43 protein-coding genes, 1 tRNA gene and 1 pseudogene (1 of these 45 running past the window's edge) are annotated in these 57671 nt (G+C 45.0%); 15 read left to right on the forward strand and 30 right to left on the reverse strand.

All coding sequences use genetic code 11. The features are described 5' to 3' along the window. Together BN93_RS02700 and porQ are read right to left on the reverse strand one after the other, a co-directional pair. A partial coding sequence (locus BN93_RS02700) for a (d)CMP kinase (RefSeq protein WP_019186818.1) occupies nt 1–252 on the reverse strand: 252 nt, incomplete at its 3' end. Nucleotides 253–331: 79 nt separating this feature from the next. Then, entirely contained in the window at nt 332–1276 is a 945-nt protein-coding gene (gene porQ, locus BN93_RS02705; protein ID WP_019186819.1) for a type IX secretion system protein PorQ, read from the reverse strand. Nucleotides 1277–1397: 121 nt separating this feature from the next. Between porQ and BN93_RS02710 the strand changes: the two genes are divergently transcribed. The 6 genes and pseudogenes from BN93_RS02710 to BN93_RS16480 form a co-directional block, all read left to right on the forward strand. Then, complete coding sequence (locus BN93_RS02710; RefSeq protein ID WP_019186820.1) at nt 1398–2108, forward strand: energy transducer TonB; 711 nt, start codon at nt 1398–1400, stop codon at nt 2106–2108. 12 nt (nt 2109–2120) lie between these two features. Then, on the forward strand, nt 2121–3095 hold the full coding sequence (locus tag BN93_RS02715) for a polyprenyl synthetase family protein (RefSeq protein ID WP_019186821.1): 975 nt from the start codon (nt 2121–2123) through the stop codon (nt 3093–3095). A 24-nt stretch (nt 3096–3119) separates the two neighbouring features. Beyond that, the gene (locus BN93_RS02720) at nt 3120–3818 is read left to right on the forward strand and encodes a hypothetical protein (RefSeq protein ID WP_044259641.1); all 699 of its coding nucleotides are present in this window, start codon (nt 3120–3122) and stop codon (nt 3816–3818) included. A gap of 234 nt (nt 3819–4052) precedes the next feature. Then, nucleotides 4053–4844, forward strand: coding sequence for a TatD family hydrolase (locus BN93_RS02725; RefSeq protein ID WP_009230311.1), 792 nt, complete (start codon nt 4053–4055; stop codon nt 4842–4844). 120 nt (nt 4845–4964) lie between these two features. Continuing rightward, nucleotides 4965–5531 carry a hypothetical protein gene (locus BN93_RS02730; RefSeq protein WP_019186824.1) on the forward strand — a complete coding sequence of 189 codons (567 nt, stop codon included), beginning with the start codon at nt 4965–4967 and terminating at the stop codon, nt 5529–5531. A 451-nt stretch (nt 5532–5982) separates the two neighbouring features. Continuing rightward, nucleotides 5983–6231, forward strand: a pseudogene (locus BN93_RS16480) (PDDEXK nuclease domain-containing protein); the annotation flags it as partial. A 1068-nt stretch (nt 6232–7299) separates the two neighbouring features. Here BN93_RS16480 and BN93_RS02735 read toward each other — a convergent pair. From BN93_RS02735 to BN93_RS02800, 13 genes are all read right to left on the reverse strand, one after another. Next, the gene (locus tag BN93_RS02735; RefSeq protein WP_019186825.1) at nt 7300–8076 is read right to left on the reverse strand and encodes an ABC transporter permease; all 777 of its coding nucleotides are present in this window, start codon (nt 8074–8076) and stop codon (nt 7300–7302) included. Beyond that, nucleotides 8073–8975: an ATP-binding cassette domain-containing protein gene (locus BN93_RS02740; RefSeq protein ID WP_009230307.1), complete on the reverse strand. Its 903-nt coding sequence runs from the start codon at nt 8973–8975 to the stop codon at nt 8073–8075. Before BN93_RS02740 ends, BN93_RS02735 begins: the two co-directional genes overlap by 4 nt. Nucleotides 8976–9835: 860 nt before the next feature. Next, nucleotides 9836–12748: a hypothetical protein gene (locus tag BN93_RS02750; protein ID WP_019186827.1), complete on the reverse strand. Its 2913-nt coding sequence runs from the start codon at nt 12746–12748 to the stop codon at nt 9836–9838. Between the two features lie 138 nt (nt 12749–12886). Continuing rightward, a complete protein-coding gene (locus BN93_RS02755; RefSeq protein ID WP_044259644.1) occupies nt 12887–14830 on the reverse strand; it encodes an NAD(+) synthase in 1944 nt (647 codons plus the stop codon). Nucleotides 14831–15258: 428 nt separating this feature from the next. Continuing rightward, the gene (locus tag BN93_RS02760; protein ID WP_019186829.1) at nt 15259–16455 is read right to left on the reverse strand and encodes a DUF2027 domain-containing protein; all 1197 of its coding nucleotides are present in this window, start codon (nt 16453–16455) and stop codon (nt 15259–15261) included. 17 nt (nt 16456–16472) lie between these two features. Further along, nucleotides 16473–17696 carry an S-adenosylmethionine:tRNA ribosyltransferase-isomerase gene (locus BN93_RS02765; protein ID WP_019186830.1) on the reverse strand — a complete coding sequence of 408 codons (1224 nt, stop codon included), beginning with the start codon at nt 17694–17696 and terminating at the stop codon, nt 16473–16475. A gap of 2 nt (nt 17697–17698) precedes the next feature. Further along, a complete protein-coding gene (locus BN93_RS02770; protein ID WP_019186831.1) occupies nt 17699–18394 on the reverse strand; it encodes a phosphatase PAP2 family protein in 696 nt (231 codons plus the stop codon). A gap of 723 nt (nt 18395–19117) precedes the next feature. Continuing rightward, nucleotides 19118–21691, reverse strand: coding sequence for a BatD family protein (locus BN93_RS02775; protein ID WP_044259646.1), 2574 nt, complete (start codon nt 21689–21691; stop codon nt 19118–19120). Between the two features lie 42 nt (nt 21692–21733). Beyond that, nucleotides 21734–23398, reverse strand: coding sequence for a VWA domain-containing protein (locus tag BN93_RS02780; protein ID WP_019186834.1), 1665 nt, complete (start codon nt 23396–23398; stop codon nt 21734–21736). Nucleotides 23399–23609: 211 nt separating this feature from the next. Beyond that, nucleotides 23610–24608, reverse strand: coding sequence for a vWA domain-containing protein (locus BN93_RS02785; protein ID WP_009161546.1), 999 nt, complete (start codon nt 24606–24608; stop codon nt 23610–23612). A gap of 25 nt (nt 24609–24633) precedes the next feature. Beyond that, the gene (locus BN93_RS02790; RefSeq protein ID WP_019186835.1) at nt 24634–25713 is read right to left on the reverse strand and encodes a BatD family protein; all 1080 of its coding nucleotides are present in this window, start codon (nt 25711–25713) and stop codon (nt 24634–24636) included. After that, the gene (locus tag BN93_RS02795) at nt 25710–26588 is read right to left on the reverse strand and encodes a DUF58 domain-containing protein (protein ID WP_019186836.1); all 879 of its coding nucleotides are present in this window, start codon (nt 26586–26588) and stop codon (nt 25710–25712) included. Before BN93_RS02795 ends, BN93_RS02790 begins: the two co-directional genes overlap by 4 nt. Further along, nucleotides 26588–27583, reverse strand: a complete 996-nt coding sequence (locus BN93_RS02800; protein WP_019186837.1) for an AAA family ATPase — start codon at nt 27581–27583, stop codon at nt 26588–26590. The genes BN93_RS02795 and BN93_RS02800 overlap by 1 nt, the downstream gene beginning before the upstream one ends. 1056 nt (nt 27584–28639) lie before the next feature. Between BN93_RS02800 and BN93_RS02805 the strand changes: the two genes are divergently transcribed. Next, the gene (locus BN93_RS02805; RefSeq protein ID WP_044259756.1) at nt 28640–29398 is read left to right on the forward strand and encodes an amidohydrolase; all 759 of its coding nucleotides are present in this window, start codon (nt 28640–28642) and stop codon (nt 29396–29398) included. Nucleotides 29399–29716: 318 nt separating this feature from the next. Here the strand turns inward: BN93_RS02805 and BN93_RS02810 are convergent, their stop codons facing one another. The 7 genes from BN93_RS02810 to BN93_RS02840 all read right to left on the reverse strand — a co-directional run bounded on the left by BN93_RS02810 (nt 29717) and on the right by BN93_RS02840 (nt 34897). Beyond that, on the reverse strand, nt 29717–30289 hold the full coding sequence (locus tag BN93_RS02810) for a metallophosphatase domain-containing protein (RefSeq protein ID WP_019186840.1): 573 nt from the start codon (nt 30287–30289) through the stop codon (nt 29717–29719). Between the two features lie 132 nt (nt 30290–30421). Beyond that, a complete protein-coding gene (locus tag BN93_RS02815) occupies nt 30422–31423 on the reverse strand; it encodes a thymidylate synthase (protein ID WP_019186841.1) in 1002 nt (333 codons plus the stop codon). Then, on the reverse strand, nt 31396–32397 hold the full coding sequence (locus tag BN93_RS02820) for a nucleotide kinase domain-containing protein (RefSeq protein WP_019186842.1): 1002 nt from the start codon (nt 32395–32397) through the stop codon (nt 31396–31398). Before BN93_RS02820 ends, BN93_RS02815 begins: the two co-directional genes overlap by 28 nt. Further along, complete coding sequence (locus BN93_RS02825) at nt 32387–33028, reverse strand: Nmad2 family putative nucleotide modification protein (protein ID WP_019186843.1); 642 nt, start codon at nt 33026–33028, stop codon at nt 32387–32389. The genes BN93_RS02820 and BN93_RS02825 overlap by 11 nt, the downstream gene beginning before the upstream one ends. A 1-nt stretch (nt 33029) precedes the next feature. Beyond that, nucleotides 33030–33503 (reverse strand): TIR domain-containing protein, encoded by a 474-nt coding sequence (locus BN93_RS02830; protein ID WP_019186844.1) that lies wholly within the window; start codon nt 33501–33503, stop codon nt 33030–33032. A 131-nt stretch (nt 33504–33634) separates the two neighbouring features. Then, nucleotides 33635–34084 carry a hypothetical protein gene (locus BN93_RS02835; protein WP_019186845.1) on the reverse strand — a complete coding sequence of 150 codons (450 nt, stop codon included), beginning with the start codon at nt 34082–34084 and terminating at the stop codon, nt 33635–33637. A gap of 3 nt (nt 34085–34087) precedes the next feature. Further along, a complete protein-coding gene (locus tag BN93_RS02840) occupies nt 34088–34897 on the reverse strand; it encodes a hypothetical protein (RefSeq protein WP_019186846.1) in 810 nt (269 codons plus the stop codon). 348 nt (nt 34898–35245) lie between these two features. Here BN93_RS02840 and htpG point away from each other — a divergent pair, with 348 nt between their 5' ends. The 4 genes from htpG (at nt 35246) to BN93_RS02860 (ending at nt 40107) form a co-directional block, all read left to right on the forward strand. Next, nucleotides 35246–37300: a molecular chaperone HtpG gene (gene htpG, locus BN93_RS02845; protein ID WP_019186848.1), complete on the forward strand. Its 2055-nt coding sequence runs from the start codon at nt 35246–35248 to the stop codon at nt 37298–37300. A gap of 153 nt (nt 37301–37453) precedes the next feature. Beyond that, nucleotides 37454–37527: transfer RNA gene (locus BN93_RS02850), tRNA-Arg, on the forward strand. 230 nt (nt 37528–37757) lie between these two features. Beyond that, nucleotides 37758–38042: an HU family DNA-binding protein gene (locus BN93_RS02855; protein ID WP_009230287.1), complete on the forward strand. Its 285-nt coding sequence runs from the start codon at nt 37758–37760 to the stop codon at nt 38040–38042. 490 nt (nt 38043–38532) lie between these two features. Beyond that, a complete protein-coding gene (locus BN93_RS02860) occupies nt 38533–40107 on the forward strand; it encodes an Rne/Rng family ribonuclease (protein ID WP_019186851.1) in 1575 nt (524 codons plus the stop codon). Between the two features lie 223 nt (nt 40108–40330). Here BN93_RS02860 and BN93_RS02865 read toward each other — a convergent pair whose 3' ends face one another. Together BN93_RS02865 and BN93_RS02870 are read right to left on the reverse strand one after the other, a co-directional pair. After that, complete coding sequence (locus BN93_RS02865) at nt 40331–40690, reverse strand: hypothetical protein (RefSeq protein ID WP_019186852.1); 360 nt, start codon at nt 40688–40690, stop codon at nt 40331–40333. A 255-nt stretch (nt 40691–40945) separates the two neighbouring features. Beyond that, nucleotides 40946–41302: a hypothetical protein gene (locus tag BN93_RS02870; protein ID WP_019186854.1), complete on the reverse strand. Its 357-nt coding sequence runs from the start codon at nt 41300–41302 to the stop codon at nt 40946–40948. Between the two features lie 1659 nt (nt 41303–42961). Here BN93_RS02870 and BN93_RS02875 point away from each other — a divergent pair. After that, nucleotides 42962–44221 carry a hypothetical protein gene (locus tag BN93_RS02875; protein ID WP_044259758.1) on the forward strand — a complete coding sequence of 420 codons (1260 nt, stop codon included), beginning with the start codon at nt 42962–42964 and terminating at the stop codon, nt 44219–44221. A gap of 212 nt (nt 44222–44433) precedes the next feature. After that, nucleotides 44434–45213, forward strand: a complete 780-nt coding sequence (locus tag BN93_RS02880; protein ID WP_232211088.1) for a hypothetical protein — start codon at nt 44434–44436, stop codon at nt 45211–45213. Nucleotides 45214–45482: 269 nt separating this feature from the next. Here BN93_RS02880 and pdxT read toward each other — a convergent pair whose 3' ends face one another. From pdxT to BN93_RS02905, 6 genes are all read right to left on the reverse strand, one after another. Next, a complete protein-coding gene (gene pdxT / locus BN93_RS02885; RefSeq protein ID WP_019186858.1) occupies nt 45483–46046 on the reverse strand; it encodes a pyridoxal 5'-phosphate synthase glutaminase subunit PdxT in 564 nt (187 codons plus the stop codon). Nucleotides 46047–46050: 4 nt separating this feature from the next. Continuing rightward, on the reverse strand, nt 46051–46926 hold the full coding sequence (gene pdxS, locus BN93_RS02890; RefSeq protein WP_009230280.1) for a pyridoxal 5'-phosphate synthase lyase subunit PdxS: 876 nt from the start codon (nt 46924–46926) through the stop codon (nt 46051–46053). Next, on the reverse strand, nt 46923–47426 hold the full coding sequence (locus BN93_RS18990; protein ID WP_316928605.1) for a helix-turn-helix domain-containing protein: 504 nt from the start codon (nt 47424–47426) through the stop codon (nt 46923–46925). The genes pdxS and BN93_RS18990 overlap by 4 nt, the downstream gene beginning before the upstream one ends. After that, nucleotides 47405–48034, reverse strand: a complete 630-nt coding sequence (gene thiD, locus BN93_RS18995) for a bifunctional hydroxymethylpyrimidine kinase/phosphomethylpyrimidine kinase (RefSeq protein WP_316928606.1) — start codon at nt 48032–48034, stop codon at nt 47405–47407. The genes BN93_RS18990 and thiD overlap by 22 nt, the downstream gene beginning before the upstream one ends. 437 nt (nt 48035–48471) lie before the next feature. Next, nucleotides 48472–49296: a class I SAM-dependent methyltransferase gene (locus BN93_RS02900; RefSeq protein WP_019186859.1), complete on the reverse strand. Its 825-nt coding sequence runs from the start codon at nt 49294–49296 to the stop codon at nt 48472–48474. A 493-nt stretch (nt 49297–49789) separates the two neighbouring features. Next, entirely contained in the window at nt 49790–55108 is a 5319-nt protein-coding gene (locus BN93_RS02905; protein ID WP_044259649.1) for a DUF4011 domain-containing protein, read from the reverse strand. 1476 nt (nt 55109–56584) lie between these two features. On the opposite strand from BN93_RS02905, the gene BN93_RS18395 reads away from it, so the two are divergent. Beyond that, nucleotides 56585–56776 (forward strand): helix-turn-helix domain-containing protein, encoded by a 192-nt coding sequence (locus BN93_RS18395; protein ID WP_232211100.1) that lies wholly within the window; start codon nt 56585–56587, stop codon nt 56774–56776. Then, nucleotides 56758–57671 carry the beginning of a helicase-related protein gene (locus BN93_RS02910; protein WP_044259651.1) on the forward strand. Its footprint extends 2569 nt past the window's final position, so only the first 914 of its 3483 coding nucleotides appear in the window; it begins with the start codon at nt 56758–56760; the stop codon falls past the right edge of the window. The genes BN93_RS18395 and BN93_RS02910 overlap by 19 nt, the downstream gene beginning before the upstream one ends.

The raw sequence follows: 57671 nt of genomic DNA on the forward strand, positions 1-57671 counted from the left end.
AAGTTTCGGCCTTTCCTGTTTCAGGGTTAGCTTAAACTCCACCCTTAGCGTGTCCATTTTCGCTTTCAGGGCCTCGCGGTCAACGTGGCCGTCGGGCGCAATCATACCGTTTTGCATGGCAAAAAGCGTTACGGCGCGGTACATTGCGCCCGTGTCTACATAGATATATCCCACTTCTTTGGCCAACATCTTGGCCATAGTGCTCTTTCCGCACGACGAAAGTCCGTCGATGGCGATGGTTATTTTCTTCATAGTGTATTGTTGTTTGTAAGTTTATTTTTTAGTTTATGAGTTGGTGAGTTGATGAGTTTTTGAGTTGATAACTCACAACTCACATTGCAAACGACACGTTAAGCACCACCGACGAACTAGAAACGTGGTACTTGCCGTAAGCCAAGTTCAGCTTAAACCGTTCTAGTTGCAAACCTGCACCAAGCGACAAACCTGCGCCATGACTGCTGGCGTTCTCGGCATCGCCCACTTTCATCTCGTTGGCACGCCGCAAACTATATCCTGCACCCACCCAAATGTTTGGCGAAAGGTCTACATCTACGCCAAAAACAAAATGTTTCATCAGCGCATAATGCCAGTGGTTGAGGTCTACCAGCGTTGCCGACAGGCGGAAAGGCCCATGCTGCAAGCGTTTGCTGATGCCCATCTGCACGTCGAGCGGCATGCCTTCGTAGTCGTCTTCGTAGGCTTTAAGCTGTCCGCCCAGGTTCTTAGCCACCACCGAAAGCGACAATTCGCGGTCGGAATCGTAATAGTTCAGGCCAAGATCTACGCCCACACCAATCGAAGTATAGTGCCCGATGCTCGACGACAGCACCTTTGCAGCGATGCCACCCGCCAACTTATCGGTAAGCATGTACGAGAAATAGGCCGTTGCGGCGATGTCCCTAGCGGCAAATTCGCCCAAGTCTTGGTTGTCGGCAGTGGTATATCGCATCTTGCCATAGTCCACATAGTTAACCGAGAGGGCAGCCGAGGCGCGCTCTTTTATCACCTTGTTGTAGGCCACGCCGGCCAAATTAACACCCCGCATGAAGTTCATGTAGTTCAATGCAAGTGTCTTATCGCTCACCGACGACAGCAACGCAGGGTTGTTGAACATCAACCAAGCATCGTCGTTAATGAGCGTAACGTTGTCGCCACCTAGCGCGGCAGCGTGCGCACTAACAGGCAAACGCAAGAAATTATAAGCCGTTTGGCTCTCTTGTGCCGCCATTTTATCCGCCATAAAGAACAAAATAAGGGCGAAAATAACTTTTTTCATCAACTTCTTTCTGTTTTATCTACAAAGTTACACCTTTTTCCAATTATATCATTATATTTGTAGGTGAATTGAGTTTCATTCGCCGTGAAAGCTCTAACTTTGTTGCAACAACTTCAATCGTGTGGAGGTAAAGAAGACACATAGTGCCAATTTGGAGAACAAGCGCGTAACCAATTACCTGCTTGGGCTTGTTGTAGTGCTCTCGTTCCTGTTTGTGGCGCTGGAGTACAACAGCAATTCGCGTACCTTTGACTTCGACGACGAGGTGCCAGACGATTTCTTCGAGGAGATGGAAATACTGCCCGACGTGGAGAAAAACGAAATGGTGGCCGCCGCAATTCCCACTGCCGCACCCTCTATCACCACGAAAATTAAGGCGGTGGACACGCCCGTAGCATTGCCCGACAAGCTGAACGAACGCAACGACGAGGAAAAAGAAGGCGAGGAGGCAACCGTACAACAAAACGAAACGCCTACAACGGCCATCGAACAGCCTGTTCCCGAACCAATAGCCAACGACGATAAGCCGCGCGTTGTGCAACAGATGCCCGAATATCCAGGCGGCATTGTGGAGTTTATGAAATGGTTGCAACGCACCCTTCGCTATCCGCCAACAGCCCAACAACAGGGCATTCAAGGCAGTGTGATGGTGTCGTTTATCGTCAATGCAGACGGAACCATTACCGACCAAAAGGTGGTTCGCGGCGTAAATGAAGACTTAGATGCCGAGGCTTTGCGCGTTATCAGTCACATGCCCAAGTGGAAGCCTGGGCTAGACAAGGGCAAACCCTGCCGCACGCTCTTTGCCATACCTATCGTATTTAAACTTTAAAAATTAGTCAACATGTTGACAGACGATCTAATTCTCAGCAAAATAAACGCATATTTAGAGGCTTTGCCCTTCAATCGTAAGCCGCAATCGCTTTACGAACCCATACGTTATGTGCTCTCCATTGGGGGCAAACGTATTAGGCCTGCGCTTGCATTGCTGGCCTATAACCTGTTTAAGGACGACCCCGAAAGCATTCTTGCACCTGCTTGCGGATTGGAAACCTACCATAACTACACGCTCTTGCACGACGACTTGATGGACAATGCCGCCCTGCGACGTGGTAAGCCCACCGTACACAAACGTTGGGATGCCAATACGGCCATACTATCGGGCGACTCGATGCTGGTTTTGGCTTATCAGCTGGTGGCACAATGCGATGCCGCAAAGCTGAAACCCGTGATGGAACTGTTTACCGAGACGGCACTCGAAATTGGCGAAGGGCAGCAATACGATATGGACTTTGAGCATCGCAACGATGTAACCGAAGACGAATATATCGAGATGATTCGCCTAAAAACCAGCGTGCTCTTGGCCTGTGCCATGAAGATGGGCGCGCTGTTGGCCGATGCTCCACAGCGAGATGCCGACCTATTATATAAGTTTGGCGAGCAAATAGGCTTGGCTTTTCAGCTGCAAGACGACTTCCTAGACGTGTACGGCGACAGCAAAGTGTTTGGCAAAGCCATTGGCGGCGACATCGTAAGCAACAAGAAAACATACATGCTTATCAACGCTTTCAACAAGGCCGCTGCCGCACAACGGGCCGAACTGCAACACTGGGTTGACCAAGAGCAATGCGATGCGCAAGAAAAAATTGCGGCCATAACCCAGCTCTACAACGCTATGGGCATCGACAAGATGGCCGAACGGCGAATAGAACACTACTTTGAGTGTGGCAAACGCTACCTCGATGAGGTGAATGTGCCAGCCGAAAGAAAAGAAAATCTCATTAACTATGCCTCGAAAATGATGAACAGAAAATACTAAAATCTCTCACCTAAATACAATACCATGCCATACCGACGACTACCTAAGACAGATGCCGCACGACTGAAAGCATTGAAAATGCTACTCGAAAACGAGAGTGTGTATGCGGCAAGAAATCGATTTATCGATTGGAGCGTGATTAACAGGGCTAGACCTGCCTACGACCGACTACTGACGGCAGCCCAGCAGTATCGAACTTCGCTAACAGCGCAAGCCAGACAGACGGGCAAGATAGACCGCGTGCAGCGCAATGCCGTAATGTATGTGAGCCATTTTCTGCAAGTGCTCTTCATGAGTGTTGAGCGCGGAGAGATTAAGAAATCTGCTCTGAAACTCTACGGACTTAGCGAACATGCCACATCGCTGCCCAATCTTAAAACCCAAGAGGGCTTGGCCAAGTTTGGAAAACGAGCTATCGAGGGCGAGAAAGAACGCATTAAGCAAGGCGGACGACCCATCTACAACCCCACCATCGGGATGGTTTCCACGCATTACGACATCTTTATGGAGACCTATAAGCAACAAAAGTCGCTGCAAGCCCGAACGAACAAGGCCGTAGACACGTTGCACACGCTACGCCCTGAAACAGACAACATCATCCTCGACTTGTGGAACCAAATCGAGAAACACTTCGAACACGAACCGCCAGAGGTGCGTTTCGCCGAGTGTAGAAAGCTGGGGGTGATATATTATTACCGCCGCAACGAGGAACATCTGTATTAACTATTTCTCGTTAAAGGCCGCTTCTATAAACGCTGTGCCACTGCTCAATGTGGCTTAGCCGAGTTTTTAGCGTGAGCCTAAGCACCGAACGGGTTTCTGTCCCAATGCAAAAAGATTGGGACAGCTTGCTTTCGGTGCATGTATGTTGGCGGTTTTTCTCCCCATCGTTATGGGGAGCAAGGCTTTTTGGGCTTTTGTAATTGGGCCCAGAGCCAACAGATTGTAAACGAGAACATGACAACAGAGATTATTGATACGCACATCCACCTAGATGTGGACGACTATCGCGACGACCTTGACGAGGTTGTTGCACGTGCCAAAGCGGCAGGAGTAAGCAAGGTTTTTATTCCTGCCATCGACGAGCAAAGTGGCGATGCCGCCCTTTTGCTGGCTCAGCGTTACCCCAACTACGCCTTCGCCATGATGGGTTTGCATCCCGAAGAGGTGAAGGCCGACTATGCTGAGGTGCTTAAACGCATGAAACGGCGGTTTGAAGAGCCGCACCCCTTTATCGCCATTGGCGAAGTGGGGTTAGACTTTTATTGGAGTCGCGAGTTCGAAAAGCAACAACTTGAAGCCTTCGAAGAACAAGTGCGCTGGTCGGCCGAATACAAATTGCCCTTGATGATACATTGCAGAAAGGGGCAAAACGAGATGGTGCACATCATCAAAAAGTACGAAAGCCAACTGCCAGGCGGTGTTTTCCATTGCTTTACGGGTAACGAACGCGAGGCCGATGCCTTCTTGCAGTTCGACAAATTCGTGCTGGGCATTGGCGGTGTGCTTACTTTTAAGAAGTCGAACCTGCCCTCGGTGTTGCCCCACATTCCCCTTTCGCGCATCGTTCTCGAAACCGATGGCCCTTACATGGCCCCTGTTCCCATGCGCGGCAAGCGCAACGAGAGCAGTTATCTCACCCATGTTGTGGAGGTAATGGCCAATGCCTACGCCACCACCACCGACGAAATAGCCCGCCAAACCAATGAGAATGTAAAGCGGGTATTTGGTTCGCGCGTGCCTTTTTAAGAGCAAATCCACTTCGTTGGTTGGTTTATAATGGCGCAATGGCATAGCATTGTTTTTTCAATACCGCTGTGATAAGGCTTCTTTCAGAGAATTAACGCATAAAACGAAATAGATTGACGTATGAAAAGGATAATCTTATTGTTGCTTGTTTTGTTTGCAACGCGTGTTTCGGCACAAACGTGGAACACTGGGGAATTTCAGCAAATGGGAGAAAAAACCATCCTTAAGATGCGTAGGATATTCAAGATTCCGACGCAGGTGAAGCTCTATGCAACAGCGTATATTTACGTATGCGACCTCACGACCAAGAAAAAATCCGTCCCCACAGACAGTATCGCTTCGCTTACAGTTAGCGATTGGCTTCGCAAAGTGTACGATTGTTGGCACAAGGTGTATGTTTACGATGACCAATTGCGATACTTTTTGGTTGATAATCTCGCAAATAGAGATGAAGGAGGTGATGAAAGGAAGTCTTATTTAGGCACAAAAGACGACCGCGGCATTGCCGAGATGCTGCAAGCCAATAGGTTTGATTGTGTGATAGAAGCGGATAGATGCCAAAACAAGGATGCTAAACAGTTGGTGCTGATATGCGTTAAGCGGGATGGTATGTATCGTGCTGTGGTTAAAGGAGAAAAGACAACGCTGAAATTGGTGACGAAAGACGATCTCCTAATAGAGCCATAGTTTGCCTGTGTGGGTGAGTCTATGAGTTGTTTTTTTAGTTTTATTGCTGTCCGGTAAAACTTTTTGGGGGATATCTGTGTTAGTTAAAATAGACTTAACCTTATTATTTCTTAGAATTATCGGTTATTATAGGTCTTTTCTTATCAAAAGAAGTGCATTTTATAATACTTACAGTTTGAAACTGAAAACCAAGCCCCTGGATGAGTTAAACGGCTGCAATGCCGATGGATAAAGAGATACAGAACTTTCTGTTTATTTTTACCGGACAGCAATATTTAGGAATATACCCACTTCGTTGGCTGCCTGTAACTTTACTTTCGGAAGAAAGTCTCAACTGGCTAAAAATGTATTTACCTTGATTCATGGGCGTAGTGATACTTACAGATTGTTACATTCTGCTAAGTTAGCCAGTTCTAACCCATAGCGTCTTTTTTTGAGTTGTATCTATTTGTTGTTTAACGAACTCAATCAAATAGTGCAACAACCTGTTGCACAAATTCAAGATACAGATAATCTGTCGAACACAATTGCGCAACAACCTGTTGCACAATTAGGAGAGGTTCCTCAAACGCTGTCGGCTATCTATCACAGTGACGTCTGTTGGATAGAGGAAATCTTTACGCAGTCGGCCATTGCTGCCACCAACTGGGCTAGTCATGTAATTCTGCTTAATAGTAAGTTTCGTTTAGGCGAGTGCTATTCAACTCACCAACTCATCAACTCAAAATCTTAAATTGTTATATTTTATTTTACAATATCACTCTAATTTTCACTTCGTTCTAGCGCAAATATCGCTCATAAAGTAGCTAAAAAGCTACTTTTTATAGTCTTTCACGCCTCACGTTTTCCCTGTTTTTCAGAACAAAACCTGCATTTTGCACCATTTAGCCTTTCTATTTGGGCTGCCTACTCGTTATTTTTCAAGCCCAATTACTCGCTTTTAGCCCCTAAAATCCTACTTTTTAACGACTATTTCGCCCTTTTCGGCCATGTTTTAACGGCTCTAAAAGGTTTTGTTTTATACCATTACTATGTATTATTATGCTTTTTACCTCGCATTTAGCACCAAAACGTCTTGCATTTAGCACCAAAACGCACTGTATTTAGCACCAAAATGCACTGCGTTTTGCACCATATTACAGTGCGTTTTGCATCAAATCGCAGTACATTTAGCAGCAAATAGCCCAAAAACAGGTACAAATGGCGGTGTTTTTAAATAAAAATTCATTTTGCCTCGTTCACATGCTACCCCCTTTTTGCATCAAAACCAACCTTTGCGAGAATCGATTTTTTGCGGCAGGGTGAGCGATTGGTGGCTGGAAATGGCACTCATAATGTTAAATTTCTGACTAAAAAATAGACAAAATGCGATTGTGCTGTGTACGCGTGCATGGGTAACGGCACGAAAAGCACGTAAGCTTACTACCGCCAGCGCGAGCGGCTGCCGGTCATGCTACTCACGGTCAACGGAGTCAGTATAAGGGAACGCAGAAGTAATCTGTCATCGACAGCCGTTTTTCAACTTGTAGAGAATGTATAGGACGACTTCCACTTGGCCACTTTTTGAGATATAACCACGTTTCGCCACATACAAATGGGCCGGAATATCAGATTTCATCGTATCCTTGTTCCAGTACTTTGTACATGAAGAGGAGTGTTTGTCTTCGCTTTACAGCACAAAGACAATAAGCCCCTCTCAAATTATAGAAACATTAAAAGTCAAGGCTACTTCAATTGTTTGATTCTTTTTTTGCAGCAGGTGTATCTTTTATTTTTTCCTTATAAATACAAAAAATGAGATAACGATAAAGAATGGCACATAGGCTATGCTTGCGTATTCGCTTTTTGAAAAGTTTATTATTCCGCTATAAACATAGTGGTTTAATCTCCACACTGTGCTATAGGGTATAAGGTAGGCATAATCTTTATTTTGAGCAATAATATCAAAGATCGTCATGAGGCTAGCAAACCCAATAGGCAAAACAAAACTCTTAAAAATCAAACTAAGATTATATTGTATAAATGAAACAGCAGAAAGGGCTATAAACAAATACGAGAAATATGAAGCCATTAGGGTATTAACATTATAACTGGAGAATTTATATCCGGGTAATAACTTATCCAGAGCAAAACCAGACAGAAGGAAAGTAAGATAACCTATAAGGGAAGAAATAAAGATAATCTCTAAAAGGAAGACAATTTTGCTCGAATAAACTGTCACCTTGCTCACAGGTCTTGTAAAAAGAAGTCTAAATCCATAATTCTTATATTCTACATCGCATAAAGAATAACTCAAAACGGCTGCAAGAATTGGATAAAGCAGACTATAAAATTCAAAGATGTACCTACCCAATAACCATACCCAAGGATTGTAATCAAAAGTCATTGCCGGATTATTGACTGCATCAGCATGTTTAAACAAGATATATACATCAATATATAAAGTAATGAAAAAGGGAAATAACAAGAAGAGCCAAATGGCAATATTAAATCTTAATTTATAGTGTTCGCTTTTAAGAATGGTAAAGAATGATACTGGTTTCATAAGTCGGTTTTTATTAGATGAAGGAATACAGACTCCAATTTTTCTTGGCATTTATCTGCAAATATAATTTGAATGTTGTTTTGTTGCATTAAATTTCTAAAACTGTCAAAAGAGCCGTCTTGTTCTATTTCTATGATAAACGTTCTGTCAGAAATCCTATTTACGGGTATCAAGTGCTCTTTGCATATCTCCATGCCTCGTTCCGGCTGGTCTGTATATATTAAATAAGAAAGCTTTTTCTGATTGAGTAGACTGTTAATTTCTCCTTGAAACAATAATCTTTTGTTATTTAATACTCCGATATGTGTGCATATTTTCTCCAGTTCAGCTAAGATATGTCCTGATATGAAAATCGTTTTTCCTTCGCTTTGAAGTTTGAGCATTAGCTCTCTCATTTCATAAACACCTTGCGGATCTAGTCCATTGAGTGGTTCGTCAAGAATGAGTAATTTCGGATTATGAAACATTGCCATCGCAATTCCCAGGCGTTGTTTCATTCCTGTAGAATATTTTCTAACTTTTTTGTCTTTATCTTTGGTCAAATTCACAAGTTCTAAAACCTCTTTAATGCGCTTTTGTCCACAATGATATAGCATATCCAGATAGTTTAGATTCTCATAGGCACTCAAATCTGCATAGAAGAATGGTTGTTCTACCAGGCATCCTATATTTTGAAGGATATACGATCTGTTGGAATTGAATTCTTTTTTATTGAAGAATACCGTATTTTTTGGGGTTTGCTCCAATCCTAAAAGTATCTTTATCGTAGTAGATTTACCCTCCCCATTCTTGCCTAAGTATCCATAAATGGACCCCTCTGGAATCTTCAAGTTAATGTCTTCTAATACAGAATGATTTCTGTAGTTAAAAGTGAGATGGTTGGTTTCTAGTATATTCATAATCAACACTATCTTTTAAAAATATTCGTATTTAAATGATTTAATGTAATTCAGTAGCTCTTATTTAGACCTATTTGAAATTCTAAATAATTCATTGGAAAATATATGGTGAAATGTTTTTGGGCGGAAAGAACTATTCTCTTTTCTCGGATGACATAGATGGAATAAAGGAGCATCAACCCTATATACATTATTTCCAAGGTTTGTGAATCTATTATGGCAGTCATAATATTCATTACCCCATCCATAATGTCTTTCATTTTTCATGTCCACATCAATATATTTTTCCTATTTACAAATACGTCACCTCCATACATTGGCTGATTGCAAAGAAAATAAAGCATATTAGTTTTTTTATAGAGGACCTTGATATCTTTAGTGTTTAAATAATATCTCCGCAAAATATCTGATGTTTGATAAACAATTCCATTATAAGGATATGCGATGTCTGCCTAACTTGAACGAAGAATATTGTCGGCATCCGTAACAGATTTTTTATCAATATTTGTATCAGAATCCCAATTTGCTGTAATTGGTGTATTTATTAGTAGGCGATTCATGAATTGTATTTTCGATTTATAATAGGTTATAAAACACGAGAGCTAAATTGCAGATATGTTATATTTGATGCAAAAATAAGAAAAGTGTTTGAAATAAGACATGGGGTAACATTGTTTAACGCTTTATGTATTAACGTAGCAAGTGCGAATTTATAAGATTCTCTTTTTAAGAGCAAATTCAGATGTCCTACAACTATGCCGAACTCAGGTTGTATGAAATTGTTTACCAGCCGGAGGTTGTGCCTAAATCACTGATGCGCTATTGAATATGAAGGAAATAGGTAAGTGGGTGAGGTATCCTTATTTCTTACCTCCCACATTCATCTTATAAATAGCATGTAGCATGATGTAGTGGGGGATAGTGTTGTAGCGTATCTCGCTCTTTCCTTGGCCGTTCACTTGATAATCTACGCTTTTAAGTTGCTGGAAAAGGTCGAACGCTTCGAGTTTCACGGCAAATCTACCTTTCATGAAGCTTTGAGTAACGTACGCATTGCACATCAAGTTGTTGGTATTAATCTGCTCATCGGCATAGCCTCTGCGGCTAAACATCTTGAGGTCCATTCCCATTTCTAATCCCGTTTTCATGCTATACGAACCGATGAAGCCATATTCGTAGTCGTAGGTGTTGAAGGGTGTAAAGCCCTTACGGGTACTATTGACGTTTCGCCATGAGAGTTGTCCCATCAAACTCAAGCTTAAGGTTTCTTTTTGGTACTTCACCTCCAGGTATTGGCGGGTAGTGTGGTTATTCACTTTGCTCAATACGCTACTCGTTTGTCCCGCAACTCCCGTCAAGTCTACATTGTGGTCGTAGTTATATTCTGTTTCGGTGAATAAGTTGAAGTATTTCATGCTATCCAACGGAACATTATAATAAATTTCGCTATGTGCTGACCAGTTGCCGTTTACGTTCTCGGGTTTATAAGTATATACACCCGTTTGTGGGTCGTAGATGAACCCGTTTGCCACGGCATTGTGCGTTTCTTGAATACCGAAGTAGATGGAAGGTAAATTGTATCGTCTATTATGCTTATCGCTAAATCTTATTCCCAATGAACTCTGTCTGCCATTTTTTAAGTTCGGATTTCCCAATGAGACGGCTAAAGGGTTGGAGTTGTCGCGGCGATCAATCAACGAATACATATCGGGAGTAGTGGTTGTCGAATTACCCCACGCCACAAATTCATATTCATTATGAATCAATTGACCTGAAAAGTTTATTTGTTTGATCCAATTACTCTGAGAAATGGGTTTTGTTATCGGTTCACTTCTATAATCCAATTGTTCTTTTTTATAGCTTAGAGGCGTAAATACGCCAAATGTAAAGGAGTTTTTTCCTTTTCTTTTCATATAATGTGCACCCAGTACTCCCATATGTTGTTTACTCATATAGTAGCCTGTATAACTATTATTGAGGTCTAACGAACGTAAGAGGGTATCCCGCGTAGAAGGCAAACTTCCAATACTATGGTCTTCATTTTGCCACTCTTGCAAGCGGTCTAATCGATATTTATTGTTGTTTCGATAATTGCCAGCTTGCCTGTATTCATACCCAGTGATGATGTTAAAGCCTGAAGGGAGAACAAATATGTACTGAGGATTAAAAGTATATGAATAGGTATAAGAAGGTGATTCATCATATCGATTGCGATAATCTTTCTTTCCCGCCCCCTGAAGATAGTCTAATCGGTATTTGCTGAAGTTATAATTCTTGATATTTTCGTATGTGCTTTTGACTTGAACTCCTATTCTGTCACCCGATTTTAAAGGCTTTCCCAAGTATATATCCAATGCTGAACTGAGTGTATGACCATTGCCGAGCGTTTGAGATAATTGCCTATTTATGCCTTTATAGGTGGAGAGTTGTGGAAGGGGGAGCGTAAAAGCAGAGTCAAGGATAGCTTCTGTTGACCCTAAACTCTTGGGGTCTGTCTGGAAAACGGCAGACTTGTCTGTACTGAAGTTATCAAACTTGTTATAATTCAACCACAGCATAGCCATAAGTTGGTATGACTTATTGACATGAAACTGATCATTTAGTTCATAAATAGTATTCTTGGTGGTACTATTGTTAATGCGTCGTGTAAAGTTGTTGTTAGCGGTACCCAAGAAAGATTCAGCTGCCGTGTGTGTGATATTATGGGTGCTGAGCCATGAAACACTTGTCGATAGACTATTATTTACCGTGTTCTTCTCGTTACTGTTGGCAAAGTTTAGACCGATGGTCTTTCGGGTTACTTGTCCTTTTGGCAACTTGGTAGGAATCCAGTCGCCCTTCTCGCCTGGCTTTCGGTCTTCGTTTACGTTGTTGATATTGGCAAAGGTAGACACTTGTATGCGTGGTGTAAAGTACAAGCCGAACAACCTGAGGGCGTATCTACTATTGGTTCCACCCGCAATGTCGGCATTACCGATGAAGTTTTTTTCGTATTGTTTCTTCAGTTGAATATCCATCACGTAGTCTTTTTTCTCTACGTCAATGCCCATAGCCTGGCTCTTTTCGGTGCTCTTTTCAAACACTTTGAGGTCTTTAACGGTGTAATTGGGCAGGTTTTCGATGAGTTGTTTGTTGTTACCCTTGAAGAAATCTTTTCCGTTGAGTGTGAGGTAATCGAGTTTACGGCCATTAATGAATATCTCACCATTGCTGTTCATCGTTGCTCCGGGCAGTTGTCGAATGAGCGCATCTAGCATACTACCTTCGGGAAGGTTGAAGGCCTCGGCATTAAAGACAATGGTGTCGCCTTTGTTAATCATTTTGATTTTGGTACTCTTCACCACTACTTCGCCCAAGTTATGTTCTACATCTTCCATTCGTTTTCGTTTCAGGGTAAGGTCTTTCAAGTCAATCACCGTTGCACGAGTCTTGAAGCTAATCTCATGATTGTAGTAAGTGGTTTCGTATTTGGGATTTTCCACCTTGATGATATATTTGCCTTCGGATACCTTGGGTGTCATAAAGAAATAGGCTTCTGGGTGAACGGCATTCCTGTTCCAAGTCTGTGTGGAACAAGAATCAACAACCGTGCTATCAGGCGCCATCAAGGTTATCTTACTATCGACGATGGCAAGGCTTGTAAAACTATCTACCACGCGCCCGTACATTTTCATTTCGCGTGTTTTTTTAGAAGTGGTTGAATGCTGTTGTGCAAATGATTGCTGAGGCAAAGGCAGCGTCACGCATAATAATATTCCCAAAAGTTGTTTCATCGTTATTAGATGTTTTCTATGTCAATTATAATAGATGATGAAGTCGTCTTGATTTTTAATATTTCTATAAATTGAGAGGAGTTTATTATCTTTGTTATGCAAAACCCAGATAAACACTCCTCTTGTGAACGTTATTGTTTATAGTTTATCGCACTCGTCGAGCCACATTTTGGCCGTTGCATCGCTGGGCATTCGCCAATCGCCACGCGGACTAAGGCTAACGCTACCCACTTTCGGTCCATCGGGCAGGCACGAACGCTTGAACTGTTGGGCGAAGAAACGGCGAAGGAACACCCTTAGCCAATGCTTTATCTCGTCGTCGGAATAATGCTTGGCACGTTGTTGCGGTGATGCAAAGGCATGACGAGCCATGATAAAGAGGCGTTGGGGGGTGAAACCGTGGCGCAAGAAGTGGTAGATGAAGAAGTCGTGCAGCTCGTATGGGCCAACGAGATCTTCCGTTTTCTGCTTGATGTTGCCTGCTTCGTCGGCAGGAATAAGTTCGGGCGAGATGGGCGTGTCGATGATATCGTAGAGCGTTTGACAGGTGGCCTCGTTGTGCATGGTTTGTGCAACGTGGCGAACAAGGTGCTTGATGAGGGTCTTGGGGATGCTTACGTTTACGGCATACATGCTCATGTGGTCGCCGTTGTAGGTGGCCCAGCCCAGTGCCAGTTCGGAAAGGTCGCCCGTTCCCACAACAATTCCACCGAGTTTGTTGCCCAAATCCATAAGAATTTGGGTGCGTTCGCGTGCCTGTCCGTTTTCATACACCACGTCGTGCACGGCCATGTCGTGGTCAATGTCTTCGAAATGTTGGGCTACACTCTTGGCGATGTTGATTTCGTGGGTGGTTATTCCCAATTCGCGCATTAAGTCGATGGCGTTTCGGTAGGTTCGGTTGGTTGTACCAAAGCCTGGCATGGTTACGCCGATGATGCCCTCGCGTGAAAGGCCTAGCTTGTCGAAAGTACGCACACATACAAGCAGGGCGAGTGTGGAATCTAGTCCGCCACTGATGCCCAGCACCACCTTTGAGGCATGGATGTGTTTAAGGCGTTGGGCCAAGCCCGACACTTGTATGTTGAAAATCTCCTCGCAACTGTCGTACATCTGTTCGTCTTGCGGCACGAAAGGCAAGGGGTCGATGGTGCGTTGCAGGGCGAAGGGCTTGTTGGTAAGGGGAGCTTGGGCCGTATGCAACAAGGCGGTGTGCCCGTGTTGGGCGTTAACGTAGGTGCTATTTGTGCGCCGTTCGGCACGAAGTTTAAAGATGTCTATTTCGGAAACGACGATTTGCGGCTCGAAATCAAAACGTTTGTTCTGGGCAAGGAGTTTCCCGTTTTCGTAAATCAGGGCGTTGCCGCCATAAACCACGTCTTGAGTACTTTCGCCAAAGCCGCATCCGCTGTACACGTAGCCTGCCATTGTGCGGGCACTTTGCTGTGCTAGCAGACTTTTAAGGTAGGCGTGTTTGCCGATAAGCTCGTCGCTGGCCGAGAGATTGCAAACGATGTCGGCGCCAGCAAGTGCCAAATAAGTGCCGGGGGGATTGGGTGCCCATACGTCTTCGCATATTTCTACGCCGAACTTTACGCCATCGGTGGTGACGAAGATTTGGCTTTGCGCTGTGAGTAGGGCTTGCTGACCAGCGTAGTGGATGGATGTTTCGTTGAGATGGTGGGTGGATGCGAACCATCTTTTTTCGTAAAACTCGCTGTAATTGGGCAGATAGGTCTTGGGAACAATGCCAAGGATGTGGCCTCTTTGAAAGACCACGGCGCAATTGAGCAAGATACTGTCTACTGCGACAGGCACGCCAACCACGGCAATGACGTCTAACGTCTTCGTGTTTTCGAGCAGTGAGCCTACTGCTTGTTCGGCTTGCTCGATGAGTAGCTGCTGTGTGAAGAGGTCTTGACAGGTGTAGCCCGTGATGCCTAGTTCGGGAAACACCACGATTTCGGCTCCTTGTTCGTTGGCTTGCTTGATTTGCTGCTCTGTTTGTTCGGCGTTGAAATGGCAGTCGGCCACTTTAACAGCTGGAATAGCTGCCGCCACTTTGATATATCCGTGTTGCATAAATTCTTTTTTGAGGAGTTCTTTTGAGGAGTTCTTTTGAGGAGTTAAGGAGTTATGGAGTTAAGGAGTTAAGCCAATAGCTCAGGAGTTAAGGAGCTATGGAGTTAAGGAGTTAAGCCAAATGCTTTGCGAGTTTTGTCAACTAGAATCCTAGGGAAACTAGGGAAACTAGGAAATCTAGGAAATCTAGGGAAACTAGGAAACTAGGAAATCTAGGAGAGCTAGGAAATCTAGGAGAGTTAGGGAAACTAGACACGCAAGGGAAACGTGGATATTTAGAAACCATACGCGGCTTTGTGGGCGTTAGCCATCTTTTCACCCTTTCACCCTTTCACCCTTTCACCTTTTCACCTTTTCACCTTTTCACCCTTTCACCCTTTCATCTTTCCCATCTTTTCACCTTTTCACCTTTTCACTTTTTCCCCTTTTCACTCTTTCACTTTCACCAACGTTGCTCCATACCCATATTCTTGGAACGAGGCATCTTGGTAAGTGTAGCCTTTAAAGTGTCGGTTCAGTTCGTTGATAATGGCTTTTCGCAGCACGCCTTCGCCTTTACCGTGGATGAACACGATTTTAAGGCCGCGTTCGTTGGCGTGCTCTTTAAGTGTTCGGCGGAACACTTCCAGTTGATATTGCAGAATATCGAGCGAATCCATACCTTGTGTAGTCTCTAAAATCTCGTGGGCATGCAGGTCAACCACCAATGGCTCGTTAGTTTTGCGGTCGCCATGAGCGTGTTTGCCTGTTGCAGAAACTGCGCCTTTGGCAGACCGCGCATCTTGTTTCATCTTTTGTATGGCAGCCTTAGAGAGCATCTCCGTTTTCAGTTTCTCTGTATCAATCTCGCTAACGGGCGGTTCGGCAGGCTCGTCGCCTTCGACAATGGTATAGAGCATGGCAGGCTCGTTGTAAAAAGGCGTTTCGGCAAAGAGATGCTGTTTGAACAGTTTAAGCGGCTCGATGTGTAGCTTTACGTCGATGGCAGGCTTGCGCACATAGCTTTTTTGTCTTTTGAACGCAATGGCTTGGAAGGCCGATTGCTCAAAGCTGTTATAGTCTTCAGCGGCAATGGTTTCGAGCGTAACCTTGGTGTTGGGTTCTATTTCGCCCTCGTTGCGCAGCATCCAGCTTTCGCCCTCGGCAGTGGCAAAGGCGTAACGCAGGTAATAATTGCTGTCGTTCACAAGCTCTACGGCCATTTTGGTGTGGCTCAACTGCCGTGCGTTTTCGGGTACGAAGGCCAAATACACGTTCAAACTGTTGCCACCCACACGTTCTTCAACAGGCTTGCGAAAGGTAATTTCGCTGTCGGCAGGGTCTGTTTCGTGTTCCGTATCGTTGTCAGTCTCTTCGTTTTCGTATCCGCCACTTAGCAATGCCTTGATGGATTGCTTGCCAGGGGTGTCTTGTTGCGTGGTGTTCGTCTTCTGTTCGTTGGCCACCTTTGAGGTTCTGCCTTGCTTGCGGTCCAACTCCTCGTCTACAACCACCACCTCGTTGATGCTCATGGGTATCTCGAAACCATCGGAATCTTGTACCAACACGATGTTTTTTCCTTGGAAACCAGCCACGATACCGCCGCCCGTTTCGCTTAGAAACCTTACTTTATCTCCTTTTTTCATAGTCTTGCTGTTTGGTGTTAGGGAATGAGAATGCTGCTGTCGCCATAACTTAAAAACCTGAAATCGTTGTCGAGCGCATAACGATAGATGCTTTTCCAATCGCCTCCAACGAATGCGCTAACCAGTAAAAGCAATGTGCTTTGTGGTTGGTGGAAGTTGGTGACGAGGCGTTTTACGATTTTATATTGGTAGCCTGGCGCGATGATTATCTGCGTGCTGGAATGGAGCGAGGGCAAATTGTTTCGGTCCATGTAGGCAATCAGTTCGCCAATGGCTTCTGTGGGCGTGATGTTGGTGGGCGTTGGCTCGTAGGGCTCCCATTGATTTACGTGCAATTGTTCGAGCGAGACGTTGGGATTGGCCTTTACCTTGCAGCCCATGTAGTACAGGCTTTCGAGGGTTCGCACGCTGGTTGTGCCCACAGCTACGGCCTCGCAGTTGTGTTGCAGCAGCTTTTCGAGCGTTGTTCGGCGTATGCACACATACTCGGTGTGCATGGAATGCCCCTCAATTTCTTCGCTCTTTACGGGCTTGAAGGTGCCTGCGCCAACGTGTAGGGTAAGCTCTTCGCGGTCGATGCCGTGCTGGTCGATGTCGGCAAGCACCCTTTGCGTGAAGTGTAGACCGGCAGTTGGGGCGGCTACCGAGCCTTTAATCTTGGAGTAGACGGTTTGGTAAGTGGTCTTGTCGCTTTCTTGCGTGTTGCGGTTGAGGTAGGGTGGGATGGGCAATTCGCCTGCTTTGTCGAGCAGTTCGGCAAAAGATAGCTTGTTGCCAGTCCATTTGAAGTCTATTTTCAGTGCCGTTTCGCACGACATGTCGCGTTCGGCAGTGAGTTGTACTGCTGCTGGTTGACCCGCTATTTCTACCGTAGTAGTTAGCGGTCCGCCTTTCCATTTCTTCAGATTTCCTACCATGCAATACCACGAACAGGCATCCGTTGTTTGGAACATTTGTTCGTAATCGGCGGGCAATGCAGGTTCGAGGAGGAATATTTCGATGAGCGACCCCGTTTCTTTTCTGAAATGCAGGCGCGCTTGAATAACCTTGGTGTTGTTGAAAACCATGAGTGCGCCCTGCGGTAGATAGCGGGTGATGTTGCTAAACTCGTCTTGCGACACCTCGCCATGATTGTAAACCAATAGCTTGCTCTTGTCGCGTTGGGGCAAGGGAAACTTGGCTATGCGTTCATCGGGCAAGTCGTAGTTATAGTCTTTTATCCTGATGTGTTTAGTATTCATTTTTATGCGTTGAATAAGCTGTATATGATGATGGCGCAAATCCACAGCGCCATTGTGAGCAACACCTTGCCAACATCGGCCTTTAAATAGGCTGAGGCGGTGGTTTGGGGTGTTACTTGTGTGCGGGGAAGGCCTAATGGCTTGCCCCAACGACGATAAAGCGCGTAGGCCGACCAACCCACGAGTGCGCCCCAAAGTAGTCCGAAGAGGATGTCGAGTGGGTAATGGAGGCCTAGATAGAGGCGTGTCCAGCAGTTAACGGCCGACCAAAGGCAGAGCATGACGGCCAAAGGACGGCTCTTGATGAGCAAACTGAGGAACACTGCCAACGAGAATGTGTTGGCGGCATGCGCCGAGAAAAAACCGTATTGGCCACTGCGTATGCCGTTAACAATCTTGATGGTGTACTTGATATAGGGGTCGTTGCTGGGTCGCCATCGCCCAACGAGGGGTTTGATGATGAGTTCTACCGACACGCTCACCACCACAACGGCAAGCACGGCGCATCCTATGGTGAGGAATATTTGCGGCATGGTGTCGTTGTTTTTGATGATGACATAGATAAGAACCACGTAGAGTGGTATCCACGTGAATCCCGAAGTGAGGTTTACGGCCAAGGAATCGACGAAGAGCGAGTTGCTCCCGTTGAACCAGGCAAGCACCATTCGGTCTAGTTCCAATATGTTGGTGAGGTTCATTCTTCCTTTTTACTGTTGTTCTGTTGTTGTTGATGGGTTCTAATCTCTCTATCTTTTGCATCTGTGGCGACAGACGTTTTATGCGCATGTTTGTGCATCCGTTGGGTTGTAGGCCCACGCGCTCTTGGGTTCTTCTGCCTTCGCCGTCTCCTTATTATATAAGGTGTCAAGCTTTTCTGTTTAGCGTTGAAGGCGATGAACGCCAGAAACAGAGAGACGTTTAGGCGCAAGTTGCGCGATGTCCACGTAGTCCGTAACATATATAGGTGTACGCCTTTATATATGTAGGTGTACTCCTTTATATCTGGTAGGCATGTCTTTAATATATGTAGGACACAGCTTTATATCGGCAGGACGTGCCTGTTGTAAATGCTAGTTGCATCTTTTATACATTGCCTGACTGCTCCTTAATATATTAAGAGCAGAAAAGGGTTGGTGTTGTAATAGGTTTGCCAGCCACCTTTGCCAGCCATGTGCCTGTACAAAGCTGTTTGTACTGGGGCTACAAGCTTCTTGTAGTCACGCTACAAGGTGCTTGTAGTGTCTGTACAAGCCTTTTGTAGCACCACTACAAGCGGCTTTGTACGGCCATGTGGCGCGTGCTGTTGCTCGGTGCTTAAAGGCTATTGCTTGCAAAAAACCTCATCTTTTCTATATAATAAGGTGTATGCGCGCTTGTTAAGCGTGCTTTGCACGATGGTGTTCGATGTCGGCGAACCTGCCTTAAATCTCTTCCACCGTGTTTTGTTCAATCCATCCTTCGCGCCCATCGGCAAGCTTAACGCCCAGCCAACCCTTGATGGAACGGTCGGCAATGTCTACCCTTGTGCCTTCGTGCAGCACGGCCTCATCGGCTCCAGAACGTATGGGTGTCTTTTTAAGATTGGCTGCTGGAGCCATGATTATCGCTCCTTCCTTACTGGTGAGTGCGCTCTTTTGGTGCATGGCAAATATGATTGACAGCACGAAAAGTAAGGCAAAGGCGATGGAACAGCCAAAGCCGACCTTGCGAACAAGTATGCGCGAGTTGAAGAAATACAGCAGAATGCAGCATCCCAGCAATGCAGCCGAGAGCAAAGCCGTGGTTGCCCAGCCGTCTGCTGTGGCGAGATTGGCCGCAGAGCGATACCAAGTGACGAAGAACATCTCGTCGGGTTCGGCCACTTTGTCGATGGTTTTGCCGCGTGCGAATTGCAGGTTGAACCTTATTTGGCTGTTTCCGGGGTTGATAAGTGCCGCCCTTTCGTAGGCTAAGATGGCCTGCGGGATGCTGTCGGAGCGGAAATAGGCATTGCCAAGGTTGTAATACACCTCAGCCGAAGGTGCTTTTTTGAGCAATGCCTTGTAGTCGGCGATGGCCTGCGGGTAGTTTCCGCGCTTATATTCTTGGTCGGCCGAGGCCTTGGTTACAGCGTTTGCTGTGAGCGACAGCATACTCATCACCAAGGCGAGCAGCACTAGGGTGGGGGCATTCTTGTTCGATTTCATAGTGGCTTCGATGTCCATAATAGCCTTTACGGCCATGTCGTAGGTCTTACTCATGTTACCTTGCGAGTCGCCCGGTGCGTAACGTTCGAACTCGCACTCGTCGATGGCGGCGATAAAGCTATCTATTGTTTCGGCGTTTACGGCTCTGCGGTTAAGCATTTCGGCGATGTTCTCGCGTGTTAGCTGTTCTACTGAGATGCCCAGCTTGTCGCTAACATATCCCCAAAGTGCGTGCAGCACTTCGTCGTAGAACTCGTTTTGGCGGCTTTCTTCCATCAGTTTGCCTGCGAGTTTCAAGCGGCGTGCGGCCACTTTGTTGGCTCTCGAACCACGAAGACGGCGCGAGTCGGAATATATTTCTTGCCTTTGGCGGAGCACAATGAAGATTACCACGGTTGCGCCAACGATGACGAGCAAGAGAACGAACCACAAGGGCGAGGCGAAGAACATGCGGTTAGACTTCAACATCACGGCTGGACCTTGCATGATGGGGCGGATGTCTTTGTTCTGTTCATCTTCGAACTTGCTCATTTCCGATGTTGTTCCCGTTCCTTTCTCGATGTTGAGGGTGAAACGTTGGGTGCGAATGGTGCGGTATTGTTGGGTCTTGGTGTCGTAGAAAACGAACTCGGTGGGCGGAATTTCGTACTTCCCAATCTGTTGCGGCACAGCCAAGAAGTCGTAAATCATGTTTCCCTCTATGCCGTTGGTGGTCAGTTGGGTCTTGTCTGTTACCTTTACATCGTACTTGTCGAAACTCTTGGGGAAGTTTACCGTAGGTGCTTTTAGCAGTTTAAGGTTTCCAGCGCCGCTCACCACGATGCGTAGGTTCAGCGGTTCGCCCGTTTTTACCTCTTTTTTGTTTAGTTGTGCCGAGATGGTGAAGTTGCCCACGCCGCCAGAGAAGTTGGCAGGGCGTGCGGGTAATGGGTCTACTTGCAAGGTAAGTCCTGGTGCCTCAATCTCTTTCTTCACTTCAACATATCCTGCTCCGCCGTTAAAGATGGCCTCAAAGGGGTCTACGTTGCGGTTTCTCTGCACCACAATGCCGTCGAACTTGATGCTGGGGATTTTCAGTTCGCCGCTCATTTGGGGGTACATCACGTATTGGCTCCATGTAACGCACTTGTAGTTTTTGCCGTTGAGCCTTTCCATATGGAAACTTTTTTGCGTGGGCAGCTTCACTTCTTGGGTGTGGAAACCGTTTAGGTCGGGCATTTTTCCGTTGAGTTGTGTCAGCTCTACCAGGCTATACACCTTGTAAGATAGCAGCACGGGCTCTTGCTCGCGCACCCTTTTTTTGCTTGCGCTCACCTTAATAAACAGGTCGCTACCCGAAATTTTGCTGCCGGCGGCTCGCATGGCATCCTCGTCGTTGTCGTAATCGTGCATCTTTGGCGCGCCGCTAGCTGAGGGCTTGGCCGTTCCCACCACGTTAATCTTCACGGCAGGCGACATAATGGCCTTGCCATGTACCATTGCCTTGGCGGGCGAAATGGTGTAAGTTCCGTTCTTTGTGGCATAAAGCGTGTAGGTATATGTCACCGACGAACTTGAACTTGTGTGCCCGTTGGTCATCTGGTAGCTCGATTGCGACGAGGTGTAAGGTCCGGCAATCACCTCGATTGCCGACGGGATGTTACCAGGCTTGAAGTCGTCCACGTCTTGTGTGTTGATGGTATAGGCTATTCGGAAGTTCTCCCCAGCGGCCACTTTCGATGGAGCCGACACCGTTAGGCGTTGTGCTGCCACGAACATGACGTTGACCAAGGCCACCATCAATAGGATATGTCTCTTCATTCGTTTCATAGAACCAATTGTTTTTTTAGGTGAGTGTGGTTAACCGCATCGTTACCAATTCTTCTCAACCGTTCTTCTCGACGGCTGTTGCATTGCCTTCTTCAGCCTTTGCTGTGTGGCTTTCTCATCTTGTATGGTAGCATTGAGCAGCTGTTCGGCATTTTCCTTGCTCATTTGCTCCTTGGGTTTGGGTTGTTGTTTCTCTTTCTCCTTTTGCTGTTTTTGCTGTTCTTGTTCTTGTTTTTGTTGTTTTTGTTGTTTCTGTTGGTCCTTGTTGTTCTTGTTCAGCCTCTTGCATAGGGCAAGGTTATAGCGCGTTTCGTTGTCGTTGGGGTTGTTGCGCAGCGCCTCTTGGTAGGCTTTGATGGCATCGCCGTATAGCTGATGCCTTTGGCAGATGGTGCCAATGTTGTGGTAGGCCATAGCCTTACGGGTTTTGTTGGTTTCCATCTTGCCTGCATTTTCTAGTTGCGCAATGGCCGCCGAGTCTTTCTGTTGCATCATCAACGCGTTTCCCAAGTTGTAAACGGCGTGCGCATTGCTGCCGTTTTGCGACATGGCCTTGCGGTATTCCACCTCGGCTTTGGCGTAGTTCTGGTCGCGATATAGCTTGTTACCCGTGCGTATGAAGTGCCTGTCGTTTTGTGCAAAGGCCAATGTAGGCGCAATAAACAAGAGCAACATGGGTGCGCTTTTCTTCGAACCAAAGAGATGGATGTTGCGCCACTTTGGGTTTTTGATGTCGAGGATGAGTATTTCGGCGATGAGCAAGATGATAACGATGATGCAAACGGCCTGGAATTGCTCGCCATATTCGCTATAAATCACGGCTTGCGTGTCTGCGCGTTGCAACTTGGCCAGTTCGTTGTTCAGCTTTTCTTGTGCATCGTTGGTATTGTCCACGTGTATATAGGTGCCGTTACCTGCCTGCGCAATCTGTTTACACATGCTTTCATTCAGTGCTGTGAGTACCGTCTGTCCGCTGCGGTCAGTGAGATAGCCTCCTTCAGACGTGGGGATGGGCGAGCCCTTGGTGCTGCCGATGCCTAGGATAAACACGTGGATGCCCCGTTCGTTGGCAGCTTTGGCCGCTTCTAGTGCGCCTCCCTCGTGGTCTTCTCCATCAGTAATCACGATAATTGCCTTGCCGATGTCTTTTTGTTGGCTGAAACTGCGCATCGAAAGGTTGATGGCCTTGGCGATGTCGGTTCCTTGTGTGGCGATGAGTGCCGGGTCGATGTTTTGCAAGAACATTTTCGCCGAAACATAGTCGGTGGTGATGGGCAGTTGCACGAAGGCGTCGCCGGCAAACACCACAAGCCCTATGCGGTCGTGTGTGAAGTTGTCTACAAGGTTCTCGATAAGCAGTTTACTTTTCTCCAAACGCGATGGCACCACGTCTTGTGCCATCATCGAGTTGCTGATGTCTACGGCAATGATGGTCTCGATGCCGTTTCGTTTGTCGTGGGTTATCTTCGTACCCATCTGCGGACGAGCCAACATCACCACCAACAAGGCGAAGGCGGTGATGGCCAAGCCCAGCTTTACCCACGGGCGGTAAGTGGAAACGTCGGGCATTAGGTCGTTAAGCAGTTCGGGGTCGCCAAAGGCTTTGAGCTGCCTTCTTTTCTTGCGGTGTGCCAAGAGGGCCACTAATGCCAGCACAGGCACTAGTAGTAGCAACCATAGGTATATAGGGTCTTCGAATCTAAACATTTCTTTTTCCAGTTAAAATGGGGTTGTATTTTGAGGAGTTTAGGTAACTAGGCATTCTAGGAACACTAGGGAAATCAGGGCTCACTAGGGACACTAAAACAACTAGAACCATGCGCAGCTTTGTGGGCGTTGGCCATATTTCTCACTCTTTCACCTTTAAACAGCAAGGCATATTACTCCCCTCTCCCCTTGGAGAGGGGGTGGGGCCTCTTTACGGTATTCGCCTTAGCACAGTGGTGCGCAGTAATATCTCGGCAAGCAATGTGATGAGAGCCAAGATGGCGAAAGGTTGGTAAGCCTCGTAGAGTTTAGAAAACTTCTTCACACTCATTTTCGACTTCTCCAACTTGTCGATGTCTTTGTAAATCTGTTTCAACTCTTGGTTGTTCGTTGCGCGATAGAAGTTTCCGTCGGTGGTGGCTGCAATGTCTTTCAACACCTTGGTGTCTATTTCCACAGGCATGTTTACATATTGCACCCCCCCCGCCACGGGCATCGGATAACGCGCCACCTTGTTCGTTCCCACGCCAATGGTGTACACCCTTATGCCTAGACTCTTGGCGATGTTGGCACTAGTCATCGGCGAGAGGTCGCCCATGTTGTTCGAACCGTCGGTAAGCAAAATCACCACCTTGCTTTTGGCCTTGCTGTCTTTAAGTCGCGACACGGCGTTGGCCAGTCCCATGCCAATTGCCGTACCGTCTTGGATGAGCCCTTTGGCCGCAATGTCGGTCCTAACGGTTTGCAGCATGTTGAGCAGCGAGGTGTGGTCGGTTGTCATAGGGCACTGCGTGAACGCCTCTCCTGCAAAGATGGTGAGCCCGATGTTGTCGTTTGGCCTGTCGGCAATAAACTCTGCGGCCACGTCTTTGGCCGCCTCCATGCGGTTAGGCGTGAGGTCTTCGGCCAGCATCGACGTAGAAACGTCCATCGCCAGCATGATGTCGATTCCCTCTACTTGCTTGTTGCCCCACGATGTATGCGTTTGTGGCCTGGCCAAGATGATTACGGCCAGCGCAAACGTGGCACACCTAAGCAGCACGGGCAGGTTCATCAGCCGCATTCGCCAGCTTTTAGGAGCGTAGCGGTATGCTCTGGTGTCGCTCATGCGCAAGGTGGGCTCGCCCCTTTTCTTATAGATGAAGTACCAAAATATATAAGGTACTAGGAGCGCAAGCAGCAGGAAGTATTCTTTGTTTGCAAATTCCATATTGGTATTTATCCTTGAAGGTTTGTTAACCCAGCACGTCGTAGAGGCTATACACGATGTAAACCATGATGGCCGCCACGCAGATGGCGATGGTCCATATCACCGTTTTGAGTGCCACGCGCGTTTGTTTGGTTCGTTTGTCGGCCTCGGTGAGTTCGGGTACGATGCGTTCTGTGTCGGGTTGGTTTTCAATCTTGGTCTTGTCGATGAACTGGATAGCGTTCACCAAGTTAAGATCGTTCTCGTTGATCAGCGTGGCGTATTTGGCGAATTTCACCAAGTCGGCTGTTTGGAAAATCTCTTTCAGCTCGTTCATCATTTCCTGATTGCCGTTGGAGTTCAGGTGTTCGATAATTTCGGCACTGGTCATTTCCATGGCGTTAAAGCCAAAACGCTCGTTGATGTACTGCCTTAGCGCATCGGTTAGTTGGGTGTAATACTCCTTTTGGTTTTCCGATGCGGTCATCTTCTCGGCTTTTATGCGCTCGATGGCCGACATGGCCTTTTGATGGGGCAGTATTTTCTTCACGATACGTATGCGCGTGATAACAGGCTTGTTTTGTTTGAGCCTCACAAGTAGGTAAACGCCCAGTGCGGCAAGCAGCAACATCAGCACACTAAGGTAGAACATGGATGCCCAAGGTTCTTCTGTCCACGAGAAAGGGTTGTTTTGTACGTCTTTCGGGGGGAAGAATTGATTGGGGTGCAACGTGTCTACATCCATCGTAACCACTTTAAGTGCCAAGATGTTAGCCTCGTATTCCTTGTTGTTCACCTTTACTTTCAGTCCAGGCAGCGAGTATAGTTTCTCGTCGAACGAGGTGAGCGTGTAGCTTTTCGTGGTTTTTTGCAGGCCATTGTCTAGCTCGGTGGTTTCCTCCTCGCTTGTTTGCAGCACCTCAATGCCTGGCACCATTTCTTGCGAGGGCGTGAAATTGGGAAACACCACTGTTTGTCCTTTCGGTGCCGTTACGCTTAGGCGCAGTGCCGTTTGCTGTCCGATGTAGATGGCGAACGAGTCTATTTTCTGTTCAACGGACACCTGAGCCTTGGCTGCCACAGCCAAGAGCGCGACAATAAGCAGCGTTATGTGTCGTTTAATCATCTGTTTTGTCCTCTTTGCATAAATAAAAGCATCATTGCCTTAACATAGTCTTCGTTGGTGGCCACCGACACCCAGTCTACGTTGCTTTGCGCGAACGTTGTTTTGAGTGTGTTCATTCTTTCGAGCCAATATTCGGTATGTGCGCGCCTTAGCTTGGCGCTAGCCGTGTCGATGAACATCTCGTGTCCTGTTTCGGCATCTTTCACCTTCATCAACCCCACGTTGGGCAGGGTTTTGGCGCGTTGGTCGTACACCTGAATAGCCACCACGTCGTGTTTAGAGTTGGCTATTTGCAGTTCTTTTTGGAAACTGTTTTCGGCGTAGAAGTCGCTCACCACGAATGCGATGCACCTGCGTTTCATCACCCTTGTTAGATATTCGATGGCCGCGGCAACGTTTGTTCGTTTGCTTTGCGGCTTAAAGTCGAGCATCTCGTGGATGATGTACAGTATGTGTTTACGTCCCTTTTTGGGTGGGATGTATTTCTCAATGCGGTCGGAAAAGAAGATGACGCCAATCTTGTCGTTGTTTTGTATGGCACTGAAAGCTAAGATGGCGGCCATCTCCGTGGCCATTTCGCGTTTGGTGCGTTGCGTTGTTCCGAAGTCTAACGAGCCGCTCACGTCGATGAGTAGCATCACGGTGAGTTCGCGTTCTTCTTCGAACACCTTGACGAAAGGTCGGCGAAAGCGTGCCGTTACGTTCCAGTCGATGTCGCGCACGTCGTCGCCAAACTGATATTCGCGCACCTCCGAGAAGGCCATGCCTCGTCCCTTGAAGGCCGAGTGGTATTGTCCCGCGAAGATGTTACTGCTTAGCCCGCGGGTTTTTATTTCAATTTTCCGTACCTGTTTAAACAGTTCGAGCGCATCCATTAAGGCACCTCCACCTTATTAATAATCTTGCTGACGATTTCTTCGCTGGTTACGTTGCTGGCCTCGGCCTCATAGGATAGGCCGATGCGGTGTATCATTACATCGTGAACCACAGCGCGTACGTCTTCGGGTACAACATAGCCGCGATGCTTGATAAAGGCGTAAGCCCTGGCGGCCTTGGCGAGGTTGATGCTTGCACGTGGCGAACCGCCGTAGTTGATGAGCGGTTTGAGGTCGGCAAGCTGATAGCGTTCGGGATAGCGCGATGCGAAAACGATATCGGCAATGTATTGTTCAATCTTTTCGTCGATATACACTTGGTTAACCACTCCGCGAGCCTTCATGATGTCGTTGGCCGTGGTTACGGGCAACACCTGTGGCAGTCCGCCGTGTATGTTTTCGCGTATGATGAGCTTTTCTTCTTCCAGTGTGGGATAGTCTATCACCACTTTAAGCATAAATCGGTCTACCTGTGCCTCTGGCAGTTGGTAGGTTCCTTCTTGCTCAATGGGGTTTTGTGTGGCCATCACGAGGAAGGGCTTTGGCAAGGGGAAGGTTTTTTCGCCGATGGTTACCTGATGTTCCTGCATGGCCTCGAGCAGTGCGCTTTGCACCTTGGCGGGCGCACGGTTTATTTCGTCGGCCAGCACGAAGTTGGCAAACACGGGTCCTTTCTTCACTTGGAAGTTCTCTTCCTTTTGCGAATATACGAGCGTACCGATAACGTCGGCAGGCAAGAGGTCGGGTGTAAATTGTATACGGCTGTAATCGGCGTCTACAAGTTGCGCCAAAGTTTTAATTGCAAGTGTCTTTGCCAGTCCTGGAACACCTTCCAAGAGGATGTGTCCGTCGCTGAGCAATGAGATGAGCAACGAGTCGATGAGGTGTTTTTGCCCCACGATAACGCGGTTCATTCCTGTTGTCAGGTTGGTGATAAATGCGCTTTGTTGCTCGATAAGTTGGTTTAATTCACGGATGTCTAAAGATTCTGCCATAATGTATTACTTTTCTAAAGTATTAATTTATGGCAAAAGTACAACTTTAATAACAGATTTCATCATGTTGGCATCTAAATAATATTAAATATCGTGTGGTTTTTTCATAAGTCAAGGGTAATTGTGGACAATTCTGCCATTTTTTCGTACAATTAGTATTGTTGGAAGTTTTAAACGAATGACTGATTTAAGCGGGCGATTAGTTTTGTAATTAAGATTGAGGGGGAAGGTTGATGTTGTAAATTTTATGGTATAAATTTTAACATTATGAGTGGCTTATAATTCACCAATCGTCCACCCGACCCGAAAAAAACGATTCTCGCGAGCGTTCTTTTTGTGCAAAAGGGAGGTTACTATAAAGCGGTGGCAAAGCTTTTGATATTGCATAAACTTGCAACTTTAAGATAAATGTGGGCTATTTGCTGCGGAAAATGCTGCAATTTGGTGCAAAACGCAGTGTAATTTGGTGCAAAACGCAGTGCAATTTGGTGCAAAACGCAGTGTGATTTGGTGCAAAACGCAATGCAATTTGGTGCAAAACGCAATGCAATTTGGTACTAAACATGGGGCTAAATGAATGAAAATGCGCTGGGTGTTGCGGCTTAATGTATTTTTATTAGATAGAAAACTTGTGCTGAACATGAGCAAAAGTAGCTTTAAAGGTGCTTTTTTCGGTGAAAACAGCTGGTTTTTGGCAATGATTTTTTTGCGTGTTGGGCATCAACTAGAAAGGTAAAGTGGTGCTAAATGCAATTTTTGTTCTTAATGTTGAACAAAAAATGGGGCGCGCGAATGGAAAAAATGGGGCTAATTGCATACTTTAACGCTTTGTTTTTCTCTAGAATGGTGTGTGGGCATGATGGTGTTTTGTAAAGATTAATATAAGCTTTTAAGTTTTGAGCTGATGAGTTTTTGTGTTTTTGAGTTGATGGGTTAATGAGCTTTTAAGTTGTTGAGTTTACTTGTGGAGCTTTCTTTTGGTGTTTCGGTTGAAAAATGGTAGCTTTGCGGTTGAAACAAAGCATGACGAAAAAACAAAAGATGAGGAAATGGACAATGGAAATAGCACTATTACAAACAAATATCGTTTGGGGGGATAAGGAAGAGAACCTACAACGTGTGGAACGGCTGATGGACGAACATCCCAACGTCCAACTATTCGTTTTGCCCGAAATGTTTGCAACGGGTTTTATGGTGGGCGGAGATGTTGTTACCGAGCCACAAGAAGGGCAAGTGCATCGTTGGATGGTGGACATGGCCAAGCGTAGGGGATGTGCCGTGGCAGGAAGTGTGGCGGTGGAAGTGGCTGGAAGGCGACATAACCGCTTTTATTTCGTTACGCCCGAGGGTACCACATGGCATTACGACAAACGACACCTCTTTACATACGCCGGCGAAGACAGACTTTACACCAAGGGCGAAGACCGAGTTGTGGTGCGCTATGGTGGTTTGCGGTTTCTCTTGCAAGTGTGTTACGACCTGCGTTTCCCCGTGTTTAGTCGCAACCGGGGCGACTACGATGTGGCCATATATGTGGCCAATTGGCCCACGTCGCGCCTTTTTGCTTGGCAAACGTTGCTTAAGGCGCGTGCCATCGAGAACCAATGCTTTGTGTTGGGTGTTAACCGCGTGGGCAACGACCCTGCTAATGCTTACAGCGGAGGGACTGTTGCACTAGACCCACAAGGCCAAACGCTGGCCGAATGCAGAGCAAACGAGGTGGATGTGGCGCATGCCACGCTCTCGCTAGAATGTTTGGAAGGACTGCGCCGCACGTTCCCTGTGATGAGGGATGGCGATGTGTTTATATTGTGAGGGCTTATAAAGGTGAAAAGGTGAAAAGGTGAAAAGGTGAAAAGGTGAAAAAATGGCTTCGCTTAACATCAGGCTAACTTGTAAATTAGTCAACTTGTTATAGTCAAACAGAATTGGATTTGGAAAGCCATAGCTGCATCGTAAGTAAACAAAAGTTCTCCTTTTCCTCTGTGCAAGGGGTTATTGAAGTCATGCAACACACGTCTTGCATTCTTCTAACAGCTATTTTCCAAATGCAATTCTGTTTCACTATAACTCGTCAACTTGTTAACTGGTCTACTCGTCAACTTGTGACCCCGTCAACTAACCACCCTTTGTTTACGTTTCGAGTGTAAGCAGTGCGGGGGCGTTGACTAGGTGGTATTGGTCGTCTAATACTGCGCCGTTGGAAAACACGGTATTGTCAAATACGTCTGTGCCATACGACTCGTGGGCGTGACCGAAGAGGTGGAACTTGGGTTTAACTTCCATTACGCGATTGCGGAGTGGCAGGTTACCCCAATGTGTTCCGTTAGACTTGTCGCGTATCATCATGGGTGGTTCGTGGGTGATAAGCACGTCAACATCGTTGGGTATAAGTCTTTCAGAATGGTTGTAACCTAGTCCGAAGAACTTTACACCCTCTATTTCGCATGCCTTATCTTGAAGAAATAGCACGTTTGGGGGTAGGTCGACTATGCCCTCGGCATCCCAAAGGCAGAGGTCGTGATTGCCTGTTACGAAGAGTTTGTGCGGATGGGGTAGGGCGATGTACCAGTTAAGGAAGTCCAACGCCTCTGCTTCCGTTCCCCTGTCAGTGAAGTCGCCGCAATGAATCAGTACGTCTGCCATTGGCATGTCTTGCAATAGGCCGTGGCGATTGTGGGTGTCGGAGATTTGTAGGATGGTCATATTGTGGGGCGATGAGTGCATTGCATGAATCAAAATACAATTCCCCTGATTATCAAAACATTCATACGTAATCTTGGTAAACTGATGAAATCGAATACACCACGATTTTTGGAATGAAATGTACACGTATGATTAGATAATAAGTGATTTTAAGACAGGGTTGATGAAGTCAATTTTTCTCTTTGTTAACCTTGTATAAAGGACATTATACCAATCTTGTATAAATGGATCTGAAAAAGAATGATATTTGTAATTGTCTCCCTCAAGTCTCATCTTTTGCTCTTCCTTTGATAGTTCAAAGATAAATTTGTCAAAAACCTCCAATGATTGAAAAGATTTGTTGTACTCAAAATGCTCATCTTCCACTTCGTCAACAGCAGCAATGGCTTCTACCATTTCTCTTTTATTCTCATAGTAGTGGAGATTATTGACAATATGGTAATAGCAGCCTATTTCCATTCCTAAAATTGCAGAAAAATACTCTTGAATTAGAGTGAAGTTGAAGACATTGACAGCACTAGCTCCCCATATAAGATCATTAGAACGCATGGATACTATCAGATTTAGCTTCCTCTCTTTAGCATCTTTCATAAAATGAAGCATCCGTGTGCATGGAATATCTTTTGTTACTTTTAGGTTTCCTACTTTATCAAAACAATCCTTTATGGGATCACCAATGTTGATAATCGCCTGTCGAGTGCATTCATCTTTCTTAAAACATTCCACCACATATCGAAACTGGTCTACTTCCATAGGAAACACCTCTCGTATTTGGCGGATATCATAATCGATAGAACTACCATTAAAGTGTCTTAACCTAGGCCCATAGCCCCCTCTCATCGTTTCACAATTATCCGAGAAATTCTTCATGTTGCTACCATAAAGATTGATATATTCCATATCATTTCTTCCTGCGGCAAGCCATAACGATTCGCCATACGATAAAGGTGCATACCAATTTCTTTCAGCTATCGTAACCAATCGCGCTGTTGGATCAGATATTTTGAACATGACAGGTTCTGGTAATTCATAGCATTTCATACCGCGCGTTTCACGGCAGATCCCTTCTTTGAGAAGTAGCCGACACGCATCTCTTAAAAATGAGTTTATTCCTTTATATTCGGCTTGGTACATAGGTCGCCAGTGTTAATCCCCCATTTTGGAGGAAAGTTAAAGTAAATAGGGGATGGAGTTTCTTTGTATTTCTGTTTGATTCGAACATTGCCCATTTTTAACTCTGGCATTTTTGCTCTCAGATATTTATCTGTTTCACAAAAGCAATTTTGGAGATCTATCAACGTGGGCTCATGACCAGGTAGAGATTTGAACTCATTGTATCCATACATTTTCCTCAACTCATCAAGATGTTCTTGGATGTAGTATATTGCATCTTCGTAATTGGAACCATAGCTATAGAAACACTTCTTAATCCCTCTAATAGCTCCGATGCCAGCTTTCACAAACGAATTCTCACTAAAATTCAAATAGGGACAATAGTTAAAATCAATTGCATATTGGTAAGCAATAAAGCGACCTATAAATGAGCATTTATTTAGTATTTGGTACACCTCTTCTAGTGAAACTGCCTTGAGGATTGTATTGAACAATCCTACCTGTAGAAACTCTTTTTCGACCATAGTAAGCCACTTTTCATGTTTTGTTCGTAAGTAATCGTATTTCTTATGACTACCGGCCATCATATAAGCGTTACTAAAAATTGGTGTGTGTTTCTGTCGAGCGGAGAGGAGGGCGCTTATCTTGTGAGCATTAAATGACCCGATTGTTATTTCAGAGTCTAACCCGTCCTTAATATATTCCCAAGTTTCAATTTTGTTAAATATCTTAAATATGAGAATTCTTAAGAGGGTATCTTCTGGTGTATACCTCTCTATGTCTTTATAAATGACCTTTTCGATAAGGTATTGACTTACCCGATCACAAACTCGATAAACATTTGTAAACTTGTAAGTACCGAGAATGTTATCGTTTGTATATTCACCTTGGTTTTTGCTGCCACATTTCCTCCAAAATATTTCCATGCGTTCCTGCATGAAGTAAAAATAGTAGCAAAGTGTCTGATGGTTGGGTATTATCTCTTTAGTCTTCATATATATTCATCTTAGGAAAGGAAAATTCTTTCCAATTGCATGGATCTCCATGAATACCAATTTCATAGTTGGATTGAATCCAGCTGATGAAGTCATTTGTATATGCGGATTTATCAGATAAATCTTTGAACTTAATGCTCCTTCCTACATTATAGATCTCATTGAAACATTCTGGTATCAAAGGGGCTTTGTCGCCAAAATAGAAAAACGTCTTAGAAAGAAGAACATATTTTCCTGACACATCTCTATCATAATGATCTTTGTTTGTGGAACCATCACTTTGGCTATGGGCACAATTCTCTTGGATAACTTTACCTGTCTCTGGATCTGTATGATATACATTATCTCCATACATTTGAAGTAATGAACCGTGGATGTTTGGTTTCTTACACTGGAATCTATAATCAGTCCAGTAATCGTCAAAAGTGATTTTTTCTTCCAACTTCATGGCAAATACAAGGTGATTGAGATTACCCATTGATTTGCTGCCAAGGCCCAAAATCCAGTCGCCAATCTGTAAGTGTCTGTTATTTCGTAACTGACCCTTACATGCCGCTAAAGATAGAGTCCCATGAAATGGATTTGGAGCAAAACCATAATCATGTTCTATTTTATATCTAAAACAATTCATATTAATTACAATTTATACGGATAATATTATTGATGGGGCGTGCAGGAGAACCATCAGGAGCCTCTGGCGCAGTTATTTCACCCTTGATAATGCTGTCAAGTTTGTCAAGAGAATTCCATCCCAAAGGATTGCCTCCGTACATTTTATAAGCCTCAGGCAACTCTACATTATTTTGGCATCCGTGTTCATAGATACCAACGATAGTTTTCCCCTGACGTGCCGCGTTGCGAATTTCATAATTAACCCAAGGCCGCTCATGTGTGTGTTCTCCTATCATTAGAATGAAAGTTTTCGCCCACTTAATACAAGTACGGAGATAGCGTGCGATTGTGGCGTCGGTTACCTTATAAGGTCGATACTTCTTTTTTTCAACAGAGCTATTTCTTACATCACATCCTCGTTCCCGAAGCCTTTGCTTTAAGGAATCGAGATGTTTCTCATCTTCGCCATAATGACTAATGAATATATTATGCATAGTTGTTAATACAATTGATTATTATCACAAACTTATAAAAATCAGTTGTTAGAATATTGCTGCTAATAGTCTATGGTGGAAGAACGAAAACATTGTTTATTTGTGTTTGTTGTTTCCCTGCATCCTTTTTGCTATCGTATGCAATCAAAGGCTAGAACTACAATTGCAACAATTAGATAAAATGGGGTTGTTGAGACGGATGCCATTGCTTTAAATGTGCTGCAAATTTGGCTGTATCCGCCTTTTAGTTCTTCTACTTTATATAAACTCTCCATATAATCCGAATTAGTGTGAACTTTTTTCAGAAAGTTATTTTGAGATGAAATACACAATCGCTCTAATCCTAGATAGTAACAGTCTAGTAAATAAAATAATCCTATTGGGATAAGGCAAATCCAAGCATTAGGTGTTTTGGGATTTTTGTCAACAAAAAGGACCAAAACGGCGGCAACAATGGTAATTGTCAAGTTTTTACAGTTAGAGCTGTTGCCTGCCATTCTGTTGATAATTCCTTGAAGCATAGAAATATGATTCTGAACTGCTGAACTTTCTATGAACTCCGTCATTTTATTACTTTCCATTTCTTATGTTGTTAATTTGTATAGCGTATCTAGTGCTTTGAATTTATTGGGACATCGTGTAGGACAATGGTTATGTAAAGTGTTTCTGGAGTGGTAATTTTCCCACTTCTCCAAAGTTGTTGCATCGATGTCTATTAGGTGGTCTGTCGCCAAATCGTACTGAAGTTTTAAGTATGTTCTTCTGACAGAAGAATATTCCTGGGACTCCACAAGGCTTACGTTCCAGTATTTCACAAGTTCTTTCTTTCTGATAAGACGCGACATCGCAATTTCAAAATAAATCCAAGGGGATTCAGTGTGATTAATGGTTGCATTGGGTGTAATTGAGTTGGGGGTGTTCTGGAAAAACAAACACTCTGTGTTATCTATCATTTGAGTGAGGGCTACAGAGAAAATCACGTACACATGGCTCGTTGAGTAATTTCTTTTATTATAGTTATATGAATTTCTGTTAATGTTGTGACAATAGGTGTTGTCTATTCGTTTTAGGAGTTTGTTAGAGTAGCCCCATATACATGACTCTATGAATGCAGTTAACCCAAAAGTTATTTTCAACCATCCAGCAAGGGCAATAGCAAGCTTATTGTCTTTATGAGAGTGTGATATGAAGAAATCAGCCTCAATTTGCGGAAACCAGTTTGCTTGCATCTTACTTCCATCAATTGAACCGTTTGGTAAAAGAAAAGGACTTATTTTTTCTTCTACCATCGACCTTTGTCCTGAGAGGAATTCGTAACCTGTTTGATATAAGGTCTTAAAATTATCTGTAACAGAGTCGTCTGCTCCTAGTTCAAGGCTGAATTCTATATGCATTTTAGTCAATTTTGTTGCAAAGTTAGTCATTCTTAACGTAAAAGAAGAATTAAAGTGACAGGAATTTTTGCATTCTGTGTTGGAATGTGCAACTTTGTCATTATGCCGAAATAATGAGGTAGACCTCATTATTTGGGAGCTGTTGTTGGCTCCTTATTTTGTAGTATAGTTGCTTTAAGGATGATGGCTATGCATAATGAAATCATTTCCTGCATTCTATTGTTCCTTTCCTCCTTGTTGTTCTTTCTCTGCCATCCCCGTCTCTTCCTTCTATCTTGGCACAAAGTTTGCATATCATGCAAACGTATAACGATTATAACGAACTTAACACATTATTATATATATAACATGCAGAAAGGAAACATTGGGGTAACAACAGAGAACATCTTCCCCGTGATAAAAAAGTTTCTCTATTCAGACCACGAGATTTTTCTTCGCGAGCTGGTTTCTAACGCCGTAGACGCTACCCAGAAGTTGAAGACGCTGGCAGAGCGCGGCGACTTTAAAGGCGAACAAGGCGACTTAACCGTGCGCGTGAGCCTGGATGCCGACAAAGGTACGCTAACCATCAGCGACCGTGGTGTGGGAATGACCGCCGACGAGATTGACAGATACATCAACCAAATCGCTTTTTCGGGCGTAACCGACTTCCTCGACAAGTACAAAGACAACGCCAACGCCATTATCGGGCACTTCGGTCTGGGTTTCTACTCGGCCTTTATGGTGAGCAAGAAGGTGGAAATAGTAACGCGCAGCTACCAAGAAGGTGCGCAAGCTGTGAAGTGGAGTTGCGATGGGTCGCCCGCTTACGAAATAGAAGAGGTGCAGAAAGACGACCGCGGCACCGACATCGTGCTGTATATCGACGACGATTGCAAAGAGTTTTTGGAGAAAACGCGCATACAACAGCTGCTCAATAAGTATTGCAAGTTCTTGCCCATCCCCATCGCCTTCGGCAAAAAGACCGAATGGAAGGATGGAAAACAAGTGGACACGGAAGAAGACAACATCGTTAACGATGTGGAACCACTGTGGACAAAGACCCCCAGCACGCTAAAAGACGAAGACTACAAGGCGTTTTACCGCACGCTCTATCCCATGCAGGATGAGCCCTTGTTCTGGATTCACCTCAATGTAGACTATCCGTTCAACCTCACGGGCGTGCTTTACTTCCCCCGAATACACAGCAACATCGAGTTGCAGCGCAACAAAGTGATGCTGTATTGCAACCAAGTGTTCGTAACCGACCAAGTAGAAGGCATCGTTCCCGACTTCCTTACGCTCTTGCACGGCGTTATCGACTCGCCCGACATCCCCCTAAACGTGAGCCGTAGCTATCTGCAAAGCGATGGCGACGTGAAGAAAATATCGACCTACATCACCAAAAAGGTGGCAGACCGCCTGCAAAGTCTCTTTAAAGAAGACCGCAAGGGCTTTGAAGAGAAGTGGGACAGCCTGAAACTTTTCATCAACTATGGCATGCTTTCGCAAGAAGATTTCTACGAACGAGCCAAAGATTTCGCCCTGTTGAAGGATGTAGACGGCAAGTATTTCACCTACGACGAGTATCGAACGCTTATTAAGGACAACCAAACCAACAAAGACGGACAATTGGTTTGCCTGTACACCAACAACAAAGAAGAACAATACTCGTACGTCGAGGCCGCTCGTGCCAAGGGTTATAGCGTGTTGTTGCTCGAAGGCGAACTAGATGTCCCCGTGGCGTCGATGTTGGAACAGAAGTTGGAAAAGTGCCACTTCGTGCGCGTAGACAGCGACATTGTGGAGCGACTGATACAAAAAGACGACGCCCCGAAGAGCAATATAGACGAGGCCGACCGCGAAAACCTTTCGCAAGTGTTCCGCTCGCAGATGCCGCTCATCGACAAGGCTGAGTTCAATGCCGAGGTAGAGGCTATGGGCGAAACGGCACAACCCATATTGATCACCCAAAGCGAGTACATGCGCCGCATGAAGGATATGAGCCGTTTGCAGGCTGGTATGGCTTTCTATGCGCAAATGCCCGATGCTTATAGCGTGGTGTTGAACAGCGACCATGCCTTGATAAAACGCGTGTTGGAGGCTTGCAAGCAAGCTACGGCCGACACATTGCAGCCCGTTGAGGCCGAAATTAAAGGCTTGGAGGCTCGCTTGGCCGCACTGCGCCAGCAACAATCGGCCAAGAAACCCGAAGAGATTACCGAGGAAGAACGTGCCGAGGTGAGCAAAACCGAAAAGGAAATTGCCGACCAACGTGCACGGAAACAAGCCACATTGGCCGACTTTGGTAAGGGTAACGACATCGTTCACCAGCTCATCGACCTAGCTTTGTTGCAAAACGGACTGCTGAAAGGCGCCGCTCTCGATGCCTTTTTAAAACGTTCGGTGGCATTGATAAAATAAGTTTTTGGTGTAGCGAAGGGGCTATAAACGCCCCTTCGCACCCCGAAATAAGGCGTAAAATCGCCCAAAACAATACTTTTTTGATAAAAAGTTAACGAAACATTTGGTGGAAAGAAAAAAACTCCATACCTTTGCACTCGCAATTCGGAACAAGGTTCCGTAGCTCAACTGAATAGAGCATCTGACTACGGATCAGAAGGTTGTGGGTTTGAATCCCGCCGGAATCACAAGAATTGAGGCTGACACACCATCGGTGTGTCGGCCTTTTTTGTGGCCATTGCTTACCCGTTGCTGTGTAAGCCGTTGAGAATAAGCAAGTTTTGAACCAAACAAAAACGCCCTTCCAATCGTAAAAAATGGTAAATATATTTTCTTATCACATAAAAAACTCGTATATTTGCACTCCGTATCCGAATAGGGAGAAATATGTGAAACCATAAAATAACAAAAACAAGAAATGACAAAGGCAGATATTATCAACGAGATTGCCATACAGACCGGTATTCAGAAGAAAGACGTCTCTGTAGTGGTTGAAAGCTTTATGGAGACCATTAAAGGCAGTTTGTTGGACAAGAAAGACAATGTTTACCTTCGTGGTTTCGGCAGCTTTATCATCAAGCACCGCGCTGCCAAAACGGCACGCAACATCGCCAAGAACACCACCATCACCATTGCCGCACACGACTTGCCGTGCTTTAAGCCCGCCAAGAGCTTTGTTGAAAGCATGCGTGGCGAACAATAAAAGGTTGCGACAATAACATATACATTATAAATAACAATTAAAAATTACAGCTATGCCAAGCGGAAAGAAAAGAAAAGGCCACAAGATGGCTACTCACAAGCGTAAAAAGAGACTGAGAAAGAATAGGCACAAGAGCAAGTAACCGCACTTGCAAAGAGCTTATTCGCCATTGAAGGGCATGTCCGTAAATCCGTGGAGGACGTCTGGGCCGCCCTTTTAGGCACGGTTCTTTTGGGCGAGTTCTATAAAATGGCCATTGGTGCACTTTTATAGAACGCGCCTATAAGTTTCTTAACAAGGGTGGTTGGCTTTCCTCGTGGGCTTTGCCATGCAGTGGCGGCCCTCATGCCTGCAAACACCATGCAAACAAAGCCCGGCAAATGCCGTACACCCCGAACCGCGCAGGTTGGTGCAGCGATGCACCATGCGCAAAAACTTATCGAACATGCCTAACAAACATTTAGGACGAAACTAAGGAGCTAATAAGAAGATGACTAGCGAAGTAGTAATTGACGTTCAACAGAAAGAAATCTCGATAGCCCTGCTAGAAGACAAAAAGCTAGTGGAATATCAGAGCGAACCACGAGAGGTGTCGTTTTCTGTTGGCAATGTCTACATGGCAAAGGTAAAGAAACTGATGCCTGGGCTAAACGCCTGTTTTGTAGACGTAGGATTTGAACGCGACGCTTTTCTTCATTATCTCGACTTAGGAAGTCAATTCGACTCATACGCCAAGTACCTTAAACAGGTGCAGAGCGACAGGAAAAAGCTTTATCCCTTTGCAAAAGCATCAAGGCTACCCGACCTGAAAAAGGATGGTAGCGTGCAAACAACCCTCACTTCGGGACAAGAGGTGCTCGTGCAAATCGTTAAAGAACCCATATCTACCAAAGGGCCGAGGTTAACGTGCGAATTGTCGTTCGCCGGTCGTTATCTCATTCTCATTCCCTTTAACGATAAAGTTTCTGTCTCTTCTAAAATCAAAAGCGGCGAAGAACGGGCGCGACTAAAACAGCTCATCCACAGCATTAAACCCAAAAACTGCGGCGTCATTGTGCGCACCGTGGCCGAAGGCAAACGGGTGGCAGAACTAGACGCCGAGCTTAAAACCCTTACCAAATACTGGGAAGAGGCCATCGAAAAGGTGCAGAAAACACAAAAGAGGCCACAACTGGTGTTCGAGGAAACGAGTAGGGCTGTAGCATTGCTGCGCGACTTGTTCAACCCAACCTACGAGAATATCTACGTAAACGATGAAGACGTTTTCAAAGAAGTAAGGCACTATGTCTCTATGATTGCCCCAGACAAGGTAGACATCGTGAAACTCTACTCTGGCAAGGTGCCAATCTTTGATAACTTCAACATCACCAAGCAGATTAAGTCGAGCTTTGGGAAAGCCGTCAACTACAAACATGGCGCATATCTCATCATCGAGCATACCGAGGCGCTACACGTGGTGGACGTAAACAGCGGAAACCGCACGCGTTCGGAAAAGGGACAAGAGGCAAACGCACTTGAAGTGAACCTCGGTGCCGCCGACGAATTGGCCCGACAGCTGCGACTGCGAGACATGGGAGGTATCATCGTGGTGGACTTCATCGACATGAACCTCGCAGAAGACAGACAGATGCTCTACGAAAGGATGTGCAAGAACATGCAGAAAGACCGCGCACGCCACAACATCCTGCCATTAAGTAAGTTTGGACTGATGCAGATTACAAGGCAACGCGTGCGCCCGGCAATGGATGTAAGTGTAGACGAAACCTGCCCTACCTGCTTTGGAAAGGGAAAAATAAAGTCGAGCATCCTGTTTACAGACCAGCTGGAAGGTAAGATAGACCGACTGGTTAACAAAATTGGCGTAAAGAAATTCTATTTGCACGTGCATCCATACGTTGCCGCTTTTATCAATCAGGGGGTATTCTCCTTAAAAAGACGTTGGCAATTGAAGTACGGATTTGGCTTGCACATCGTCTCTTCGCAGAAGTTGGCTTTTTTGCAATACGAGTTTTACGATGCAAAGAAGCAGTTTATCGACATGAAGGAAGAGATCGAAACAAAGTAGCGTTTCAAACGGCAACGGCCATGAACGAAAGCCATTGACTTTCGGCATGCCAAGGCCACGAATTAGACTTGCGAGAAAAAGAAAAGTAGACTATTAAAGAAGGGGGAAAGGCCTGTGTGGCTTTTCTCCTTTTTTGTTGATTACAAGTCAGTAGGCTAGTCATCAATAAGTAGGCTAATCATGCGTGTCTATATTTTCTTCATTATTTTTTATCTTCTAGTGGTTATTCATTATAATTAAAATCAATCACTCCTACATATTCTGGCCAAAGGTGGTCGGCTGTTTCTGGGCCAACCCATTTTTTAAACATCGGCACACGGAAATGAACAATGTCGCCTTCGTTCATCTTTTCGCCGAAGTCTCTATCATAAAAACCGATAGAGCTACCCACAGGTACTCCTTTTCTGGATGTAGAACTTGTAATTAGAATAATGTTATAACGCTCATGGTTGTTGCTCTTGATAAGTGACAGTATTTTCCCCTCATACTTTATGTTTTCAAGATTCACTTCGGTGTTACATGATGTACCCAAAGCTAAGGGGAAAAAGAAAAGCATAAGCCATAAAAGTATTTTATGTTTCATATTGTTTTGAATTGTTTTTTTAGGATGGGTTCAATTGTTTTACCAGTGTTAAGCATCAGAACTATCCTTGGACGAATAATAATAGGGCTTTCCCCCTCACTCTTGTAGATGTTCGAGGCGTAATCCTCGCCCTGCAATATATTGCTTTTGGTTGTTACAATATTATTGTTTGGATGCAACTCTAGAAACGATTGTAATCAATAATAGGAATGTAATAATGAATAATCGTTTCATAATCGTTATTATTTGGCGTTGTTAGTTATCATAAAATTCTACTATTCCGATAAACATTGGCCATCGGAGATCTTCTGTCTTAGGCCATTGCCATTCTTTGAAATCTATCACATGGAAATGAACAATGTCCCCCTCGCTCATCTGTTTGTCGTATCCCGTGCCAACGAAACCGAGAGTTACCCCTACCGGTACCCCTTTGCTAGAAGACGATTTTGTAACTCTAACGATGTTGTAAGGCCAGTTTTTGCCTTCTCTAATGAGCACGAGTACTTCTCCTTCGTACCTTATGCTTTTAAGATCCACCTCCGTGTTGCAGGCCGTACCCAAAGCTAAAGGGAAAAAGAAAAGCATGAGCCATAAAAGTATTTTATGTTTCATCTTGTTTTGAATTAATTATTTGTTACGTAACAAGGATTAATAAACGTTGCCGACAAACAATGGCTTGCCGGTGTTAATAGGTGTAGGGTGGCGTATCGGTATTCATAGGCGTTGTATTGTTAGTTGGCAAGTTTACGAGTAAACAAGTTGACAAGTTTACGAGTAAAGAAGTTGACAAGGCCAGCTGTTAGTTGACGAGCTTACGAATAAGCAAGTTTACAAGGTGGCCTGTATGGCTCCGCATTAACTCGCGACTAAACGAGAACGTGCGAACGAAACTTGCGTTTATGCCGTAAAGTTAGGTAAAAAAGTTCTAATTTGCAATATTTTGTTGTCGAAAAATTGAATGTGAGATTAAATTCACTGATAGAATCTGTTTTTACTTTTGTTATTTCTATAAATTGAGAGAGGGGTATTGTCATTGCGCTGTAAGGCCAGGACAAACCACCCTGCTCGTGGCGAAGAACCTTATCCAGGCTCTGTATTTTTGAAAATCTGGTTTCTTTGTCTGTGGCAAAATGTGGTTGTGCCTTGAAGATGGAATGAACTCATTAACTTGTCAACTCGTAAACTCACGAACCGACACTCTCGTCAACTCGTCAACTTGTCAAATTTTACGTGTGAATTTTAACATTATGAGTGCCTGTTTTTCTCACCAGTTGTTTGTTCGACCGCAAAAAATCGATTCTCGCGCAGGTTTGTTTTGATGCAAATTGGGGGTTGTTGTAAATGCGACCATAATGAATATTTATTTAATAGCACCGCCATCTACACCAAATTTTGGGCTATTAGCAGCAAAATGTAGTGCATTTTGGTGCTAAACGCACTGCAATTTGCCGCTAAACGCAGTGCGTTTTGGTGCTAAATGCCCTGCGTTTTGCTGCTAAATGCAAGGCAAAATGGTGCTAAATGCAGTGCTAAATGCAGAAGAATGCGAGACGAAAAGCATGAATATACACTGCAATGGTATAAATAAAATCATTAAGAGCCATTAAAAACATGGCTGAAAAGGGCAAAATGTCTACCGACAAGTGGGTTTTTAGGGGTAAAATGGGTGTATTTGGGCTTGAAATAAATCGGACTTCCAACCAAACTAGAAAGGTAAAATGGTGCAAAATACAGGTTTTGTTCTTAAAAATAGACAGGGTGAGGGACATGAAAGGTTGAAAATGGTAGAAATTTACCTACTTTTTAGCCAGTATTTTCGCTAGAACGGCGTGAAATTTAGAAGCGAACCGTAAAATAAAAGTAAAGAAATTAAGATTTTGAGTTAATGAGTTTATAAGTTTTTGAGTTTATAAGTTTTTGGGTTAATGAGTTGGTAAGGTTTTGAGTTAATAATGTTTTGAGTTAATGGGTTCAAAAGCTTTTGAGTTGTGTAAGGCAATTTTTAAAGTAGGCCTTAATTTATATGTATGTAAGGTAATGAGTTGTTGAAACTGACGTAAAGTGGAGCATAACGAGCTGCTTAATGGTTGATAGGGCTTTGCAGCTTTCTTTTTCCTTTCCATTCTGTTGCAGTTGTGAAATATATTTACTAGCTTTGTTGCAGCATAACAGTCAACGCAGGAAAACCCTTCGCCCCTTTATGTTGGCATCCCAGCGTAAGAAAGCCTGTTGCAAACAACTAAGCGTACGTCTAAACAAAACGATTTGAGCATGAAAAAGACCATACTTGTCGCCATATTGGGTGTTTTACTCCTAACAAGCAGCCAGAAACATCCTGCCAAAAACACAAGCGTGAATAAACAAAAGATGGCATTGGCCCTCAATGCACAATACCATTTGGGCATATCTCCCGATTTGGTGTTGCCTTTTGATTCGGCAGGAATGGACTCGCTGCTTAGTGGCTACAAAGCGTTTTTTGATGTAACGCCAAGCGACTCGGCAGGAGAAGAAGAGGAAGAAGAGGGAGAAGACGAGATATGTGTTGACGAAAAAATGGTGGATATCTACATACCATACGCCTTTAACGACTTGGTGAAACACGGCTTTAAGCCCATATCTAACCAACAATTTGAACAGCGATTGGCAGAATTGGGTATAGACTCGATGCAAAGAAAGAACCTGCCCTACGTTTTCGACCACCAGCATTACTTTACTATTCCTAGCTGCGTGCGGGGGTGGTCGGACAGGACAGAAAGCGAGAGGAAGTCTTTAAACGATGAAAACTACGTTAAGTTTAGTTGCATGAACGATTTCTTTATTAAGGGCTACAACTTTATTTCGTCTCCTCCGATGGACATAGAGAGTGTTCGGCAAATACACGGGAAGATGTGTTTTAGGTTGGGTAACGGCATCATACATATTAATCGTTTCTTGTTTAACAACGACAAGGAAAGTTTCCTGTGGTTGTGTAAGTATGCCCCGTTATGGCTGAAAGACCTCTTCGTAACATACGGATACGACAAGAATGAACTGATTAACAGGCAGATGTTAAAGCGAATGATGCAGGAATTGAAGAGCGACATGTGGGAGTCGGACTTACGAGAAACAAGATTGGGATTTATGTATAACACCTTTGCGCGCAAAATCTATACGCAAAAACCATACGTAGCCATACGCGAAGGGTTGTTTAAGACGCTTTTGCAACTTCCTACGAGCGATAAAAACAGCCTATGGATGGATGTGCTCGACTTTTATGGCGAAACCTTGCTGAAAAAAGACCTCTCGGATTGTGCCTATTGGTTTTCGCAGTTCACAAAAAACGAACGCTATATGATTGCGGCGTACACCGCATACTACCTTATTAAGCTTAGGGAAAAGTACAACCGCAAAGGCGCTCCCTTTTATGATGATGCACTGCGCAACGACAACCGTTTCAGACAATATTTAGAAAAGCAGCATTACTTCAACCTGCCTGGCTTTAATAAGATGAGCGAGAACATTCTCAACTACAACAAAGCTGTTGGGCAATAACGCTGTTCGTGGCCATCAGCGTGCGCCTTTCATTCATAGATAGGTTGTGTTTAAATGGCTGGCACGGATGGGATAAAAGCGGAAAGAGCGGGGTGGAGTGGGGGAATGCAAGGCCCATTTAACCCCGATATTGCCCTGAAACAACACTGCCTATGGCGGGCAGTTGGGCCTTAGTGGCAAATAAAGTAGTAAAACATAAAAACAAACGTGCAATGAAAATATTTGTTATTCTAGCCCTTACGCTATTTGTCTGCACACGTGGGAGTGCGCAGGCGGATAGTACTTATCACCAAGGGGCACTGGATTTGGTGCAGTACCTTGACGTTAGGGACTTTGAGGTGAGCCAAAATTGTTTGGGTGATTATGAGTTTCAGGCCGGAGATAGGTCGGTAAGGCAATATAAAATGCAAGATTCTGACGGGAAATTTGTTGGTTATATTGAGACGAGTAACGAACTTCGCACGCCGTACAGCTACTATTACAATTACGACACAAAGGGAAGACTGCGCTACTTGTCCGTGTCTTTCGATGGGTTGAGTATAGGTAATTCGTATCGCTACGACTCGTTAGGGCGTATAACGGAAATAATAGATCACAGCAAACCTTATAAGTTTAAGCTGAACGACCTCATTGAGAAGATGAGTAGCGAGTATGGATGCGACCTGCTGAATAAGAAAAGGCTTGTTTGGGTGCATCGCTCTGAGGGCGAGAGAGACCTAAAAAAGCCGTGGTACTCGGTGTTTTACCTAGAACATGTACGCTCGCACCATGGTGACAAATACCTGATAGACGGCACAACAGGCGAGACATTGTATGTGCTAAAACATGAGGAGTGGAATGAATGTGGAAGTGGTGATATGAGGGATTTCTATGCTATGGCGAAAGGATTGCCCACAACAATAGAAGGGAAGTACCTCTATGAACTGAATAAGAAAAAGCAAGCCCAAAAGAAAAAAGGCGCAAAGAAAAAGAGAAAAAACACCAGACACTAGCTGCCAAATTGAGGCGACTGTGGAAAAACTGTTGGTAAATGGTGCGCGCATGCGCTGGCTTGGACGGTGATGGGATGTGTGCAAAAAGCTTTTCATCCAAGCATTTAGAGCATGCGTTAAAGTATAAAGTAAATCGACCATTAACTTTTCTGCTTACCCTTATTGGCAAGTAGAGGTGCTAATGGCCGATTGAAGTTGGCTTTAACTACCGAAGTAGTAGGGTTATGTGTTCTCCGCTCTCCCTTGAAAAGAGAGATTGGCCTAACTGTTTACACCATCTCCACAAACAGGCGGTGTATGGAAAGGTCGTCGTTCAGTTCGGGATGGAAGGCAGTTACCAGTTGTTTACCCTGTCTGGCCGCAACGATGTGGCCGTCAACCTCGGCCAACACCTCCACATCCTTGCCCACGTTGGTGATGTAGGGCGCGCGGATAAAGGTCATTGGCACGGCATGGCTGATGCCTTTCACGTTGCTTTTGACAAAGAAACTGCCCAGCTGACGGCCGTATGCGTTGCGGCAAACGGTGGTGTCCATCGTTGATATGCGTTGCAAAACGTCGCCCACCACGTGCTTGGCCAATAAGATAAGGCCAGCGCAAGTGCCAAAAACGGGCAGTCCGTCTTCTATGGCTTGCCTTATGGGGGCGAGTAAGTTCAGCTCGTTTAACAGTTTGAGCATCGTGGTGCTTTCTCCGCCAGGTATGATAAGCGCGTCTTTGGGTTGTTCCCAATCGGCGGCTTGCCTCACTTCGAAACTCTCCACGCCGAGTTGCGCAAGCATCTTGCTATGCTCGATGAATGCGCCTTGCAGTGCAAGAATGGCAATTCGCATATCCTTATTGCCCTCTCTCTGCCATCAGCAGTGCTATCTCTTGCTCGTTGATGCCAACCATAGCCTCGCCCAAATCCTCAGACAGTTCGGCCAGCATCTTGGCATCGTTGAAGTTTGTTACGGCTTTCACGATGGCGGCAGCACGTTTGGCGGGGTCGCCCGACTTGAATATGCCCGAACCAACGAACACGCCCTCGGCTCCTAGCTGCATCATCAAGGCTGCATCGGCAGGCGTAGCCACGCCACCGGCGGCGAAGTTAACAACAGGAAGTTTGCCGTTTTCGTGTACGTAACGCACTAGTTCGTAGGGGGCTTGCATGGCTTTGGCGGCCTCGTACAGTTCGTCTTCGCTCATCGAGGTTAGTCTGCGTATCTCGCTTTGCATCATACGCAAGTGGCGTACGGCCTGAATAACGTCGCCCGTTCCGGGTTCGCCCTTTGTACGAATCATCGTTGCACCCTCGGCAATGCGGCGAAGGGCCTCGTTAAGGTTCTTTGCTCCACAAACGAAAGGAACATCGAACTTGTTTTTGTCGATATGGTAGACATCGTCGGCAGGCGAAAGCACTTCGCTCTCGTCGATGTAGTCAATCTCAATGGCTTGCAGAATTTGTGCCTCGGCAAAGTGTCCGATGCGGCATTTGGCCATTACGGGGATAGAAACGGCCTCTTGGATGCCCTTAATCATCTTGGGGTCGCTCATACGCGAAACGCCACCAGCTGCGCGGATGTCGGCAGGGATGCGTTCCAATGCCATAACGGCGCATGCACCGGCAGCCTCGGCAATGCGTGCTTGCTCGGGGGTTGTAACGTCCATGATAACACCGCCTTTAAGCATTTGTGCCAAGTTGCGGTTCAGTTCTTGTCTGTTCTCTTTCATTTTTGTTGTTTGTTTAAAAGTATTTCTTTTCTGAACTCGCTAGGAGCGAGCCCGTTAATGTTCTTAAAGAATTTGGCCAGATGGGCTTGCGAACGAAACCCATAGGCGTAGGCAATCTCTTGAATGGTTTTCGGGGTGAAGGCCAACTGCTGCTCTATCTCGTGCGTGAGATATTCGTCGATGATGGCCTTGGGCGCTTTCCCCGTTATGCGGCGCGTAACCTGAGCTAGGTATCGTGCGCTAACGTTCAGTTTGTCGGCATAAAATTTCACGTCGCTGTTGGTGCGATGGTGTTGGGTTATCTCGTGGGTGAACTCGTTAAACAGTTCTCCACTCCGCCCAATGATGCCCGTATGTTGGGGTTGCAGCTGCGCAATGTAGTTGCGTGCGTTTACTACGGCCTCGAAAATGGCATTGCCGCCGTTTACGAATGTGGCGATGGCGGCCGACAAGCTGCCGCTAAGTCCGTGGCGAGTGCCTACTTCTCCCTCGCCGAACAACGAGGGTAAGAAGGTGGGGTCGCTGCTTTCGCCGTTGCGAACACGTCGGTAAGACTTTGCGTAGCCATGTGGCTGCCCTGCAACAGCACCGACTGGCAACCCTCGGCAAGCAGACTTTTCACCGCTTGGTTTAGGTCGGCTGCCGTGTTAATCGCAGTTTGTGTGAGCCGTTCGGCATCGGCGCGTTTCATCAACACTAGCGAACAGAGGGGCAATAGGCTGCGTCGAACCTCGTGGACAACCTCTTGCGCCATGAGCATCTCGTTTTGCGACGACACGATAACGGGGTCGTAGATAACGTGTCGGGGCTTGTGTTGCCTTAGCAGTTGGGCTATTTGTGCCACGGTGTCGGCCCTTCTTATCATGCCCACTTTCACAACGGCGGGCTGCATGTCGTTGACAATGGCCTCTATTTGCCCTTTAATGGTTTCGGCAGGCAGGTCGTAGAACTCTTGAATGCCCAACGTGTTTTGGGCGGTTATGGATGTGATGGCCGAAAGGGCACGCCCGCCAAGGGCAGAAATCGTTTTGATGTCTGCCTGTATGCCAGCCCCGCCAGTGCCGTCGGAGCCGTTGATGGTGAGTATCGGTGTGACCTGCTGTTCCAATGTTTGGTTTGCCGTCTGTTCCTTTCTGCGTTTATTGTCTGTTGTTCTCGGTTTGCAAAGTAAACAAAAAAATGGGAACTACCGAAATATAGTTCCCTTTTTTATAACAATTGTGTCGAAATGTATAAGCACAAGCGGATGTAGAAGTAGTGAAAAGGTGAAAAGGTGAAAAGGTGAAAGGGTGAAAGGGTGAAAGGGTGAAAGGGTGAAAAGGTGAAAAGGTGAAAAGGTGAAAGGGTGAAAAGGTGAAAGAGTGAAAAGGTGAAAGAGTGAAAAGGTGAAAAAATGGCTTCGCCTATCAACTAGTCAACTTGTTAACTTGCCAACTAATGAACTTGTTAACTAGTCAACTTATTAACTCGTCAACTCTTCAACTGGTTAACTTGTCCACTCGCCTTCTCGTCCACTCCGTCAATCCATTCATTCTTCATTGCACTCTAATCCCCAATTTTCAACTTCACCACACGCTGATTAAATCGGCGGTAGAAGTAGGGGATGTGGTAAAGCATGCGGAAGATAAAGGGGAAACGACCGTGGTCGTAGTCGCTCATATAGTATTCTTTGTCTAGATGTAGGCGGTTGCTCCAAGTTTCCATGTCCTTGGTGTTAAGCACCGACCACTTAAATTCCACTTCTTTATCCATTTTCTTCAACGAGTCGTGTACCTTTGATTTGCCAACAAGCGAAAAAGCCAGCATGTCGAAGAGTACAACGGCATTGTCTAGACGTTGGGCGATGGTGCTGAAAAAGCTCTGCACCTCTTTGGGGTCGAAGTACATCATTACGCCTTCGATGATAACGAGCGCGGGTTTGCCCGTGGCTTTCACCTTGTCGCACCACGAATAATCGAAGAGCGACTGAGCTAGGAAGGTATTCTCGTCCGACTCTTGCAGCAGCTTTCGCCTTAGTTCGATGGCTTCGGGCAGGTCAAGGTCGTACCAATGTCCCACCTTGGGTTTGCCAAGTCGTTCGTATCGGGCGTCAATTCCAGCCCCCAGTTGTATCACCACTGCATCGGGATTGTCTTTCAAGAAAGCCTTTGCCTCCATGTCTATGAGTCCGGCTCGCACGCAACAGCCCGATTGCGAGAACGATGCCTTTTTGAGTTTCGAGAAGTCGTAGTCAATCTTGCCCATCATTTCAACGGCCTTTTCGTCTTTAATCAGTGCGTCGGCGCGTTCAGTTTCGGTTGCTTTGGCCCAAAGTGTGATGAGCATTGTTTCGGGTACGTTGGCCAGTTTACTTTCAATTTTATCGTTCATTGTGCATAGTTTTATGGCGCAAGTCTTCTTTTCCTCTCGGCTTGTGCGGTTCTTTTATCTTGCAAATTTAGGGAATTTTGCGGTTGTTGGCAATCGCCAAAAATGGTGATTTGTAAAAAAGAAAGTGGCACTATGGGCTTGGGCTTATACCCATAAATGTGTAAGAGAAAGGGTAGGGGTATGGATGTGCGGTGTAGATGGACAGAAGGGGGCGGCGTAAAGAGTAGAATTGACGATTTTATAGTGGGATAAAGGGCGGCCAAATAGATTCTGCGACTTGGTAAACCTTTGGTTTGCGTACCCTAAAAGGCATTGCTCTTTTACTGGTACACCAACATAGCAGCCAGCAAAGAAGTTAATCTTTGCTGACTGTCAAAAGCTAAATTGTCGGGGTATTGGTAATGACCAATGCGTTAACCCTGCATTGCATCAAGAAAGCTGCTTGCTTTTCGGGCTCTGCGTTCAAACAATTCTCTTTCCATTATGCCTGTTCTTATTCTGGCAATCTTACTATGCCGTCAGACTCTACGATGCACTTTGTGTTTAAAAGCATTTCTAAGCCTTCTTTTAGAGCTTGGTCTACTTTTGCACCACGGCGGGCAAAGCCTAACTTTTTTGCAACAAGAAGCGTTAGTGCATCGGTCTTGATAGATAGCTGCTCTTGCACAGTGAGTGCTATTGCATTCATTATTTCAATTAGGGGAATTTCGGTTATGTCTCGTCCGTGAGCCTGCCTATAACCGCTGAAAGCATCTGCGTGCGCCTTGTCGGTCCACAATATGGTAGAATTACCTAGGGTTTGAACAAACATTTGCCTGTCTGCAATATCCTTAACCGAGGCCAACAGTGTAGGGGTGACTCTTGTGCTATCCCTATGCGCGCACATACATCTGCATAAATACATCAGTGTCATAGGCTGCTCGCATGAAAGAATCTTCGTTGCAAGTACCTCGTCGCTCATGGAACCAGTGTTCTCCAGACCATTATATACCTGATAGTCTTGCTCATTGCTTTCTATTTCCTCCACCTCTTCTTTTGTAACGTCGAAAGTGGCATTGCCAACTGGTGTTTCTATTGGCTTTGACTTTTGTTGTAGAGCTTTTTCGATACGCGCGATAACACGTTCGGGATTGTTAATCCAATCTACGCTCCATACGCGCATTATTTTCCAACCAAGCATATTCAATACCGTTGGCTGAACAATCTCGCGGTCTCTTGTGGTTTGGGTATTGTGGTAAACCTCACCATCAAGTAGAATACCCATAGAATAATTGCCGCTATCAGCAGAATCTGCAATGGCCACGTCGACTTTAAAGTTAGAACGTCCTACGTTGGTGTTTACATTGTGGCCGCGAGCCCTGAGCGCATTGGCTATTTGCTCAGAGATTACGCGGTCTGAACTGTCCTTGTGGGCATTGGCTGCCTGAATTAGTATCTGTTGCTCGGCATATTCCAAGAAATGTTTCAAACCCTCCACTCCGCGAGCCTTGGTTCGTTTCAAATCAATGTGCGATGCCTTCAAAGACGAATATACAATCATTTCTCTTCTAGCACGACTTACTGCTACATTCAGTCGTTTTTCTCCTCCATTGTTGTTCAAGGGTCCGAAGTTCATAGACACCTTGCCGTCTTTATCTGGACCATAGCCGATAGAGAACAAGATGATGTCGCGTTCGTCACCCTGTACGTTTTCGAGGTTCTTTATAAATATAGGCTCGTACAACTCGTCGGCAGCCTCTCTTAGTTTCTGGTCCTTGTCAAGCTTTTCGGTCAGTAAGTCCTCAATTAGGTTTTGTTGTACCTGACTGAATGCAATTACGCCAATGCTGTACTTGGCATGATCGATGCTTTGCAACCTCTTGACGATGTCGGCCACAATGGTTTCTGCCTCCTTCTTGTTCGAACGGCGTCCACCCTTGTCGTATACGCCATCCACATAGCAATACTTTACCTTTGTAGTCTGGTCGTCAATAGACGGGAATGTAATCAGTTCGCCATCGTAGTACTCATTATTGGAGAAGGCAATTAGCGATTCGTGTTTTGAACGGTAGTGCCAGTTCAATTGTAGCGAAGGTATTCCCAGGCTGTGGCAGTCGTCGAGAATACTATCAAGGTCGTCTATGTCGGCCTCTTCTTCGCCAACACTCGTTGATGAGAAGAAACTTGTTGGCGGCATCTGCTTGGGGTCGCCCACTACGATTACAGACTTGCCGCGCGCAATGGCACCTACTGCCTCGCTTGTAGGCATCTGTGACGCTTCATCGAAGATAACAAGGTCGAACTTGCTTTGTGACAAATCCAAAAACTGCGCCACAGACATCGGGCTCATAAGCATACATGGGCAAAGCCTTGGCAACAGTGTGTTAATGTTATCAAACAAATCGCGAAGAGATATGCCTCTGCCGCCGTTGGCTATGTTCCTGTTGAGAAAACCAATTGGGCTACTATTGTCGATGCTGTCTGTTACATGTGGTACATTCGCAGCCAATTTGGCATAAAGTTCCTTCTGACTCAGTATTTGGAATTCTTCTGTCAGTTGTTGGTAGCGCGAAATGGTTTCGTCGAATATTGCACCTTCAAAGGTTCTCAAAACCTGTGACGATGCAATTTTATCACAAGCAAGACTTCGGAAGATCCTTTTAAAGAAAGCATCTTTCAACGTTTCCGCAGGAATTGTTTCTGATTCAATATGGCGTGCTACCACACCAAGACCTTCCTTTTCAAGTTCCTTCTTATACGCACACCACTGAAACCAGTCTCGTGCCTTGTCTGTATGTCTAAGCCAGTTGTCAAGACTTGAACCATAACCCTTCAAATCCTCATTACTTGGAAGTCTGTCGTCTTCGAAGTTAACGGCAAAGAGCGTACGAACAACATCCTGTATTGTTACTATTTCTGCATGCAACTGCTGATAATTAAGCAAATTAGAGAGAAGTGCATCAACCTCTTGTTCAATAATCAAACTATTAAACTGCTTTAACTTGGCAATGAAACCCCTCTTAGCAAAGAAACGAGGTAAGAACCATTTAGCCTTGATGCCTCTCCACTCATTATATAATGCCGTCCCATCTTGGGATAATATGCCGTCGTTGCAGTCTCTGAGTATGTCTGCCTTTATATCCGCAGCTTTCGCAAGCATCTCTCTGTTCTCCTCTGCCTTGCGCAGTATTTCGGATGCCGACTTGATACGCGAAGGCAAACGTCCAACATCAGCCAAGTCGTCCTCCACAACATTAAGTCCAAGTAGTGGATGCTTTGATGGCGCGCCTGTAATACTAAGTATTGCCTGATACTTCTGACTGAGCAGATGTGAGTAGCTGTCCATCTTTTCAATTCGGAACTTCCGTTTAAGTTCTTCATCGTTCGCATCAACATCAAGCTCTGGAGTATTAATGGATTCATACCTGATGATGCAGTCAAACAGCGACATGCCTTCCGCTCCCTTTATGTCATGCAGGGCCTCTATATACTCAATCAGTTTGCACCTCTGCTCATAAAGTTCGTCAGCAATGCGTGCATATTCCTCTGGCCGTATGATGTGAGCGGCATCCAAAGCCTTCTTCAGCTGTTCGAGAACATGGCGCTTGGTGATTTTGTTTGAGTGCATTTCAAGGCAGAATGGACCAAGATTTATCTTCTCCAAACGTTTTTGTACCACACTCAGGGCTGCCATCTTCTCAGCAACAAACAACACACGCTTGCCTTGGAACAAGGCATTGGCTATAAGATTCGTAATGGTTTGCGACTTACCCGTTCCAGGAGGGCCGTAAAGGATATACGAGTTTCCTTGTCCGGCCTCCATTACAGCGGCCATTTGCGAAGAGTCTATCGGAACAGGCAATGCCAAATCAGATGGTTTTACTTCTTTATCCTTGCCTTTCAAGTCCGACATCACTTGGGTTGGAGTAAACGTAAGTTTCTGTTCCACAAGACTACGCACCACATTGTTATCCAACAATTCTTGTCTGTGGTTATGAATGTCGTTCCACATGAGGAACTTACTGAACGAGAATACGCCCAAAATACATTCTTCTTCTACGTCCCAACGCTTTTTGTTTTTCAGCACCTCGCGTATGATGGCGAAGATTTTCTTCACATCCACACCATGATCATCCTTTGGCAGCGGATTAAGTCCAGGAATAGTCATGTCGAAGTTCTGCCGTAAGAACTCTGTCAAAGTGATATTCAGAGCAATTTCTTCATCACGTGTACGGATATAGTAGTCGCCCTTCTTATACACCATTTCCACAGGCAACATCAATATTGGCGCATAACGCGGTTTCTCGCTGATGTCTGTTTCAAACCATCTAAGCGTACCTATTGCAAGATACAACGCATTTGCGCCAGTTTCCTCAACGGCGTTCCTCGATGCGCGATAGATATTCTTCAACGTGTAGCGTGTCTCGGCCTCTGTCTGATACGAGTGTAGCGTACGGTGTTTTATGTCGTTCGTTATCAGCTCGTGTAGTTCGGGCAATAATTTAGAACGCACAAGACGTTCGTCGCCAATGATGTTAAAACCAACATTAGGCTTGCAAGAAATAAGGTATTCTTCTCCATCTTGCAGATAGTCTTCAACGAGGTCGACGTCAAACGAGATAAACTGAATTGCCTTCTGGCGCAGATAAAGGTTAAGCATGGAGTTACGCAACGAGAAATCCAAGAGCTTACGTTCCCAAATGTCCATCTTCGTTACCTCACGTTTGCTGTCCATCAGCATCGTCAGGTCAAAACGAGAATGTTCCTTAACATTCAGTATGCATTCGTCATGGCTCACACCTTCTGCCGGCACTTCCCATACACCATTGTTCATCGTGCGTTGGGGTAGCGGACGTACTTGCTCCAGACGACAACGCTTAATGTCGATGAACATTTCAAAGATGCCCGTGTTGGCCAGATGCTTTGTAGCTATGCTTTGGGCATCTTCAAAAGTAGTTGACTCGGCTGTTACCTGTGTACATTCAAGCACAAGCATCTCATCAATACCTTCCGCACATTTCTTTTCGATATACGAGGCATCATCGTAAACGCTATACTGGCAGCAGTCGTCAACCAACCAAACGGCAAGGTAGGCATGTCCTTCTTGCAGAACGATACCGCTGTTTATGCCCAAACCTTCAAGCACGCTTGCAAAAAGCAGAGTAAGCTCTATGCAGTTTCCTAGTTTAGAGGAAAGTACTTGGTCGGGTAGGGTAATGCGTTGTCCAACCACCTCGTACGATGCAGGTACCGAACGATACACAATGCCCTCGGCATGGAGTGCGCCATACACGGCTGCCACCTGCTTTCGCACCTCATTTGTGTTACCTGTTTGGTATGCGGTAAATGCAGAAGACCCCGACATTTCTTTCAGCTTGCCCGCTGCCTTAGCTACAACGTTGTTTATCGCGGGATGATTAGGCGTAACAAACGAGGCAAGGCATTGGGGCAGAATACTGGTTCCCAACCATTGGTCGTACGGCATAATATCTATGTCGTAGCTATGGGTAAACAATATCTTCTTTGTTTCGGACAGTGCATCCGAATACACATTGACGGTGAATGTGGATGCAGTCTTTTCTGTTACCGCTGCAACTTGTGCGGCTATTGGAGACAAGTTCATACCCTGTAAGCGCATCGACTTGCCTGCTTTAAGTGAGTCGATGACACTTGAACGGAAGTCCTGGAAGAACTCACCAGAACATTCTATTACAATATCCCTTAAATCACTCGTTTCGTTATTACTGATTTCAACAGACTGACATATAGCTATTCTGTTGTTGATAAGGGAATAATTGATAGAAGGTAGATATTCGATATTGACAGTTACCATAGCGATATGAAAATATGGTGGGTTTTATTCTTATGTTGATATTACATTATGTATGTGGTTTACGAACTTTCTAAGGCTCATGAGCTTATAGCCAAATGTTATGTGTCTATTGCATGGCCCTCATTAGAAGGTGCTCCATAAACAGCTTGGTTTGTATATCACCATCGACACTAACGTAATCCAGGATATTTATCTTGTCAAACCAAAGTGCATTGCTGCAAAAGTAGTTATTAGTTTTGATATTTCCTCATTTTGTTTTCATAAATTCAATTATTGCTCTCCGCTAAACCTCTAAACAACATCATTTCTCTATTTGCAAGGCCAATAACAGGTGCTGTGGATTGTTTTGAAAAAAGTAAATTCGTGAGTTTATGAGTTTGTGGGGTTATGTGTTTATGAGTTTGAGTTAGTAAATATGTAAGTTTGTCTTGTTTTCAGCAAGAAATTTAACATTATGAGTGGCCTTTTTGCTCACCAATCGACCACCTTCCCCAAAAAATCGATTCTCGTGAAGGTTTGTTTTGATGCAAAAAGAGGGTAGCATGCGAATGCGGCAAAATGAATTTTTATTTAAAGCAGTCGCCATTTGCACCAATTTTTGGGCTATTTATAGCAGCATGTAGTGCAATATGCCGCAAAACGCAGTGCATTTTGGTGCTAAACGCAGTGCGTTTTGATGCTAAACGCAAGGTAAAATGGTGCTAAATGCAGTGCAAAATGCTGCTGAATGCAAGACGAAAAGCATAAATATACGCCACAATTGTATAAACAAAACCTCTTAGAAGCATGAAATACATGGCAAAAAAAGGCAAAATGGTCGTTAAAAAGTGGGATTTTAGGGGCTAAAAACGTGTAATTGGGCTTAGAAAATTACGAGTTGGCAACCAATCTAGAAAGGCTAAATGGTACAAAATACAGGTCTTTTTCTTAGAATTGAACATATCGGAAGGTGCGAAAGGATAGAAAAAGTGGCAATTTACCTACTTTATGGCCTATATTTTCGCTAGAACAGCGCGAAAATTAGAGTGATGTTGTAAAATAAAAGGTAATAATTTAGGTTTTTGGGTTGATGAACTTTTGAGTAGATGAGTTTTTGAGTAGGTGAGCTTTTGATTTGATGAGCTTTTGATTTGATGAGTTTTTGAGTTGATGAGCTTGTGAGTAGATTTGTCCTGCACTTCGTATTTGGAGCATTGCAGTAATTTGAATTTGGTTGCAAAGTTACGAAATCAAGTCCGTTTCATTTTCTAGCACCACATAATAGACTGCAATTCCATCATTTCAAAGACCTGTTAGTCCACTTCAACGGGACAGTGTTGATGTTTTCTGTCTCCTCTAACAAGAAAAACCTTTTGGATAATGATAAACCTCTCCATTTCTTCGTTTTGCTCATTATAAGTTCATACCTTTGTAGTCAATATTAAGTTCAACCAATCAGTCATTTTGATGTGGCCCCAAAAGGAGTAAAGCAATCTTATTAAAGAACATTTCAAAAAGCAAGTTATTACCCAAACATGGCTTGCCAAAGAATTGGGTATGAGTTTAAGCATTCCAGATGCCTACGTCTGCAATCGCAGACAACCCAACCTTGCCACCATTTTCAAAGTGGCGGATTTACTAAATGTTTCACCCAAAGAATTAATAAAATTATGCACAATAGCCTTATAGATAATTCTTCAGACACACTCTCTATGCAGACCTATCTCAAGAGATGCATCTTAGCTGAAGATGTTGACAAAATTCAGATCGCAACTGGGTATTGGGACATACCAGGCATGACACTTGTCATAGATGAACTTACAAGTTTTTTAGAGTGCGAGGGTACGACGTTAGAGTTGCTTATTGGTAAAGATCCTTATGTTTATACCTCGTTACTTGCAAAGCCTAAGTATAAAGATGCAAGCTATCCTTACGACTTTATAAGGACAGATATACACGATCTTGAAATAAAAGATGAGTACAAGAGTGTTATCAATCTACTACTTAAGTATTGCAGCTGTGGCAAAATGCAGATACGGGTCTATTCCAAAAATGCTAAAGGCGAAGCAGAATTTTTACATTCTAAATGTTACATCTTCTCTGGCTCTTCTCTTTCTTATGGTATCATTGGAAGTTCTAACTTTACACAGAAGGGGTTATTGGGAAATGCAGAATTGAATTATCTTGAGACTGACCCTACTCGTATTACGGCTCGACCGACATATGGATCAAATATGAAAGGGCATATTTGTTGGTTTGAAGAGAAGTGGGAATGCTCACAAGACTGGACACAGGAGTTCTTGGAGCAGATTATCAAGAAGTCGCCTATCTACATCGACATACAAGAAAATGCTATTCGAGAATTTACTCCCTATGAGCAGTATATCAAATTGTTGCAAATTCAGTTTGGGAGTGTTGTCGACGCATCACTCGGACAACAGATAGAAACCTATTTACCATCAAAGATTCATAAACTGAAATATCAGATAGAAGCCGTCAAGCGATGTCTTGACATTATGCGCGAACATGGTGGCTTTATGTTGGCTGACGTGGTAGGACTTGGTAAGACAATTATTGGAACGCT

Source organism: Prevotella conceptionensis 9403948, assembly GCF_000312305.1.
GTDB lineage: Bacteria > Bacteroidota > Bacteroidia > Bacteroidales > Bacteroidaceae > Prevotella > Prevotella conceptionensis.

Bases quoted from the DNA above. Each gene is read 5' to 3' on its own strand.
- porQ (WP_019186819.1), bottom strand. From the start codon at position 1,276: ATGAAAAAAGTTATTTTCGCCCTTATTTTGTTCTTTATGGCGGATAAA.
- BN93_RS02715 (WP_019186821.1), top strand. From the start codon at position 2,121: ATGTTGACAGACGATCTAATTCTCAGCAAAATAAACGCATATTTAGAG.
- BN93_RS02720 (WP_044259641.1), top strand. From the start codon at position 3,120: ATGCCATACCGACGACTACCTAAGACAGATGCCGCACGACTGAAAGCA.
- BN93_RS02725 (WP_009230311.1), top strand. From the start codon at position 4,053: ATGACAACAGAGATTATTGATACGCACATCCACCTAGATGTGGACGAC.
- BN93_RS02730 (WP_019186824.1), top strand. From the start codon at position 4,965: ATGAAAAGGATAATCTTATTGTTGCTTGTTTTGTTTGCAACGCGTGTT.
- BN93_RS02735 (WP_019186825.1), bottom strand. From the start codon at position 8,076: ATGAAACCAGTATCATTCTTTACCATTCTTAAAAGCGAACACTATAAA.
- BN93_RS02740 (WP_009230307.1), bottom strand. From the start codon at position 8,975: ATGAATATACTAGAAACCAACCATCTCACTTTTAACTACAGAAATCAT.
- BN93_RS02750 (WP_019186827.1), bottom strand. From the start codon at position 12,748: ATGAAACAACTTTTGGGAATATTATTATGCGTGACGCTGCCTTTGCCT.
- BN93_RS02755 (WP_044259644.1), bottom strand. From the start codon at position 14,830: ATGCAACACGGATATATCAAAGTGGCGGCAGCTATTCCAGCTGTTAAA.
- BN93_RS02760 (WP_019186829.1), bottom strand. From the start codon at position 16,455: ATGAAAAAAGGAGATAAAGTAAGGTTTCTAAGCGAAACGGGCGGCGGT.
- BN93_RS02765 (WP_019186830.1), bottom strand. From the start codon at position 17,696: ATGAATACTAAACACATCAGGATAAAAGACTATAACTACGACTTGCCC.
- BN93_RS02770 (WP_019186831.1), bottom strand. From the start codon at position 18,394: ATGAACCTCACCAACATATTGGAACTAGACCGAATGGTGCTTGCCTGG.
- BN93_RS02775 (WP_044259646.1), bottom strand. From the start codon at position 21,691: ATGAAACGAATGAAGAGACATATCCTATTGATGGTGGCCTTGGTCAAC.
- BN93_RS02780 (WP_019186834.1), bottom strand. From the start codon at position 23,398: ATGTTTAGATTCGAAGACCCTATATACCTATGGTTGCTACTACTAGTG.
- BN93_RS02785 (WP_009161546.1), bottom strand. From the start codon at position 24,608: ATGGAATTTGCAAACAAAGAATACTTCCTGCTGCTTGCGCTCCTAGTA.
- BN93_RS02790 (WP_019186835.1), bottom strand. From the start codon at position 25,713: ATGATTAAACGACACATAACGCTGCTTATTGTCGCGCTCTTGGCTGTG.
- BN93_RS02795 (WP_019186836.1), bottom strand. From the start codon at position 26,588: ATGGATGCGCTCGAACTGTTTAAACAGGTACGGAAAATTGAAATAAAA.
- BN93_RS02800 (WP_019186837.1), bottom strand. From the start codon at position 27,583: ATGGCAGAATCTTTAGACATCCGTGAATTAAACCAACTTATCGAGCAA.
- BN93_RS02805 (WP_044259756.1), top strand. From the start codon at position 28,640: ATGGAAATAGCACTATTACAAACAAATATCGTTTGGGGGGATAAGGAA.
- BN93_RS02810 (WP_019186840.1), bottom strand. From the start codon at position 30,289: ATGACCATCCTACAAATCTCCGACACCCACAATCGCCACGGCCTATTG.
- BN93_RS02815 (WP_019186841.1), bottom strand. From the start codon at position 31,423: ATGTACCAAGCCGAATATAAAGGAATAAACTCATTTTTAAGAGATGCG.
- BN93_RS02820 (WP_019186842.1), bottom strand. From the start codon at position 32,397: ATGAAGACTAAAGAGATAATACCCAACCATCAGACACTTTGCTACTAT.
- BN93_RS02825 (WP_019186843.1), bottom strand. From the start codon at position 33,028: ATGAATTGTTTTAGATATAAAATAGAACATGATTATGGTTTTGCTCCA.
- BN93_RS02830 (WP_019186844.1), bottom strand. From the start codon at position 33,503: ATGCATAATATATTCATTAGTCATTATGGCGAAGATGAGAAACATCTC.
- BN93_RS02835 (WP_019186845.1), bottom strand. From the start codon at position 34,084: ATGGAAAGTAATAAAATGACGGAGTTCATAGAAAGTTCAGCAGTTCAG.
- BN93_RS02840 (WP_019186846.1), bottom strand. From the start codon at position 34,897: ATGCATATAGAATTCAGCCTTGAACTAGGAGCAGACGACTCTGTTACA.
- htpG (WP_019186848.1), top strand. From the start codon at position 35,246: ATGCAGAAAGGAAACATTGGGGTAACAACAGAGAACATCTTCCCCGTG.
- BN93_RS02855 (WP_009230287.1), top strand. From the start codon at position 37,758: ATGACAAAGGCAGATATTATCAACGAGATTGCCATACAGACCGGTATT.
- BN93_RS02860 (WP_019186851.1), top strand. From the start codon at position 38,533: ATGACTAGCGAAGTAGTAATTGACGTTCAACAGAAAGAAATCTCGATA.
- BN93_RS02865 (WP_019186852.1), bottom strand. From the start codon at position 40,690: ATGAAACATAAAATACTTTTATGGCTTATGCTTTTCTTTTTCCCCTTA.
- BN93_RS02870 (WP_019186854.1), bottom strand. From the start codon at position 41,302: ATGAAACATAAAATACTTTTATGGCTCATGCTTTTCTTTTTCCCTTTA.
- BN93_RS02875 (WP_044259758.1), top strand. From the start codon at position 42,962: ATGAAAAAGACCATACTTGTCGCCATATTGGGTGTTTTACTCCTAACA.
- BN93_RS02880 (WP_232211088.1), top strand. From the start codon at position 44,434: ATGAAAATATTTGTTATTCTAGCCCTTACGCTATTTGTCTGCACACGT.
- pdxT (WP_019186858.1), bottom strand. From the start codon at position 46,046: ATGCGAATTGCCATTCTTGCACTGCAAGGCGCATTCATCGAGCATAGC.
- pdxS (WP_009230280.1), bottom strand. From the start codon at position 46,926: ATGAAAGAGAACAGACAAGAACTGAACCGCAACTTGGCACAAATGCTT.
- BN93_RS02900 (WP_019186859.1), bottom strand. From the start codon at position 49,296: ATGAACGATAAAATTGAAAGTAAACTGGCCAACGTACCCGAAACAATG.
- BN93_RS02905 (WP_044259649.1), bottom strand. From the start codon at position 55,108: ATGGTAACTGTCAATATCGAATATCTACCTTCTATCAATTATTCCCTT.